The sequence below is a fragment of the Antribacter sp. NEAU-D49 genome (assembly GCF_057158775.1).
Map to the genome: position 1 here is coordinate 78,029 of NZ_JBXTSN010000007.1, position 57,671 is coordinate 135,699.

The 57,671-nt window shown below is 73.5% G+C and carries 44 protein-coding genes and 1 tRNA gene (2 of these 45 running past the window's edge); 7 read left to right on the plus strand and 38 right to left on the minus strand.

The features are described from left to right. Positions 1-171, minus strand: the 5' end (the start) of a protein-coding gene (locus tag AC060K_RS07850; RefSeq protein ID WP_483764946.1) for an ANTAR domain-containing response regulator. 441 nt of this gene lie to the left of the window's left edge; the window shows 171 of its 612 coding nt (coding positions 1-171); it begins with the start codon at positions 169-171; its stop codon lies off the left edge, out of view. Between the two features lie 139 nt (positions 172-310). Here AC060K_RS07850 and AC060K_RS07855 point away from each other — a divergent pair. Beyond that, positions 311-387 (plus strand) — tRNA-Leu (locus AC060K_RS07855). 70 nt (positions 388-457) lie between these two features. Here the strand turns inward: AC060K_RS07855 and pyk are convergent. The 25 genes from pyk to AC060K_RS07980 form a co-directional block, all read right to left on the minus strand. After that, entirely contained in the window at positions 458-1,894 is a 1,437-nt protein-coding gene (gene pyk, locus AC060K_RS07860) for a pyruvate kinase (RefSeq protein ID WP_483764870.1), read from the minus strand. A gap of 56 nt (positions 1,895-1,950) precedes the next feature. Continuing rightward, complete coding sequence (locus AC060K_RS07865) at positions 1,951-3,417, minus strand: glutamate synthase subunit beta (RefSeq protein WP_483764871.1); 1,467 nt, start codon at positions 3,415-3,417, stop codon at positions 1,951-1,953. Further along, the gene (gene gltB, locus AC060K_RS07870) at positions 3,410-7,948 is read right to left on the minus strand and encodes a glutamate synthase large subunit (RefSeq protein ID WP_483764872.1); all 4,539 of its coding nucleotides are present in this window, start codon (positions 7,946-7,948) and stop codon (positions 3,410-3,412) included. Before gltB ends, AC060K_RS07865 begins: the two co-directional genes overlap by 8 nt. Before the next feature lie 113 nt (positions 7,949-8,061). After that, positions 8,062-9,072, minus strand: coding sequence for a prolipoprotein diacylglyceryl transferase (gene lgt / locus AC060K_RS07875; RefSeq protein WP_483764873.1), 1,011 nt, complete (start codon positions 9,070-9,072; stop codon positions 8,062-8,064). Further along, positions 9,069-9,935 (minus strand): tryptophan synthase subunit alpha, encoded by an 867-nt coding sequence (gene trpA, locus AC060K_RS07880; RefSeq protein ID WP_483764874.1) that lies wholly within the window; start codon positions 9,933-9,935, stop codon positions 9,069-9,071. The genes lgt and trpA overlap by 4 nt, the downstream gene beginning before the upstream one ends. Next, complete coding sequence (gene trpB, locus AC060K_RS07885; protein WP_483764875.1) at positions 9,932-11,242, minus strand: tryptophan synthase subunit beta; 1,311 nt, start codon at positions 11,240-11,242, stop codon at positions 9,932-9,934. Before trpB ends, trpA begins: the two co-directional genes overlap by 4 nt. A gap of 14 nt (positions 11,243-11,256) precedes the next feature. After that, complete coding sequence (trpC, locus tag AC060K_RS07890; RefSeq protein ID WP_483764876.1) at positions 11,257-12,072, minus strand: indole-3-glycerol phosphate synthase TrpC; 816 nt, start codon at positions 12,070-12,072, stop codon at positions 11,257-11,259. 164 nt (positions 12,073-12,236) lie between these two features. Beyond that, on the minus strand, positions 12,237-12,647 hold the full coding sequence (locus tag AC060K_RS07895; protein WP_483764877.1) for a DUF2752 domain-containing protein: 411 nt from the start codon (positions 12,645-12,647) through the stop codon (positions 12,237-12,239). Between the two features lie 7 nt (positions 12,648-12,654). Then, positions 12,655-13,173: a DUF4190 domain-containing protein gene (locus tag AC060K_RS07900; protein ID WP_483764878.1), complete on the minus strand. Its 519-nt coding sequence runs from the start codon at positions 13,171-13,173 to the stop codon at positions 12,655-12,657. Beyond that, positions 13,170-13,424, minus strand: coding sequence for an HGxxPAAW family protein (locus AC060K_RS07905; RefSeq protein ID WP_483764879.1), 255 nt, complete (start codon positions 13,422-13,424; stop codon positions 13,170-13,172). Before AC060K_RS07905 ends, AC060K_RS07900 begins: the two co-directional genes overlap by 4 nt. Before the next feature lie 58 nt (positions 13,425-13,482). Further along, on the minus strand, positions 13,483-14,124 hold the full coding sequence (locus AC060K_RS07910; RefSeq protein ID WP_483764880.1) for a Trp biosynthesis-associated membrane protein: 642 nt from the start codon (positions 14,122-14,124) through the stop codon (positions 13,483-13,485). 22 nt (positions 14,125-14,146) lie between these two features. Further along, positions 14,147-15,739: an anthranilate synthase component I gene (locus tag AC060K_RS07915; RefSeq protein WP_483764881.1), complete on the minus strand. Its 1,593-nt coding sequence runs from the start codon at positions 15,737-15,739 to the stop codon at positions 14,147-14,149. After that, entirely contained in the window at positions 15,736-16,170 is a 435-nt protein-coding gene (hisI, locus tag AC060K_RS07920) for a phosphoribosyl-AMP cyclohydrolase (protein WP_483764882.1), read from the minus strand. Before hisI ends, AC060K_RS07915 begins: the two co-directional genes overlap by 4 nt. Before the next feature lie 69 nt (positions 16,171-16,239). Beyond that, positions 16,240-18,096, minus strand: a complete 1,857-nt coding sequence (locus AC060K_RS07925; RefSeq protein WP_483764883.1) for an ABC transporter ATP-binding protein — start codon at positions 18,094-18,096, stop codon at positions 16,240-16,242. Continuing rightward, on the minus strand, positions 18,093-20,027 hold the full coding sequence (locus tag AC060K_RS07930) for an ABC transporter ATP-binding protein (protein ID WP_483764884.1): 1,935 nt from the start codon (positions 20,025-20,027) through the stop codon (positions 18,093-18,095). Before AC060K_RS07930 ends, AC060K_RS07925 begins: the two co-directional genes overlap by 4 nt. Positions 20,028-20,231: 204 nt before the next feature. Next, the gene (gene hisF, locus AC060K_RS07935) at positions 20,232-21,002 is read right to left on the minus strand and encodes an imidazole glycerol phosphate synthase subunit HisF (protein WP_483764885.1); all 771 of its coding nucleotides are present in this window, start codon (positions 21,000-21,002) and stop codon (positions 20,232-20,234) included. A gap of 31 nt (positions 21,003-21,033) precedes the next feature. Beyond that, positions 21,034-21,954: an FKBP-type peptidyl-prolyl cis-trans isomerase gene (locus AC060K_RS07940; RefSeq protein WP_483764886.1), complete on the minus strand. Its 921-nt coding sequence runs from the start codon at positions 21,952-21,954 to the stop codon at positions 21,034-21,036. A gap of 71 nt (positions 21,955-22,025) precedes the next feature. Next, a complete protein-coding gene (pafA, locus tag AC060K_RS07945) occupies positions 22,026-23,387 on the minus strand; it encodes a Pup--protein ligase (RefSeq protein WP_483764887.1) in 1,362 nt (453 codons plus the stop codon). Positions 23,388-23,442: 55 nt separating this feature from the next. Then, positions 23,443-24,357, minus strand: a complete 915-nt coding sequence (gene prcA / locus AC060K_RS07950) for a proteasome subunit alpha (protein ID WP_483764888.1) — start codon at positions 24,355-24,357, stop codon at positions 23,443-23,445. Continuing rightward, positions 24,354-25,220 carry a proteasome subunit beta gene (gene prcB, locus AC060K_RS07955; protein ID WP_483764889.1) on the minus strand — a complete coding sequence of 289 codons (867 nt, stop codon included), beginning with the start codon at positions 25,218-25,220 and terminating at the stop codon, positions 24,354-24,356. The genes prcA and prcB overlap by 4 nt, the downstream gene beginning before the upstream one ends. Continuing rightward, entirely contained in the window at positions 25,221-25,418 is a 198-nt protein-coding gene (locus AC060K_RS07960) for a ubiquitin-like protein Pup (RefSeq protein ID WP_125777692.1), read from the minus strand. An 81-nt stretch (positions 25,419-25,499) separates the two neighbouring features. Beyond that, the gene (gene dop, locus AC060K_RS07965) at positions 25,500-27,173 is read right to left on the minus strand and encodes a depupylase/deamidase Dop (protein WP_483764947.1); all 1,674 of its coding nucleotides are present in this window, start codon (positions 27,171-27,173) and stop codon (positions 25,500-25,502) included. A 105-nt stretch (positions 27,174-27,278) separates the two neighbouring features. After that, complete coding sequence (gene arc / locus AC060K_RS07970; RefSeq protein ID WP_483764890.1) at positions 27,279-28,943, minus strand: proteasome ATPase; 1,665 nt, start codon at positions 28,941-28,943, stop codon at positions 27,279-27,281. Between the two features lie 267 nt (positions 28,944-29,210). After that, on the minus strand, positions 29,211-30,260 hold the full coding sequence (locus AC060K_RS07975) for a tRNA (adenine-N1)-methyltransferase (RefSeq protein WP_483764891.1): 1,050 nt from the start codon (positions 30,258-30,260) through the stop codon (positions 29,211-29,213). A gap of 35 nt (positions 30,261-30,295) precedes the next feature. Then, positions 30,296-31,474: a site-2 protease family protein gene (locus AC060K_RS07980; RefSeq protein ID WP_483764892.1), complete on the minus strand. Its 1,179-nt coding sequence runs from the start codon at positions 31,472-31,474 to the stop codon at positions 30,296-30,298. Between the two features lie 68 nt (positions 31,475-31,542). On the opposite strand from AC060K_RS07980, the gene AC060K_RS07985 reads away from it, so the two are divergent. Next, positions 31,543-32,466 carry a RecB family exonuclease gene (locus AC060K_RS07985; RefSeq protein WP_483764893.1) on the plus strand — a complete coding sequence of 308 codons (924 nt, stop codon included), beginning with the start codon at positions 31,543-31,545 and terminating at the stop codon, positions 32,464-32,466. Positions 32,467-32,472: 6 nt separating this feature from the next. Here the strand turns inward: AC060K_RS07985 and AC060K_RS07990 are convergent, their stop codons facing one another. The 3 genes from AC060K_RS07990 to lhgO form a co-directional block, all read right to left on the minus strand. Further along, entirely contained in the window at positions 32,473-33,147 is a 675-nt protein-coding gene (locus tag AC060K_RS07990; RefSeq protein WP_483764894.1) for an HAD family hydrolase, read from the minus strand. A 60-nt stretch (positions 33,148-33,207) separates the two neighbouring features. Beyond that, a complete protein-coding gene (locus AC060K_RS07995; protein WP_483764948.1) occupies positions 33,208-40,518 on the minus strand; it encodes a hypothetical protein in 7,311 nt (2,436 codons plus the stop codon). A gap of 188 nt (positions 40,519-40,706) precedes the next feature. Next, positions 40,707-41,906 carry an L-2-hydroxyglutarate oxidase gene (gene lhgO / locus AC060K_RS08000; protein ID WP_483764895.1) on the minus strand — a complete coding sequence of 400 codons (1,200 nt, stop codon included), beginning with the start codon at positions 41,904-41,906 and terminating at the stop codon, positions 40,707-40,709. A gap of 199 nt (positions 41,907-42,105) precedes the next feature. Here lhgO and AC060K_RS08005 point away from each other — a divergent pair, with 199 nt between their 5' ends. Continuing rightward, the gene (locus AC060K_RS08005) at positions 42,106-43,044 is read left to right on the plus strand and encodes a PAC2 family protein (RefSeq protein WP_483764896.1); all 939 of its coding nucleotides are present in this window, start codon (positions 42,106-42,108) and stop codon (positions 43,042-43,044) included. 20 nt (positions 43,045-43,064) lie between these two features. Here AC060K_RS08005 and mshC read toward each other — a convergent pair whose 3' ends face one another. Together mshC and AC060K_RS08015 are read right to left on the minus strand one after the other, a co-directional pair. After that, the gene (gene mshC / locus AC060K_RS08010) at positions 43,065-44,402 is read right to left on the minus strand and encodes a cysteine--1-D-myo-inosityl 2-amino-2-deoxy-alpha-D-glucopyranoside ligase (protein ID WP_483764897.1); all 1,338 of its coding nucleotides are present in this window, start codon (positions 44,400-44,402) and stop codon (positions 43,065-43,067) included. 22 nt (positions 44,403-44,424) lie between these two features. Then, complete coding sequence (locus tag AC060K_RS08015) at positions 44,425-45,351, minus strand: undecaprenyl-diphosphate phosphatase (protein ID WP_483764898.1); 927 nt, start codon at positions 45,349-45,351, stop codon at positions 44,425-44,427. Positions 45,352-45,467: 116 nt separating this feature from the next. Here AC060K_RS08015 and AC060K_RS08020 point away from each other — a divergent pair, with 116 nt between their 5' ends. After that, entirely contained in the window at positions 45,468-46,457 is a 990-nt protein-coding gene (locus tag AC060K_RS08020) for an aldo/keto reductase (protein ID WP_483764899.1), read from the plus strand. Between the two features lie 13 nt (positions 46,458-46,470). Here the strand turns inward: AC060K_RS08020 and AC060K_RS08025 are convergent, their stop codons facing one another. Next, positions 46,471-46,773 (minus strand): primosomal protein, encoded by a 303-nt coding sequence (locus AC060K_RS08025; protein ID WP_483764900.1) that lies wholly within the window; start codon positions 46,771-46,773, stop codon positions 46,471-46,473. A 148-nt stretch (positions 46,774-46,921) separates the two neighbouring features. On the opposite strand from AC060K_RS08025, the gene AC060K_RS08030 reads away from it, so the two are divergent. Next, complete coding sequence (locus AC060K_RS08030; protein ID WP_483764901.1) at positions 46,922-47,146, plus strand: DUF5703 family protein; 225 nt, start codon at positions 46,922-46,924, stop codon at positions 47,144-47,146. Between the two features lie 20 nt (positions 47,147-47,166). Here the strand turns inward: AC060K_RS08030 and AC060K_RS08035 are convergent, their stop codons facing one another. From AC060K_RS08035 to AC060K_RS08050, 4 genes are all read right to left on the minus strand, one after another. Beyond that, positions 47,167-48,522, minus strand: a complete 1,356-nt coding sequence (locus AC060K_RS08035) for a M20/M25/M40 family metallo-hydrolase (RefSeq protein ID WP_483764902.1) — start codon at positions 48,520-48,522, stop codon at positions 47,167-47,169. A gap of 20 nt (positions 48,523-48,542) precedes the next feature. Continuing rightward, positions 48,543-50,666 carry a M3 family metallopeptidase gene (locus AC060K_RS08040; protein ID WP_483764903.1) on the minus strand — a complete coding sequence of 708 codons (2,124 nt, stop codon included), beginning with the start codon at positions 50,664-50,666 and terminating at the stop codon, positions 48,543-48,545. 11 nt (positions 50,667-50,677) lie between these two features. After that, entirely contained in the window at positions 50,678-52,294 is a 1,617-nt protein-coding gene (locus AC060K_RS08045; RefSeq protein WP_483764904.1) for an ABC-F family ATP-binding cassette domain-containing protein, read from the minus strand. A gap of 211 nt (positions 52,295-52,505) precedes the next feature. Further along, entirely contained in the window at positions 52,506-53,981 is a 1,476-nt protein-coding gene (locus AC060K_RS08050; protein ID WP_483764905.1) for an FAD-dependent oxidoreductase, read from the minus strand. Positions 53,982-54,105: 124 nt separating this feature from the next. Here AC060K_RS08050 and AC060K_RS08055 point away from each other — a divergent pair, with 124 nt between their 5' ends. Continuing rightward, the gene (locus AC060K_RS08055; protein WP_483764906.1) at positions 54,106-54,705 is read left to right on the plus strand and encodes a TetR/AcrR family transcriptional regulator; all 600 of its coding nucleotides are present in this window, start codon (positions 54,106-54,108) and stop codon (positions 54,703-54,705) included. Positions 54,706-54,727: 22 nt separating this feature from the next. On the opposite strand, the gene AC060K_RS08060 is transcribed toward AC060K_RS08055, so the two are convergent. Together AC060K_RS08060 and AC060K_RS08065 are read right to left on the minus strand one after the other, a co-directional pair. Then, on the minus strand, positions 54,728-56,098 hold the full coding sequence (locus tag AC060K_RS08060; protein ID WP_483764907.1) for a ricin-type beta-trefoil lectin domain protein: 1,371 nt from the start codon (positions 56,096-56,098) through the stop codon (positions 54,728-54,730). Between the two features lie 72 nt (positions 56,099-56,170). Then, positions 56,171-57,139 (minus strand): Ppx/GppA family phosphatase, encoded by a 969-nt coding sequence (locus tag AC060K_RS08065; protein ID WP_483764908.1) that lies wholly within the window; start codon positions 57,137-57,139, stop codon positions 56,171-56,173. Positions 57,140-57,195: 56 nt separating this feature from the next. Between AC060K_RS08065 and AC060K_RS08070 the strand changes: the two genes are divergently transcribed. Beyond that, positions 57,196-57,671 carry the 5' portion of a TrmB family transcriptional regulator gene (locus AC060K_RS08070; RefSeq protein WP_483764909.1) on the plus strand. 343 nt of this gene lie beyond the right edge of the window, so 476 of the gene's 819 nt are visible here — the first part of the coding sequence; its start codon is at positions 57,196-57,198; its stop codon lies off the right edge, out of view.

The following is a 57,671-nucleotide window of genomic DNA, read 5'->3' on the forward strand; positions in this document are numbered from 1 at the left end:
CTCCAGCGCAAGGTTCACGGCGGTCTCACCGTCACCCGCCTCACCCACCACGTCGAAGCCCGCCTCGCGGAGCGTCTCGACGACGTCCATCCGGATCAGCGCCTCGTCCTCCGCCACGACGGCACGCCGAGCGGGACGGTTCGGGGTCGCCGCAGGCTCGGCGTCGATCATGGGCGGCAGGTCGAGGGGCAGCGACGCCGCCTTCGAGTCGGTGTTCTCGTCGGTCACGCCCCCATCCTAAGGGTCGCGGCTTGGGCCGCACACCTGTGGTGTGGTTCGATGTTCGCTGCACGGCGTGCCGTACGTCACCGCCCCGGTAGCCCAATTGGCAGAGGCAACCGACTCAAAATCGGTCCAGTGAGGGTTCGAGTCCCTCCCGGGGCACCACCACGACGGCCGACGGCGTCCTGGCCACCTCCCGTGGGAGGCGGCCAGGACGCCGTCGGGCACCGTCAGGTCAGGAGCGGCCGCGGCCGTCCGCCTGGCTGCCGATCTTGTGCACCAGGATCGAGTTCGTGGTGCCGGGGACGCCCACCGGGGCGCCCGACACGACCACCACGAGGTCGCCCTTCTCCGCGAGGCCCTTGGCCTGGAGCGTGGAGTCGACCTGCTCGACCATCGCGTCGACGCTGTCGACCTTGGGCACGAGCGCCGTCTGGACGCCCCACGTGAGGGACAGGGCGTTGCGCACGCCGTCCTCCGGGGAGAACGCCAGCAGCGGGATGCCGGAGCGCAGGCGCGACATGCGGCGGGCGGAGTCGCCCGACTGCGTGAACGTCACCAGGTACTTCACGCCCAGCGTCTCGCCGATCTCGGCGGCGGCACGCGTGATGGCGCCACCGCGGGTGTGCGGCGTGGAGCCCAGCGGTGCGATCCGCTCGCGGCCCATCTGCTCCGTGACCTCGATGATCCGGGCCATGGTCTCGACGGTCAGGATCGGGTAGTCGCCCACCGAGGTCTCGCCCGAGAGCATGACCGCGTCGGCACCGTCGAGGACGGCGTTGGCGCAGTCGGACGCCTCGGCGCGCGTGGGGCGCGGCGACGTCGTCATGGACTCCAGCACCTGCGTGGCCACGATGACCGGCTTGGCGTTACGACGCGCCAGCTCGACGATGCGCTTCTGGACCAGCGGCACCTGCTCCAGCGGGAGCTCGACCGCCAGGTCGCCACGGGCCACCATGACGCCGTCGAAGGCCGCGATGATCTCGTCGAGCTGCTCGACGGCCTGCGGCTTCTCGATCTTGGCGATGACGGGGACCGTGCGGCCCTCCTCCTCCATCACCCGGCGGACGTCCTCGTAGTCCTTGGCGGACCGCACGAAGGACAGCGCGATGAAGTCCGCACCGAGCTTCAGGGCCCAGCGCAGGTCCTCCTCGTCCTTGTCGGACATGGCGGGGACCGACACGGCGACGCCCGGGAGGTTCAGGCCCTTGTTGTTCGACACGGGCCCGGCCACCTCGACGCGGGTGACCACGTTGGGGCCCTCGACCGCCGTGACGCGGACGAGCACCTTGCCGTCGTCGATCAGGATCGGGTCGCCCACCCGCGCGTCGCCCGGGAGGCCCTTGTGCGTGGTGGAGACGAGCTCCTTGGTGCCCACCACGTCGTCCGTCGTGATGGTGAAGACGTCACCCTCGTTCAGCCAGTGCTTCTCGTCGTTCGCGAAGCGGCCGAGCCGGATCTTGGGCCCCTGCAGGTCCACGAGGACGGCGACCGAACGGTCCGCCTCCTTCGCGGCGGCGCGCACCCCGTGGTACACGGCCGCGTGGGCCTCCTGCTCGCCGTGGCTCCGGTTGATGCGTGCGACGTCCATGCCGGCGGCCACGAGCGCACGCAGCTGCTCCGGCGACTCGGTGGCGGGTCCGATGGTGCACACGATCTTTGCTCTGCGCATGTCTCCAGCCTCATTGAATTGCAGTCCCGGCGCGAGCCGAGACCAGGGAATGAAATCTAGGCCCGCAGCGCGACCGTCCTGGGCCGCACGGGGGCGGGCAGCTCGGTCCCGCCCTGCAGGTAGGTGTCGGCCGCCGCGGCCGCGGCGCGGCCCTCGGCGATCGCCCACACGATGAGGGACTGCCCGCGCCCGGCGTCGCCGGCGACGAAGACACCCGGCAGGCTCGCCGCGTAGTCGTCGCTCCGGGCGACAAGGCCGCGGTCGGTCACCTCGATGCCGGTCTGCTCCTCGAGGAGCCGCGTCTCCGGGCCGGTGAAGCCCATCGCGATCAGGACCAGGTCCGCCGGGATCTCCCGCTCGGTCCCGGGCCTGGGCGCACGGCGCCCGTCCGGCAGGTACTCGGTCTCGGCGACCTTCAGGGCACGCACGGCACCCGTCCCGTCGTCGAGGAACTCGACCGTCGACGCCAGGTACGTGCGCTCGCCGCCCTCCTCGTGCGAGGTCGAGACCTCGAACAGGATCGGGTCGGTCGGCCACGGCTGGCTCGCCGGGCGCTCCGTCGGCGGGCGCTTGCCGATCGCGAGCGTGGTGACGCTCGCGGCACCCTGACGCAACGACGTGCCCAGGCAGTCGGAGCCCGTGTCGCCGCCGCCGATGATGATGACGTGCTTGCCCTCGGCCGTGGGGGCGCCCTCGACCGGGTGCCCGGCCACAGCCTTGTTGGCCGGCGTCAGGAAGTCCATCGCGAAGTGGACGCCGGCCAGCTCCCGGCCCGGCAGGCGCAGGTCGCGCGGCACGGTGGCGCCCGTGGTGACCACGACGGCGTCGAACCGACGGCGCAGCGCGTCCCACGAGATGTCCTTGCCGATCTCGACGCCCGTGCGGAAGCGCGTGCCCTCCGCCTCCATCTGCGCCAGGCGGCGCTCGATGTGGACCTTCTCCAGCTTGAAGTCCGGGATGCCGTAGCGCAGCAGACCGCCCACGGCGTCGTCGCGCTCGTACACCACGACCGTGTGCCCGGCGCGGGTGAGCTGCTGGGCCGCCGCGAGGCCCGCCGGGCCCGAGCCCACCACGGCCACCGTGGAGCCCGTGAGGCGCTGCGGCACGACCGGCTGCACCAGGCCGCGCTCGAACGCCTCGTCGATGATCGACACCTCGATGTTCTTGATCGTCACAGCGGGCTGGTTGATGCCCAGCACGCAGGACGACTCGCACGGCGCGGGACAGACCCGGCCGGTGAACTCGGGGAAGTTGTTCGTGGCGTGCAGGCTGTCGATGGCGTCGGCCCACTGGCCGCGCCACACGAGGTCGTTCCACTCGGGGATGAGGTTGCCCAGCGGGCACCCCTGGTGGCAGAACGGGATGCCGCAGTCCATGCAACGGCCCGCCTGCTCCTTGAGGAACGGCTGCCCCTCGACCCGGTGCTCGTGCGTGTCCCGCCAGTCACGGAGGCGCACCTCGACCGGGCGGTTCGGCGGGAGCTCGCGCTCCCGCACCTTCAGGAATCCGCGGGGGTCAGCCACGGGCCACCTCCATGATGTGGTCCCAGCGGGCCGGGTCCCACTCGTTGCTGTCCAGGGGGTGCTCGGCGAGGGCCGCGCGGACGCGGGCCCAGCCGAGCGGGAGCACGCGGCTGATGCGCGCGCGGGCGAAGGGGTCGTCCAGCAGCTCGGCCGCCACGGGCGAGCCGGTCTCCTCGTGGTGACGTGTCAGGAGCTCGGACACGGTCTCCCAGTCGGCGTCGTCCAGCCGGCCCACCTCGAGCTCGCGGTCGCGCACGGCGGCCGCGTTCATCGCCGTCGGGCGCAGGTCCAGCACGTACGCCGTACCGCCCGACATGCCCGCGCCGAAGTTGCGGCCCGTGGGGCCCAGCACCAGGACGGTGCCGCCGGTCATGTACTCGCAGCCGTGGTCGCCCACGCCCTCGACCACCAGCGTGGCACCGGAGTTGCGGACGCCGAAGCGCTCGCCCACCCGGCCGCGCAGGAAGACCTCGCCCGACGTGGCGCCGTAGCCGATCACGTTGCCCGCGATCACGTTCGTGGCGCCGTCGAGCACCGCGGCCCGGTCGGGCCGGACGACGATGCGGCCGCCCGACAGGCCCTTGCCCACGTAGTCGTTGGCGTCGCCGAAGAGGCGCAGCGTGATGCCGCGGGGCAGGAACGCGCCGAGCGACTGGCCGGCGGAGCCGGTCAGGGTGACGTCGATGGTGCCGTCCGGGAGGCCCTCGCCGCGGTACCGCTTGGTCACCTCGTGGCCGAGCATGGTGCCGACCGTGCGGTTCACGTTCCGGACCGGCAGCGAGATCTCGACCCGCTCCCCGCGCTCCAGGGCAGGAGCGGCCTTCGCGATGAGCTGGTTGTCCAGCGCCTTCGCGAGCCCGTGGTCCTGCACCTTCGTCTGGTGGAGCGCCGCCCCCGGCCGGCCCTGCGGCTCGGCGAGGATGGGCCCGAGGTCGAGCCCCTGCGCCTTCCAGTGGTCCACAGCCTTGCGGGTGTCGAGCACCTGGACCTGGCCCACGGCCTCCTCGATGCTGCGGAAGCCGAGCGCCGCCAGGTGCTCGCGCACCTCCTGCGCGATGAACTCGAAGAAGTTCACGACGAACTCGGGCTTGCCCGTGAACCGGGAGCGCAGCTCGGGGTTCTGCGTGGCGACGCCCACCGGGCAGGTGTCGAGGTGGCAGACACGCATCATGATGCAGCCCGAGACCACCATCGGCGCCGTGGCGAAGCCGAACTCCTCGGCGCCGAGCAGCGCGGCCACGACCACGTCGCGGCCCGTCTTCATCTGCCCGTCCACCTGGACCACGATGCGGTCGCGCAGGTCGTTGAGCACGAGGGTCTGCTGGGTCTCGGCGAGGCCGATCTCCCAGGGCGTGCCGGCGTGCTTGAGCGACGTCAGCGGCGAGGCGCCCGTGCCGCCGTCGTGCCCCGAGATGAGGACGACGTCCGCGTGCGCCTTGGACACGCCCGTGGCCACGGTGCCCACGCCGAACTCGGAGACGAGCTTCACGTGGATGCGCGCCGACGGGTTCGCGTTCTTGGCGTCGTGGATCAGCTGCGCCAGGTCCTCGATCGAGTAGATGTCGTGGTGCGGCGGCGGCGAGATGAGGCCCACGCCCGGCGTCGAGTGCCGGGTCTTCGCCACCCACGGGTACACCTTGGAGCCGGGCAGCTGACCGCCCTCGCCGGGCTTGGCGCCCTGGGCGAGCTTGATCTGGATGTCGTCGGCCTGGGTCAGGTACTCGCTGGTGACGCCGAACCGGCCGGACGCGATCTGCTTGACCTTGGAGCGGCGCTCCGGGTCGTACAGGCGCTCCGGGTCCTCGCCGCCCTCACCCGTGTTGGACCGCCCGCCCAGGCGGTTCATCGCGATGGCGAGGGTCTCGTGCGCCTCGGCGGAGATCGAGCCGTACGACATGGCGCCCGTGTTGAAGCGCTTGACGATGTCGGCCACGGACTCGACCTCGTCGATCGGGACGGGCTCGCGGTCGGGGCTGAAGCGCAGGAGGCCGCGCAGCGTCATCAGGCGCTGCGACTGCTCGTCGACGCGCCGCGTGTACTGGCGGAAGATGTCCATCCGGCCGCTGCGGGTCGCGTGCTGGAGGCGGAACACCGTCTCCGGGTCGAAGAGGTGCTCCTCGCCGTCGCGGCGCCACTGGTACTCGCCGCCCGTGGTGAGGCGCTGGTGCGGCTGGTGGTTGCCCGACGGCGGGTACGCCTCCGCGTGGCGCGCCGCGACCTCGGCCGCGATCACGTCCAGGCCGACGCCGCCCAGGCGCGAGGTGGTGCCCGTGAAGTAGTCGTCGACGAGCTCGTGGGACAGGCCCACGGCCTCGAAGATCTGGGCACCGCGGTACGACATGATCGTGGAGATGCCCATCTTGGACATCACCTTGAGCACGCCCTTGCCGAGCGCCTTGATGAGGTTGGTGACCGCCTTCTCCGGGGCCACGTCCAGGTAGCCACGGCGGGCCAGGTCCTCGACGGTCTCCATCGCGAGGTACGGGTTGACCGCCGCCGCGCCGTAGCCGATCAGGAGGGCCACGTGGTGGACCTCGCGCACGTCGCCGGCCTCGACCACGAGCGACACCTGGGTACGGGTGTGCTTGCGGACCAGGTGGTGGTGCACCGCGCTCGTGAGCAGCAGCGACGGGATCGGCGCGAGCTCGGAGTTCGAGTCGCGGTCGGACAGCACGATGAAGGACGCGCCGTCCTCGATGTGCCCGTCGACCTCCGCGAAGATCTCCTCGAGGCGCGCCAGCAGAGCCTTGCCGCCCCCGCTGACGTCGTAGAGGCCGCGCACCGTGACCGCGCGGAAGATGCCTTCCAGCGCGGGGTCACGGTCCACGCGGATGATCTTGGCGAGCTGGTCGTTGTCCAGCACCGGGAACGGCAGCACAAGCTTGCGCGCGTGCTCCGGGACGTCGGACAGGAGGTTCGGCTCCGGGCCGATGGCGCCGCCGATCGAGGTCACGAGCTCCTCGCGGATCGCGTCCAGCGGCGGGTTCGTCACCTGGGCGAACATCTGCGTGAAGTAGTCGAAGAGCAGGCGCGGGCGCGACGAGAGCACCGCGATCGGCGTGTCCGTGCCCATGGCGCCGAGCGGCTCGGCCGCGGCGGTCGCCATCGGCGACAGGATGACGCGCAGCTCCTCCTCGGTGTAGCCGAAGGCCCGCTGACGGCGGCGCACCGACGCCGGGCTGTGCGCCACGTGCTCGCGGTCCGGGAGCGCGTCGAGGTGCACCGAGTGCTCCGCGATCCACTGCGCGTACGGGCGCTTCGCCGCGAGGTGCGACTTGACCTCGTCGTCCTCGACGATGCGGCCCGAGCCGGTGTCCACCAGGAACATGCGGCCCGGCTCCAGCCGGCCCTTGCGCACGATCGACGCCGGGTCGAGGTCCAGGACCCCGGCCTCCGACGCGAGGACGACCAGGCCGTCCTCCGTGACCCAGTAGCGGCCGGGGCGCAGGCCGTTGCGGTCCAGGACCGCGCCGATCAGCGTGCCGTCCGTGAACGTGAGCGCGGCCGGGCCGTCCCACGGCTCGATGAGGTTGGCGTGGTACTCGTAGAACGCGCGGCGCGCGGGATCCATCTCGGCGTTGTTCTCCCACGCCTCCGGGATCATCATCAGCACGGCGTGCGGCAGCGACCGGCCGCCGAGGTGCAGCAGCTCCAGCACCTCGTCGAAGCTGGCCGAGTCGCTCGAGCCGGGCGAGCACACCGGCTGCAGCGGCGCCAGGTCGCCCAGGAGGTCGCTCTCCATGGCGCCCTCGCGGGCCGCCACCCAGTTGCGGTTGCCGCGCACCGTGTTGATCTCGCCGTTGTGCGCGATCAGCCGGAACGGCTGGGCGAGCGGCCACGAGGGGAACGTGTTGGTGGAGAAGCGTGAGTGCACCAGCGCCAGCTCCGAGGCGTACCGCGGGTCGGAAAGGTCCGGGAAGAACGGCTCGAGCTGGGCGGTGGTGAGCATGCCCTTGTACGTGAGCGTCCGGGCCGACAGCGAGGCGAAAAAGAGCTCCAGCTCGTTCTCGGCCCGCTTGCGCAGCCGGTAGCAGCGGCGGTCGAGGTCGATGGCGGCCAGCTCGCGCGACGGGTCGGCCACGACGAGCTGCCGGAACACCGGCATGGTGGCGCGTGCCGACGGGCCCACGATGTCGGCGTTCACGGGCACGTCACGCCAGGCGAGGACGTCGAGCTTCTCCTCGGCGGCCAGGGCCTCGACGCGCTGCACCACGCGGTCGCGCTCCGCCTCGTCCTGCGGGAGGAAGGCGATGCCGATGGCGTAGTGGCCCGCGGGCGGCAGCTCGGCCGCCACCACGTCGCGCACGAACGCGTCGGGGATCTGCGTCAGGATGCCCGCGCCGTCGCCCGTGTCCTCCTCGGCGCCGACGGCGCCGCGGTGGTCGAGGTTGAGGAGCGCGGTCAGCCCCGCGTCGACGATGTCGCGGCCGGGGGTCCCGCGAAGGGTGGCGACGAACGCCACACCGCACGCGTCGTGCTCGGCGGACGGGTCGTACAAGCCCTGTGCGGGCCTGTGCAGCGGCATGCTCATGTGTCCTCACAGCCGCCCGGTCGAGCCGGGCGCGGTTCCTTGCGTTGGGTCGGGACGACGTCGGCCCGGTCTGACAGGGGCACGACGTCCGGTTGTCCCGGAGCCTGTGCCCCCTAGGTGCGCGCGGTAGCGCCCTGGTCGGGCTCCGCCGCAGCGTTCGGCTCGTCCTTCGACGAGCCCTTGTCATCCTTCTCGGCGTCCTGCTCGACGCCCTTCTCCGGCTCTGGGTCCGGCTCCGGAGCCGGGTCCTCCGGCCGCAGCCGGACGGACTCCTCCCGCTCGGGATACTTCCGTGCCAGGAGCACCGACACCACCACCGCCGTGAGGCCGAGGAGGATCGAGGTCCAGACGTTGAGCCGCAGGCCGAGGATGTGCTCGGCCGTGTCGATCCGCAGCATCTCGATCCAGACCCGGCCGAGAGTGTAGACCAATACGTACGCCCAGAATACCCGCCCATGACCGAGCTTGAACCGACGGTCGAGATAGATGAGCAGCCCGGCCATGGCCAGGTTCCACACCAGCTCGTAGAGGAACGTCGGGTGGAAGAGCGTTCCCTCGGGGAAGGTGTGCCCCGTGTCGCGCGCGAGCTGGTCCAGCACGCCCGGCGAGATCTCGAGGCCCCAGGGCAGCGTGGTGGGCGCGCCGAAGAGCTCCTGGTTGAACCAGTTGCCGAGCCGGCCGATCGCCTGGGCCACGAGCAGACCGGGGGCGAGGGCGTCCGCGTACGAGGAGAACTTCACCCCGAGCCGGCGGCAGCCGATCCAGGCGCCCACCGCACCGAGCGCCACGGCGCCCCAGATGCCGAGGCCGCCCTCCCAGACGTACAGGGCCCGGACGGGGTCGCCCCCGGGTCCGAAGTACGCGTCCGGGGACGAGAGCACGTGGTAGATGCGGCCGCCCACGATGCCGAACGGGACCGCCCAGAAGGCGATGTCCAGCACGTCGTCCGCGTTCCCGCCGCGGGCCACCCAGCGCCGGCGCGTGATGAGGACCGCCGCGACGATGCCCAGCAGGATCGCCAGGGCGTAGGCGCGCAGCGGGAAGATCCCGATGTACCAGGTGTGCTGGGACGGGCTCGGGATCGAGGCGGGCAGCACCGCTGCCGCCTGGAGGAGCGAGGTCACGAGGTCTCTCCGGAGAGGATGGGCGAGCCGCCGGGGTCACCGGCGCGAGCCGACCGTACCCCGGACGCGAGGTCCTCGGTCACGGCGGCGAGCGCGGTGAGACGGTCTGCCCACGGCGCATCCCCGAGGAGGGGGCGCACGAACGCCGAGCCCACGATGACGCCGTCGGCGAACCGGCCCACCTGGGCCGCCTGCGCGCCGGTGGAGACGCCGAGGCCCACGCAGACGTGCTCGGCCCCGGCGGCGCGGGTGTCGGCCACGAGCTGCTCAGCACGGGCGCCCACCTGCGTGCGCTCCCCCGTCACGCCCATCGTCGAGGCCGCGTAGACGAAGCCGCGGGACGCGCGCGCCGTGAGCGCCAGGCGCTCCGGCGTGGAGCTGGGCGCGACCAGGAACACCCGGTCGAGGCCGTGCTCGTCGCTCGCGGCGATCCAGCGGCCCGCCTCGTCAGGGATGAGGTCGGGCGTGATGAGCCCGGCGCCGCCGGCGCCGGCGAGGTCGCTCGCGAACGCGTCCACGCCGTACCGCAGCACGAGGTTCCAGTAGGTCATCACGAGGACCGGCACGCCCCGGGACGCGACGGCCTCCACGACGGGGAACAGGTCCCGGACCCGCGTGCCGGAGTCGAGCGCCTGCTGCGCCGCGGCCTGGATCGTGGGGCCGTCCATCACCGGGTCCGTGTACGGCAGGCCCAGCTCGATCATGTCGACACCGTGGTCCACGAGGACGTTCAGCGCCTCGACGGACCGCTGGACGTCGGGGAACCCGATCGGCAGGTAGCCGACGAGGGCCGGCCGGCCCTCCTCGTCGCGCAGCCGTGCGAGCGTGGCGGCAGAGCCCGGGGTCGTCGCGGTCACGGTCATGCCCGCCCCTCCTTGTTCTCGACGTCGTCGCCCGCGTCGGCGTCCAGGAGCCCGAACCACCGCGCGGCGGTCGCCACGTCCTTGTCGCCACGGCCCGAGAGGTTCACCAGGATCGTGTAGGGCAGCCCGTCCGGGCCGGTCCGGCCCTCGGCCTCGGCCGCACGGCCGACCCGCAGCGCCCCGGCCAGGGCGTGGGCGGACTCGATCGCCGGGATGATGCCCTCCGTGCGGCACAGCAGGCGGAACGCCTCCATGGCCTCGACGTCGGTCACCGGCTCGTAGGTGGCCCGGCCGAGGTCGTGCAGCCAGGAGTGGGCCGGGCCTACGCTCGGGTAGTCGAGGCCCGCCGACACCGAGTGGCTCGGCAGCGTCTGGCCGTCGTCGTCCTGCATGAGGTACGACCGGGCACCGTGCAGCACGCCGGGAGCACCGCCCGAGAAGCGGGCGGCGTGCCGCCCGCTCTCCACACCCTCGCCGCCGGCCTCGAAGCCGAAGAGGGCCACCCCGTCGTCGTCCAGGAAGGCGTTGAAGATGCCCAGCGCGTTGGAGCCGCCGCCCACGCACGCGGCGACGGCGTCGGGAAGCCGGCCCGTGCGCTCCAGCACCTGGCCGCGCGCCTCCTCGCCGATGATGCGGTGGAACTCGCGCACCATCTCCGGGAACGGGTGCGGGCCGGTGACGGTGCCCAGCAGGTAGTGGGTGGTCTCCACGTTCGCGACCCAGTCGCGCAGGGCCTCGTTGATCGCGTCCTTGAGGGTGCGCGACCCGATCGTCACGGGGACCACCTCGGCACCGAGCAGGCGCATCCGGGCCACGTTCAGCGCCTGGCGCCGCGTGTCCTCCTCGCCCATGTAGATCACGCACTCGAGGTCCATGAGCGCGGCGGCCGTGGCGGTCGCGACGCCGTGCTGGCCCGCGCCCGTCTCGGCGATCAGCCGCTTCTTGCCCATCCGCTTCACGAGCAGCGCCTGGCCCAGCACGTTGTTGATCTTGTGCGAGCCGGTGTGGTTCAGGTCCTCGCGCTTGAGGAACACGCGCGCGCCGCCCGCGTGGGCCGCGAAGCGCGGCACCTCGGTGAGCGGGCTGGGGCGGCCCACGTACTCGCGGTGCAGCCGCGCGAGCTCGTCGGTGAACGCCGGGTCGCCCAGCGCCTTGCGGTACTCGGTCTCGACCTCGTCGAGGGCGGCGATCAGCGCCTCGGGGACGAACCGCCCGCCGAACTCGCCGAAGTACGGTCCCTGGACGTCGGCCAGCCGTGCGGTCAGGGCCGCGCTGGTGCCCGGCGTGGTGCCGGTCTCGTCAGTCATCGGTCGTGTCTCCTTCAAGCCGGACGGCGTCCCTGCAGCGACGGGTGCGAGCCCGCCGCGACCAGGTCGGCGACGGTGGCACGGGGGGTGGCGTTCTTGACGAGGGTCTCCCCCACGAGCACGGCGTCCGCACCCGAGCGGGCCATCTCCATGACGTCGTGCGGGCCCTTGATGCCCGACTCCGCGATGCGCACCACGTCGTCTGGGATGTAGGGCGCCAGGCGCTGGAACAGCGTCATGTCGAGCTCGAGGGTCTTGAGGTTGCGGTGGTTGACGCCGATGACGCGGGCGCCCGCGTCCAGCGCGCGCCGCACCTCCTCGAGCGTGTGCGTCTCGACCAGGGCAGTCATGCCCAGGGAGTGCACCCGCTCCACGAGCGACTCGAGCACCGTCTGCTCGAGCGCGGCGACGATGAGGAGCACCAGGTCGGCGCCGTGCGCCCGGGCCTCCCACACCTGGTACGGCGAGACCACGAAGTCCTTGCGGAGCAGCGGCACGTCCACCTTGGCGCGCACGGCGTCGAGGTCGGCGAGGCTGCCGCCGAAGCGGCGCTGCTCGGTGAGCACGGAGATCGCCGAGGCGCCCCCGCGCTCGTACTCGGCGGCCAGCGCGGCCGGGTCGTCGATCGTGGCGAGCGCGCCCTTGGACGGGCTCGACCGCTTCACCTCGGCGATGACTGCGACGGCGTCGTCGGGGCGGAGCCGCGCGACGCACTCGACGGCGCCCGGTACGCGGGACGCCCGCTCCTTGAGGTCGTCGAGCGACGTGCGTGCCTCGCGCACGGCGAGGTCCTCCCGGACCCCCGCGACGATGTCCTCCAGGACGGTCATAGCTGTGCCTCCCCGTACCCCTCGGGCTACCTGCCCCGCCCGGCGGTTGCGCCCCGGACCATCAGCCATCGTAGGACGCCGCGCGGACTGCCCCGCGCACACGACCGGGGATCGAGACGACACGCCGTCAGTTCTTGCCGGCGTGTCTCGCTCGCCGGACCCTCTCAGGCCAGCCACGGGGTCAGGTACGGCACCAGCGGCGGGAGGTTGCGCGCTACGCCGAAGAGCACGAGAACCCCGAGTCCCGCGACGCCGGCCCGCACCGGGATGCGCGGCGCGGGCAGGCCGCGGGCGGCACGCGCTGTCCAGACGGCCCACAGCGTGACCAGGACGGGGACCAGCAGCACCCACAGGGGGTTGGCCGCCCAGGCGCCCGCGAGGTCGAGGTGCGCCAGGTCGTGCGTGGCGCGCAGGCCACCGCACGCCGGGCACGCGAACCCGGTCAGGACCAGCAGGGGGCAGAAGCCGTAGCTCCCCGCGCGGTGCGGGTCACGGACCGCGAGGACGGCGGTGGCGGCGGCCACGACGGCCCCCGTCACGAGCGGCGCGAGGAGCGCCGGCCGGGCGGCCCTCATGGCAGCCTCAGACGACGCGGCCGGCCAGGGCCGTCACGGCCGACGAGTAGACGTCCGACCCGCTCCACTCGTGCAGCATGCCGATCCCGCCGCCCACGGCGAGGAGGATCACGAAGCCGAGGACCGCGAGCACGAACAGGCCCACGGAGACCCAGCCCAGGATCACGCCCGCGACCGCCATGCCGTCGTTGTCCGCGTCGCCGGCCCGGACGGCCCGGCGGGCCGCGTTGCCGATGACGATCGCCGGCACCCCGGTCAGGATCGAGCAGCTGAGGACGATGGAGGCGAGGCCCAGGACCAGCGACCAGATCCCCAGGTCGTTCTTGGGGTAGACCTTCGCGGGCCCGGGGGCCGGCGACGCCGCCGGCGGGGTCCCGTAGGGCGTGCCGCCCTCGGGCGGGTACCCGTATCCCGGCGCGGCCGGGTAGCCCGGACCGCCCCCGGCCGGGCCCTGCGGGCCCGGGCCGTAGGGGGGCTGCTGCCCGTCGCCGGGCGGCTGCCCGCCCTCGGGCGGCTGCTGACTCACCGGTGGACCTTCTTCTGGCCGAGGCCCAGGTTACGCAGCACGAGGCCGACGACGAGGCCCGCGCCCACCACCACGAGGCCCACCCAGAACCAGAGCGCCTCCATGAAGGTGACGCCCACGGCGGAGATCACGACCCCGAGGGAGATCCCGATCATCGTCACCCAGGCGGCGACGGTGTGACCGTGGTTCGTCGGAGGCGCAGCGGGCGGCAGGTAGGCGAGCTCGGCGGCCTTCGGCGTGTTGTCGACCATGGGGGTGCTGACCTTTCTTCGTACGACGTGGGCCTCAGCCTATCGTTCGGGCCGGAGGTCAGCGGCCCGTAGGGTCCTCGCCGCGGGTGAGCGAGTCCCACGCGTCGTGCGCGTCCAGGTCGCCGTCGGGGCCGGCTGCGCCCGGCGCCGCAGCGGGCCCGGTGCCCGCCCCGGTGGCCGCCCCGGCGCCCTCCGAGCGGGCCGCGGCCCGCTCGTGCCGCCCCGAGGCGGCGCTCCAGTCGCGCGCGCCGAGGGCGGCGAGCACTGCGACGACGACCGCCGCAGCCCCGACCACGACGGCCGCCCAGGGCCAGACGGACACCGACACGGCCGACGTGAGGTCCGTCACGCCGGTGGCCTGGCCCGCGGCCGCGGTGGCTGCGGGCACCGGGTCGGCCAGGACCACGGCGGCCGAGGCGGTGACGAGCACGCCGGCCGCCGCCGCCACCGCGAGCGCCACCCAGCGCGCCACGCGGCCGACGAGCGCCAGGGCGACGCCCGCGGCGAGCAGCACGAGCGCTCCCGCGCCCAGCCCGGGCGCCGCCGCGGTGCCCGACGCCGTCACGGTCACCTCCGGCTCGAGGGCGGTGGCGACCGTGGTGGTCAGCCAGGTGGCGGAGCCGGTCCCGAAGGCGAGCACGCCGAGCAGGAGGAGGGCCCCGAGGGCACGGGACCGCGAGCGCAGTGCCGGGAACGTCACACGGACTCCTTGCTGACGGGGCTCACAGCGACCGGAACCGCGCGGCGAGCTGGACGGCCCGGACGGCCGCGGCCGCCTTGTTGCGCGACTCCTCGAACTCGGCCACCGGCACGGAGTCGGCGACGATCCCGGCGCCGGCCTGGACGCTCGCGCGCCCGTCCCGGATCACCGCGGTGCGGATCGCGATCGCCATGTCCATGTTGCCGCCGAAGTCGAAGTAGCCGACCGTCCCGCCGTAGATCCCGCGCGAGGCGGGCTCGAGCTCGTCGATCAGCGCGATCGCGCGGGGCTTGGGCGCGCCGGACAGGGTGCCGGCGGGGAACGTGGCCTTCAGTGTCTGGAGTGCGGTGCGCCCGGCGCGCAGACGGCCGACCACCGTGGAGCACAGGTGCATGATGTGGCTGAACCGGCGGGGCCGCATGAACTCCACGACCTCGACCGACGTGGGCTCGCAGACCTTGACGAGGTCGTTGCGCGACAGGTCCACGAGCATGATGTGCTCGGCGCGCTCCTTCGGGTCGGCCAGCAGCTCCTCCTCGAGGCGGACGTCCTCCTCCGGGGTGGCTCCACGAGGACGTGAGCCGGCGATCGGGTACGTGGTGACGTGGCCGTCGGTCACCTTGACGAGCGTCTCCGGGCTCGAGCCCACCACCGCGAAGTCGCGGCCCACCGCGTCCGTCAGGTGAAAGAAGTACATGTAGGGGCTCGGGTTCACCGTCCGCAGCGCCCGGTACACGTCGAGCGGGTCGGCGGGGCAGTCGATGTCGAAGCGCTGCGAGAGCACCACCTGGAACACCTCGCCGTCGCGGATCGCCTCCTTGCCCGCGAGGACGGCGTCCTCGAACTCCTTCTCGCTGGACCGCGCCTTGACCTCGGGCACCGGGTCGTCGGCCACGACGACCGACGTCACGCGTGGCGCCCCCGCGACGAGCCTCGCCTGCATGGCGTCCAGGCGGGCGACGGCGTCCGCGTGCGCCTCGTCGACCCGCTCGTCGGTCCCGTCGATGTTGATCGCGTTCGCGACGAGCCACACCGTCCCGTCGCGGTGGTCGACCACCGCCAGGTCCGTGGCGAGGCAGAGTGCCACCTCGGGCGCGCCCAGCTCGTCGGGGGCGTTCGCGGGGAGCGTGGGCTCCCAGTGGCGCACCACGTCCCAGCCGAGGGCGCCCGCGAGCCCGCCCGTGAACGGGGGCAGGCCGGGGATGCCCGGGGTGCGGAGCTTCTCCAGCGCCACCTCCAGGACGTCCACCACGTCGCCCTCGGTCGGGATGCCGACCGGGACGTCACCCGTCCACACGGCCTGCCCGCCCGCCGCCGTGAGCATCGCGCGCGACGCCACGCCCACGAACGACCACCGCGACCAGGCGTCGGCCGACTCCGCGGACTCGAGCACGAACGTGCCGGCCCGGCCCTGGGCCAGGGTGCGGTACAGCCCGACCGGGGTGACGTCGTCGGCCAGCAGGGGGCGTACCACCGGGATGACGCGGCGCGTGGTCGCGAGGGTGCGGAAGTCGTCGAGGCCCGGCCAGGTCCGGCCCCACGCGAGGTCCGCCGGGACGGCGGGCGTGCCGTGCTCCAGGCCGGAGGCGGGGGACGGGGCAGTGGTCTGGCTCACCGGTTCTCCTCGGGGTGGTCGGACGCCGGGACGCCCGGCTCGGCGGCGGGACGCTGCCCGACCACCGCGCCCAGGTCTCCCCCGGCCTCGAAGCACGTGCGCGTACCGGTGTGGCAGGCGGCGCCCACCTGGTCGACGCGCACGAGCAGGGCGTCACCGTCGCAGTCGAGCGCGACGGACCTCACGTACTGCGCGTGCCCGGACGTGTCTCCCTTGCGCCAGTACTCCTGGCGGGAGCGGCTCCAGAAGGTCACGCGGCCCTCCGTGAGGGTGCGGTGCACCGCCTCGTCGTCCATCCAGCCGACCATCAGCACCTCGCCGGAGTCGTGCTGCTGCACGACGGCGGCGACCAGGCCGTCGTCGTCGTGCTTGAGGCGCGCGGCGATCTCGGGGGCGAGGCGGGACGGCGTGTCGGGACGCGGATCTGGCACCCGAGAATCCTCCCACGTCCGTCCCGCCCGCCGGACGGCGGACCGTGATCCGGTCCGCGCGTCACCGCGTCATCGCGTCTGGGACACCCAGCTCGCGTGCATCGACGCGTACAGCCCGCCCGCGGCGGTCAGCTCCTCGTGCGGGCCCACCTCGACGACCTGCCCGGCGTCGACCACCACGACGAGGTCGGAGGCCTCCGCGGTCGAGAGCCGGTGCGCGATGGTGATCGTGGACCGGCCGTTCGTGAGGGAGTCGAGCGCCCGCGCGATGCGCACCTCGGTGGCCGGGTCCACCGCCGAGGTGGCCTCGTCCAGCACGAGCAGGTCCGGCTGGGCCAGGTACGCGCGGGCGATCGCGACCAGCTGCCGCTCCCCCGCGGACAGGGCCTCGCCGCGCTGGCCCACACGGGTGCCCAGCCCGTCCGGCAGGTCGGCCACCCAGTCGCTGAGCCCCAGCTCGGCGAAGGCGGCCGCGACGGCCGCACGGACCCCGGCGTCGTCGAGCGTGGCGCCCCGGAGGCCGTAGGCCGCGTTCTCCAGCACCGTCCCGTCGAAGAGGAATCCCTCCTGCGGCACGAGCACGACCCGCTCGCGCAGGCTCTCCAGGGCCACCTGGCGCAGGTCCACGCCGTCGAGCAGGACGGCCCCTGCCGTGGGGTCCATGAGGCGCGTGACGAGCTTGGCGATCGTCGTCTTGCCCGAGCCGGTCTGGCCCACGACGGCGACCTTGGTGCGGGCTGGCAGGTCGAGGGTCACGCCGTGCAGCACCTCGGGCCCGTCGCCGTAGGCGAAGCGGACGTCGCGGAACGACACCGCCGCAGGACCGCGGGCCTGGCGCACCGCGTCGGGCGCCTCGGTCACCTCGACCGGCGTCTCGACCACGGCGATGACGCGGCGCCACCCGGCGACAGCGTTCTGCAGCTCGTTGAGGATCTCGGTGGCCATCTGCACCGGCCCGGTGAAGAGCTGGACCAGGAAGAGGAACGCCACGACCTCGCCGGCGGTCAGCGACCCGCCGACGCCCAGGTACGCGCCCACCACGACCACGACGGCCAGCACGAGGTTCGACACGAGCACGCCCGACGAGAACACCGCCGAGACCAGCACCTGCGAGCGCCCCTGCGCCCGCCGCGTGTCCTCGACAGCCTCGGCGACCCGGCGCCCGGTGCGCCGCGTGACGCCGTAGGCCCGCACGGTCTCCGCCCCGACGACCGCCTCGCTGATCGCGCCCAGCATGGCGCCGACGCGCTCGCGCACCAGCGTGTAGGCGGCGTTGACGCGCTCCTGCCCGAACCGGATGAGGAGGAACATCGGGATGAAGCAGGCCCACACGACGGCGGTGAGGATCGGCGAGTACACGGCCATGAGGACCGTCGCCACGGCCATCTGCAGCACCGCGACGAGCAGCATGATGCCGCCCCACTGCACGAACAGGGACACGGTGTCGACGTCGTTCGTCACACGCGAGACGAGCGCGCCGCGGCGCTCCGTGTTCTGCGTGAGGGTGGAAAGGTCGTGCACGTGCCGGAACGCGCGGACGCGCAGGGCCGCGAGGCCCGCCTCCGTGGAGCGGAACAGGCGCACGTTGACCATCGCCGCGCAGACGGCGGCGAGGAGCAGTGCCGCGGTGGCGAGGCTCGCGAGCAGGGTCACCCGGCCGACGTCGGGCCCGGTGTCGGCGAGGATGCCGTCGTCGATGGTGCGCTGGACCGTCAGCGGGACCACCACGCGGCCCGCGGCCGCGAGGACCGCGAGCCCGAGGGTGAGCCAGATCCCGTCGACGATCTGCGGCGACAGCTCCACGCCGCGGCGCAGCGTGGCGAGCACGCCGAGCCTGCTCGCCGACTCGATCCGGACGCCGTTGGCGTCGAGCTCGTCCTCGGGCACCTCGGTGGTCTCGTCCGGAGCCTCGGTCACGGTGGTCATCGGGTCGCCCCCTCCAGCTCGTCGGTGTCCGTCCCGTCCCCGGCGGGGTCGAGGCCCTCGGCGGCAGCCTCGTCGGCCCGCTCCTGCTCGCGGCGCTCGGCCTCGGCCTGGTAGGCGGTGGCCAGCTCCCGGTACCCGGGGTCCCGCGCCATCAGCTCGTCGTGGGTGCCCGTGTCGGCGACGCGGCCGCCCTCGACGTGGACCACCCGGTCCGCGAGCGCGACCGAGCTCATGCGGTAGGCGACCATGACCACGGTGGTGCTCCGCTCGCCGTCGGGCCCGCTGCGGACCGCGAGGCCGCGCAGGATCTCCTGCTCGACGCGCGGGTCGACGGCGCTCGTGGCGTCGTCGAGCACGAGGAGCCGGGGCTTGCGCACCAGGGCGCGCGCGATGGCGAGGCGCTGACGCTGCCCGCCGGAGAGGTTGGCGCCGCGCTCGCCGAGGGGCGCGTCGAGGCCCCCGGGCAGCTTCCGCACGGTCTCCTCGAGGCGGGCGAGGCGCAGGGCCTCCCACACCTCGTCGTCGGTGAGGACTTCCGTGGCGGACCCATGGGCTGACTGGGTCCCCGCCTCCTCGCGGTCCGCGAGCGTCACGTTGGCCCGCACGGTGTCCTCGAAGATGAAGGTCGTCTGCGTGACGAGGGCGACCTGCGACGGGATCTCGCCCTCGGCGAGGGTGCGCAGGTCGGCGCCGTCGAGCAGGACGCGGCCACGGGTGGGGTCGGAGAGCCGGGCCAGGAGCGACACGAGGGTCGTCTTGCCGGAGCCGGTGGTGCCGACGACGGCGACCGTGGCGCCCGCGGGGACCACCGTGTGGACATCGTCCAGCAGCGTGATCATCCGGCCGCCGCCCTCGGCCTCGACGTCCACGCCGATGCCCTCCAGGCGGACCTCCAGGCCGGCGTGCCCGGCGGGCAGGCGGGCGTCGCCGTAGACGAGCGCGCCCTCGGCGTCGACCACCTTGGCGATGCGCTCGTACCCGACCAGGGCGCGCGGCAGCTCGCCGAGCACCCAGCCGAACGCCATGAGCGGGACCGTCATCATGGTGAGGAGGTACGCGGCGGTGACCACGTCACCCGGGGCGATGTCGCCGGAGGCGACCCTCCACGTGCCGACGGCGAGCACGGCGAGCGTGCCGATGGCCGGGAGGTTCTGGATCACCGGGTCGAAGATCGCGCGCACGACGCCGACGCGGACATTGGCGTGCCGCAGCGCGTCGGCGGTGGCGGCGAACCGCTCCTCCTCGCGGTCCTCCGTGCCGAGCGCCTTGACCAGGAGCGCGGCCTCGAAGGACTCGTGCGCCACGTCGGCGACGTCGCCGCGGAGCTGCTGCGCCCGCGTCACCGCCGGCGACATGTGCCGCTGGTAGTACGCGTTGACGGCCACGGTGACCGGGACCACGACGAGCGCCGCGAGCGCCAGCCACGGGTCGGTCGCCACCAGCATGCCGACGGCGACGCCGATCATCACCACGACGCCCAGCGCGAACGGCAGCGGGTTGAAGACGGCGTTGGCCGCCTCGGCGTCCGAGGTGGTGTGGTTGAGGAGCTGGCCCGCGGGGTGGGCCCGGTGCCAGGACACCGGGAGCCGCAGGTACTGGCGCGTCAGCAGGGTGCGCTGGTCGGCGATGTTGTTGACGTAGCCGTACCCGGCCCAGATGCGGCGGCCGGCCACGGCCAGCGCGAGCGACAGGGCCACGCCCGCGAGGACGAGGCCGGCGACCCAGATGCGGTCGCGCGCCGCGGCGTCACCGGCGATCGCCGGCACGACGACGGTGTCGGTGGCCCAGCCGACCGCCCGGCTCACGCCGACGGTCAGGGCACCGAACGCCGCCGACGCGGAGATCGCGAGGACGTAGAGCGCGGGGTGCGCGCGGATGCCGCGCCCCATGAGGACCAGGGACCGGCGCCACCGGGCGCCGGACAACGTCATCGGCCGGTACTCGACGCGGGGCCGCACCCGCTCGGGTCGGCTCCGGGGTCCGGCGGCGTCTCGCGCGCCTGGGGGCATGGAGGGGCCTCGCTTCCGCGGTTCGTGGGATGTCGAGATCATCTCATGCCTCGGGAAACGATTCGACAGGTTTTGCTCCGGGCAGAGGAGTCGTCCGGGCCGGTGCCGCTGGGCGGCCCGAGCGGGTCAGCGGACGTCGATCCCGGCGGCCCGCATCGCGTCCTTGACCTGGCCCACGGTGAGCGTCCCGAAGTGGAACACGCTGGCCGCCAGGACGGCGTCGGCCCCTGCCCGGGCCGCCTCGACGAAGTGCTCCGGGATGCCCGCGCCCCCCGAGGCGATGAGCGGCACGCCCACCCGCTCGCGCACGGCGCCCAGCATCTCCAGGTCGAAGCCGGCGGTGGTGCCGTCCGCGTCCATGGAGTTGAGGAGGATCTCCCCCGCGCCCAGCGCCGCGGCCTTCTCGGCCCACTCGACGGCGTCGATGCCCGTGCCGCGGCGTCCGCCGTGAGTGGTCACCTCGAAGCCGGAGGGCGTGGTCACGTCGCCGCTGACGCGCCGGGCGTCGACCGACAGGACGAGCACCTGGCTGCCGAACCGGCCGGCGATCTCGGCGATCAGCTCGGGGCGGGCGATCGCGGCCGTGTTGACGCCCACCTTGTCGGCACCGGCCCGCAGCAGGCGGTCCACGTCGTCGGCGGACCGCACCCCGCCACCCACCGTGAGGGGGACGAACACCTGGTCGGCCGTGCGGCGGACCACGTCCACCATGGTCTCCCGCTCACCCGACGACGCCGAGACGTCGAGGAACGTCACCTCGTCAGCCCCCTCCGCGTCGTAGCGGGAGGCGAGCTCCACCGGGTCCCCGGCGTCGCGGAGGTTCTCGAAGTTGACGCCCTTGACGACGCGCCCCGCGTCGACGTCCAGGCACGGGATCACGCGGACTGCTACGGACATGCTGCTGCCTCCTTCACGGGGAGCACGGGCGCTACCCCTCCTGGACTTCCTGCTCGGGCGCCACCGGGTAGTGCGAGTCGAGGATGTCGACGACGTAGACGAGGGTCTCCCCCGCGAGCGGGCTGGCCGTGTCGGCGTAGCCCAGGCTCGGCGGCACGACGAGCAGCACCTGCGAGCCCACGGTCTTCTCCAGCAGGCCCTGGTCCCAGCCCTCGACCAGCTGGCCGATGCCCACCATGCTCGACTGCGGCGGCTCGCCCGGGTCCCACGTGGTCTCGAAGACCTCGCCCGTGCTCCAGACCACCGCGGTGAACTCGACGGTGACGATCTGGCCGGCCTCGACCTGCGCGCCCGTCCCGCGGACCAGCGGCAGCGCCACCAGCTCCTGCGGCGGCTCCGTCTCCCAGGGGACGCTGACCTGCGGCTCCCCGTCGTCGTGCCGGGTCACCCGGGGCAGGCCCTCCGGGGCCTGGACCTCCGTACCCGCCGCCCGCGTGGGCAGCACGTCGACGACCAGGAGCACCGGGACGCCCTCCGCCGCGTCCAGGACCAGGAGCCGGGCCCCGACGCGCACGCCCTCGAGCGCCTCGTACAGGTGCGGGCCCAGGGACGTCTCCGTCATCGTGTACGCCACCGGGGCGTCGGCGAAGGTGTTCTGCAGGGCCGTACCGTCGCGGCCGTCCTGGGCGTAGAGGTTCAGCAGCAGGGGCGCGCCGCGCTCCAGGCGGTCGCCCGTGCCCGGCCAGATGGTGCGCGAGCCAGGCTGGGTCACCGCGAACGGGATCTCGTACTGCAGCGTGGGGGGAAGCCCGGCCGGGCCGGAGACCGTCACCGGCGCCTGCGGCGGCGGGCCCGCCGCGTCGTCCAGCGGGGTCGGGATCGAGCCGGGCGCGCACCCGGCCAGGACGGCGAACGCCACGACCAGCGCGACGAGGACCCGGACCGACTTCACGCCGGACAGTCTCCCACGACCGGGCCGGGGAGCCGCGCGGCAACTGCCACCGCACGGCTCCCCGGACGGCCTCACATCGACTCGATGAGCCGCTCGACGCGCTCGTCGACAGAGCGGAACGGGTCCTTGCACAGGACGGTGCGCTGCGCCTGGTCGTTGAGCTTGAGGTGCACCCAGTCCACCGTGTAGTCGCGGCGTGCCTCCTGCGCCGCGCGCACGAAGTCGCCGCGGAGCTTGGCGCGCGTGGTCTGGGGCGGCACGGCCGTCGACTCGAAGATCTCGAGGTCCGTGGTGACCCGCTCCACCATCCCCCGGGCCGCGAGCAGGTTGTACAGGCCCTCGGTCCGCGAGATGTCGTGGTACGCGAGGTCGAGGCGGGCGATCCGCGGGTCGTCCAGCGACAGGTCGTGCTTGGCCTGGTAGCGCTCGATGAGACGGAGCTTGATCACCCAGTCCAGCTCCCGGTCGACGAGCGTCAGGTCGCCCGAGGCCAGGGCACGCAGACCCCGCTCCCACAGGTCGAGGACCTGCTTGACGACGGGGGTGGGGTCCGTGGTCTGCTCCACCAGCTCCCGCGCCCGCTGGTAGTACTCGGTCTGGATGTCGACCGCCGTCATGGTGCGGCCGTTCGCGAGCTGCACGGGGTGCAGGCCCGTGTGGTCGTGGCTGATCTCACGGATCGCCCGGATCGGGTTCTCCAGCGTGAGGTCCCGCATCGGCACGCCGGCCTCCACCAGCCGGAGGACGAGGTCCGTGGTGCCGACCTTCAGCATCGTCGTGGGCTCGGCCATCGACGAGTCGCCCACGATCACGTGCAGCCGCCGGTAGAGCTCGGCGTCCGCGTGCGGCTCGTCCCGCGTGTTGATGATGGGCCGCGACCGGGTCGTGGCGCTCGACACGGCCTCCCAGATGTGGTCGGCCCGCTGCGAGAGGCAGAACACCGCCCCCCGTGGGGTCGAGAGCACCTTGCCCGCACCGACGAGGACCTGACGAGTGATGAGGAACGGCACCAGCACGTCCGACAGGCGGGAGAAGTCGCCGTTGCGGCGCACCAGGTAGTTCTCGTGGCAGCCGTACGAGTTCCCCGCGGAGTCGGTGTTGTTCTTGAACAGGTGGATCTTGCCCGGCAGGTCCTCGTGCTCCAGCCGCTGCTGGGCGTCGGCCACCAGGCCCTCGAGGATGCGCTCCCCGCCCCGGTCGTACGCGACGAGCTGCCGCACGTCGTCGCACTCCGCCGTGGCGTACTCGGGGTGCGAGCCCACGTCCAGGTAGAGGCGCGAGCCGTTTCTCAGGAACACGTTCGAGGAGCGACCCCACGCCACCACCTTGCGGAACAGGTAGCGTGCCACCTCGTCGGCGGACAGGCCACGCCCGTCGTCCGCCGCGCACGTCACGCCGTACTCGGTCTCGAGCCCGAAGATCCTGCGGTCCATGACTTGCCTCCCCGTTCCTCGTGCGGTGCCGTGGGTCGCCCTCGAATCGTGCGTGTCAGTCCCCCTGCTCCGGGTCCTTGCCCGGTTCCGGGGTCGCCGGCGTGTCAGCCGGCTCGTCCGGGGCGTCAGCGGCCGGCTCGTCCGGGGCGCCGCCCGGCGCGGCGCCGTCGGCGAGGAGTCCGGCGAGCACCTGACCTGTGAGGCGCCGGAAGGCACGCCGCGGCCGGGACCGCTCGAGCACCGCGACCTCGAGCTGCGAGACCTCCAGCGGGGCCGCGGGTGCGGCCCCAGCCGTGCTGCCCGCCGGGCCCGCCTTGCTCCCGGCGGCCTTGCCCGCGGCACCCGCCGTGGAGGCGGTGCTGGTCCCGCCGCCCGCCGAGGCCCCGGTCGCACCGCCGCCCTCGCCCGTGCCCAGCACGCCGACGGCGAGGCGCAGCACCTCGCCGAGCGACATCTCGGGACGCCAGGCCTCCTCGACCCGCCGGCCCAGCTGCTCGGCCTGGCCACCCATGACCACGAACCCGTGCTCGTCGGCGACCGTGCCGTCGTACGTGAGGCGGTAGATCTGGTCCTGGGCGCTCGTCACGCCCACCTCCGCCACCACCAGCTCGACCTCGAGCGGCTTGGACTCCGTGATGAACACCGTGCCGAGGGTCTGGGCGTAGGCGTTGGCCAGGCCGCGCGCCGTGACGTCGGACCGGTCGTACGAGTATCCGCGCAGGTCGGCGTACCGGACCCCGGCCACGCGCAGGTTCTCGAACTCGTTGTACTTGCCCACCGCGGCGAACCCGATGCGGTCGTAGATCTCCGAGATCTTGTGCAGCGCCCGCGACGAGTTGACCGTCGCGAACGCGATCCCCTCGTCGTAGGCCAGGACCACCACGGACCGGCCGCGCGCGATGCCCTTGCGCGCGAAGTCGGCCCGGTCCTTCATCAGCTGCTCGGGCGAGACGTAGAACGGCATGGTCATGCGACCGACCCCCTCTCACGGCGCTGCGCGACGATCTGCTCCACCGACTGCTCCAGCTCGTCCTGGGGCACCCTCCGGTACCCGTCCGCCGTGACGGTGGCCACGACGGGGAAGATGCGCCGCACCGTGTCCGGCCCGCCCGTCGCCGAGTCGTCGTCAGCGGCGTCGAAGAGCGCCTCGACGACGACCTGCACGGCCTCCTCGGCCGAGAGCCCCGGCTTCCAGAGCTTCTTCAGCGCGCCCCGGGCGAAGATGGAGCCCGACCCGACGCTGTGGTGGTCCCGCTCCTCGTACCGGCCGCCCGTGACGTCGTACGAGAAGATGCGCCCCGTACCCCGGTCCAGGTCGTAGCCCGCGAACAGCGGCACCACGGCGAGGCCTTGCATGGCGAGAGGCAGGTTGCCCCGGATCATGGTGCCGAGCCGGTTGGCCTTGCCGTCGAGCGACAGCAGCGAGCCCTCGATCTTCTCGTAGTGCTCCAGCTCGAGCTGGAAGAGACGCACCACCTCGACGGCGATGCCGGCCGTGCCCGCGATGCCGACAGCCGAGTACTCGTCCGCCGGGAAGACCTTCTCCATGTCGCGGTTGGCGATCATGGAGCCCATCGTGGCGCGCCGGTCGCCGGCCATCACCACGCCGGACGCGGGCGCGCCCGGCTCGCCGAACGTCACCGCGACGATCGTGGTGGCGTGCGGCGCCAGCTCGGCCGGGTTCACCGCGCCCGCCGTCCCGTGGGCGGTGGCGCGGCGGCCGGGCAGCATCTCCGGGGCATGGTCGGCCAGGAAGTCGACGAAGGACGCCGACCCCGGACGCAGGAACGCGTCCGGGAGCCGGCCCGAGGTGCCCTCACCCGCGCGGTGCAACTACTGACCGCCCTTCTGCACAAAGCCACGGACGAACGACTCGGCGTTGGTCTCCAGCACCTCGTCGATCTCCTCCAGCAGCGCGTCCACCTCGGCGTCGCGCTGCTGCGGCTGGCCCGCGGCGGCCGCCGGTGCCTGGTCGTCGTCGTCCGGCGTACGGTCCTCGTTCGAGGGGTTGATGCGTTCCTGACCTGCCATGATCGCCTCCTTGGTGGTACTGCCGCCGGCCTTGCGAGCCGCCGGTCCGGTAAGCCTAGGACGAGACACCCACATCGCGCCCTAGCCGGGCCCCGAGAGTCCGGCGAGCAGGGTGCGGGCGTCCGGGCTGGCGTCGAGCAGCGCGCCGATGAGGCGCCGCGTCCCGCGGGTGGGGTCGAGCATCGGCACCCGCTGCAGCGTCTGGGAGCCGCCCACGTCGAAGATGACCGAGTCCCAGCTCGCCGCCGAGACCTCGTTGCCGTAACGCGCCATCACCTCGCCGCGGAAGTAGGCGCGCGTGTCGGTGGGCGGGTGATGGACGGCGTGCGCCACGCTGCGCTCGTCGACGAGGCGCTCCACCGCGTCCCGCGCGAGGAGCCGGTGGTACACGCCCCGCTCCGGCCGCACGTCGGACCACTGCAGGTCCATGGCGTGCAGCCGCGGGTGGGACCAGTCGAGCCCGTCCCGCGAGCGCAGGCCGTCGAGCAGCCGCAGCTTGGCGACCCACTCGACCTCGCGGGCGCACGACTGCGGGTCCACGGCGAGCCGCTCCAGCACGGAGGTCCAGCGGCCCAGCACGGCGTCGGACTCGTCGTCGCTACCGAGCACCTTGAGCGCCCGGCGCACCACGTCGACGTAGGCGTCCTGGACCTGCAGGGCGGTCATGCTGCCGCCCGACGCGAGCTCGAGCGGCTCGTCGAGCGTCAGGTCGCGCGAGACCCGCTGGACGTCGCCCACCGGGTCGGCCAGCCGCAGGGCGGTCAGCTCGCTCCGGGCGGGCACGCCGGCGTCGGCCAGCTCGTCCAGGTGCTCCAGCACCCACAGCACCAGCGAGGTGCTGCCGGTCTTGAGGTACGTGGCCACCTCGAAGAGGTTCGCGTCGCCGAGGATCAGGTGGAGGCGGCGCCACCGCTGCCGGTCGGCGTGCGGCTCGTCCCGCGTGTTGACGATCGGCCGCCGCAGGGTGGTCTCGAGCCCCACCTCGGCCTCGATGTAGTCGGCGCGCTGCGACAGCTGGAAGCCGGCCTCGCCGCCGGCCACCCCGAGGCCGACCCGGCCGGAGCCTGCGAAGACCTGACGCGTCACGAGGAACGGCGTGATGAGCTCGGCCAGGAGCCCGAACGACAGGGCCCGGTCGACGAGGTAGTTCTCGTGCGTGCCGTAGCTGGCCCCCTTGCCGTCCACGTTGTTCTTGTAGAGCGCCACCTCGCTCCCGGGCACGTTCGCGAGCTCGCGGGCGGCGGCCAGCATGACGCGCTCCCCCGCGACGTCCCAGCGCACCAGGTCGAGGGGGTTGGTCACCTCCGGCGACGAGTACTCGGGGTGCGCGTGGTCCACGTAGAGGCGCGCGCCGTTCGTCAGGATGACGTTGGCCGCACTCGGGTCGTCGTACGGCTCGTCCGGCGCGGCGGGCCGCTCCACGTCCTGCAGGGGCCCCCGGCGCCGGGTCCGGTTCGAGAGACCACCGCCACCACGCGCGACGGCGGGCATCTCGCCCGTCACCGGGCCGGACGGCGCCGGCCGGGCGGGGTCGTCGGTGATCATCGACGGGTGCGCCGAGGCGCGGTCGAGGTGGAACCCCCGCGCGTCCTGCAGCGGGTCCTCGTCGTCGTAGTCCCACCGGGCCTTGCTGCGCGCCCCGTCGTCCCGCGCCGCCAGCGCCCGGTAGGTGGTCACCACCTGGCTCGACAGCAGCATGGGGTTGGCCAGGGGGCGCCCCGGCTGCAGCACCCCGTACTCGGTCTCGATGCCCATCACGCGACGCACGCTCACACGCACCACCCTAAGCCTGGGACCTCTTGCTGGTCGGTGACGGCCCGCGCCCGCCGGTTCCGGCGGGCGCGGGCCTCGGTCGGCGTCCTAGAGGTACTGGCCCGTGTTCTGGACGGTGTCGATGGTGCGCGGCGTGGCCCCCTCGCCCTTCTTCTGGACGATCGTGCGGATGAAGACGATGCGCTCGCCCTTCTTGCCGCTGATCCGCGCCCAGTCGTCGGGGTTGGTCGTGTTGGGCAGGTCCTCGTTCTCCTTGAACTCGTCCACGCACGCCGAGAGCAGGTGCTCCACGCGGATGCCCTTCTGCCCGGTGGCGAGGAAGTCCTTGATCGCGGACTTCTTCGCCCGGTCCACGACGTTCTGGATCATGGCGCCCGAGTTGAAGTCCTTGAAGAACAGGGTCTCCTTGTCACCGCTCGCGTAGGTGACCTCGAGGAACTGGTTCTCCTCGTCCTCCGCGTACATGCGCTCCACCACCGAGGTGATCATCCCGTCGAGGGCCGCGGCCGTGCTGCCGCCGTACTCGGCGATGTCCTCCGGGTGGATCGGCAGGTCGTCCGTGAGGTACTTCGCGAAGATCTCCTTGGCGCCCTCGGCGTCCGGCCGCTCGATCTTGATCTTCACGTCGAGCCGGCCCGGGCGCAGGATCGCCGGGTCGATCATGTCCTCACGGTTGGACGCACCGATGACGATCACGTTGTCCAGCCGCTCCACGCCGTCGATCTCGGCGAGGAGCTGCGGGACGATCGTGGTCTCGACGTCTGAGGACAGGCCGGTCCCGCGGGTGCGGAACAGCGACTCCATCTCGTCGAAGAAGACCACCACGGGCATGCCCTGCGACGCCTTCTCCCGCGCACGGGCGAAGATCAGGCGGATGTGGCGCTCGGTCTCGCCCACGTACTTGTTGAGCAGCTCCGGGCCCTTGACGTTGAGGAAGTAGCTCTTCTTGGCGCCCGGGTGATCGCCGTTCTTCTGCGCGACCATCGCGGCGAGGGAGTGCGCCACGGCCTTGGCGATGAGCGTCTTGCCGCAGCCGGGCGGGCCGTAGAGCAGCACGCCCTTGGGCGGGCGCAGGCCGTGCTCGCGGAACAGGTCGGGGTGCGCGAACGGGAGCTCGACGGCGTCCCGGATGGCCTCGATCTGGGGGCCCAGACCGCCGATGTCGGTGTAGTCGATGTCGGGGACCTCTTCGAGGACGAGCTCCTCGACCTCGGACTTGGGCACGATCTCGAAGACGAAGCCGCTGCGGACGTCCACCGTGAGGGAGTCGCCCACGCGGAGCGGCGCGCCCACGACGGAGCCGGCGAGGCGCACGACGCGCTCCTCGTCCGCGCGCCCCACGACGAGCACGCGGTCGCCGTCGAGCACCTCCTTGACGGTGACGAGCTCGCCTGTCTGCTCGTACCCGCCCGCCGAGACGACGGTCATGGCCTCGTTGAGCTTGACCTCCTGGCCGGGGCGCAGGCGGGCGGTGTCCAGACCGGGGCTCGCGGCCACGTGCATCTTGCGGCCGGCCGTGGAGATGTCGACGGTCCCGTCACCGTGGGCCGACAGGAAGGTGGCGTAGGTGCCCGGTGGCTTGGCCAGGTCGTCCAGCTGCTTCTTCAGCTCGACGATCTGGTCGCGGGCCGCCCGGAGGGCGTCTGCGAGTCGCTCGTTCTTGGCGGAGAGGAGCGCGATCTGACGCTCGTGGTCGCGGTGAGGTGTCGATCCGGTATCGGGAAGGTTGTACCCAGATGTGTTGTCGGTCATGACTTCCCCAATCGTCAGGGCCCGGGAGGCGACCCTACGACAGGACCGCCTCCGAGAACAGCACTCTAGGCGCAGTCACTGACAGTCAAGCCTGTGGAACACGCGTCCGAGACGCACGGGATACGCGATCGTGACAGGCCGTTCACGCGCGGACGGCCGGGATCCGCGCCATCGCGCGGCTCCCGGCCGCGACGTCCAGCCCGTGGACGCGCGTTCTCCCAGCGCGAACACGTGCGCCGACGGCGCGCCGGGCGAGACACGCCTCCGCTACTCGGGTGCCTGCCCCACGTCACGGCGGACGCGGCGGAGCTTCTTGTCGGACACGGCGCGCTCCCCCAGGTCCTCGGGCGACCACTCGGCATCGGGGGTGGTGGGGTACGCACCCTTGGCGGGACGACGACGGCGCTCGGGCGCCTCGACGCCGTAGGCCATGCGACGCGCCGTGATGAGGAAGCCCGTGTGCCCGATCATCCGGTGCTCCGGGCGCACGGCGAGCCCTTCGAGGTGCCAGCCGCGCACCATGGTCTCGAACGCCTGCGGCTCGGCGAAGCGGCCGTCCAGCCGCAGGTCCTCGGCGGTGCGCGACAGCTGCGTGGTGGTCGCGACGTAGCAGATGAGCACGCCGCCCGGCGCGAGCGCCGTGGCCACGGCATCGACGTTCTCCCACGGCGCGAGCATGTCCAGCACCACCCGGTCCACGCTGCCCGGCTCCGCGACGGTCGGCAGCACGTCGGCGAGGTCGCCCACCGAGAGCTTCCAGGCCGGGTGCGGCCCGCCGAAGAAGGTCTCCACGTTGCCGCGCGCGATCGCCGCGAAGTCCTCGCGCCGCTCGATCGAGTGGAGCTCACCCGCGTCGCCCACCGCCCGCAGCAGGGACATCGTGAGCGCACCCGAGCCGACGCCGGCCTCGACCACCCGGGCACCCGGGAAGATGTCGGCCATCGTGACGATCTGGCCGGCGTCCTTCGGGTAGACCACGGCGGCCCCGCGCGGCATGGACAGCACGTAGTCGCTGAGCAGCGGGCGCAGGGCCAGGTACTCGATGCCCGCGGTGTTGGTGACGACGGACCCCTCGGGTTTGCCGATCAGGTCGTCGTGCGTGAAGTAGCCCTTGTGCGTGTGGAACGTGGCGCCGGGCGCGAGCCGGATCGTGTGCAGCCGCCCGCGCGGGTCGGTCAGCTGGACCTTGTCGCCCACGCGGAACGGGCCGCGGCGCAGCTCGGCACCGGTGGCGCCGCTCCGGGGATCAGGCGCGGCGAGCGGCTCGGCGGGAGTCTCGCGGGGAGTCTCGGTGGGCGTGTCGGTCTCGGAAGTCACGACGGACCACTCTACCGGCGGCTGCCCCGCCCGGCTCAGCCCTTGCCGCGGAGGGCGCGGGCGACCGCCGCGAGGTCGAGAACGCCGGTGACCCGTCCGCCGTCGGTCACCGGCACCAGGCGGGCTCCGCCGGACGTCGCCGCGAGGTGCGTGAGCAGAGCCTGGCCCGCGATGCCGGCGTCGACCTCCGAGCCCGCGACGAACGGCACCGCCACGGCCTCGACGCCCGTGGTGGCCGCGGCGGCCTCGGGCACCTGGGCGGCGGCATCGTCGTCCACCACCGCGACGGCCGTGCCGTCCCCGTCCACCACGACCACGGCGCCCGGGCCGCCGCCCCGGGCGGCGGCGGCCTCGGCCACCGTGGAGCCGAGCGGGACGACGGTCGCGGGGACCGCGAAGCCCGCCGCGGTGAAGCCGGAGACCGTCTCCCGGCGCCGCCCGTTGACGATCGCCGCGCCCGCCCCGGACCAGAGGAACGCCGAGAGGAGCGCCGACCACAGGACGGTGGTCAGGCCCGGGCTCCGGCCCTCGACGTAGGGCCACAGGATCGCCCAGGCGAGCACCCCCACCGCGACGACCCGGCCGGCCCAGCCCGCCACGACCGACCCGCGGGACCGGGATCCCGTGGCCGCCCAGACGGCCGACTCCAGGATCTGGCCGCCGTCGAGCGGAAGACCAGGGAGCAGGTTGAAGACCCCCACGAACGTGTTGGAGAGCGCCGCGGCGTAGAGCAGGAGGGTCGGCACCGACAGCACCGGCTGGGCCAGGTAGAGCGCCCAGAAGACCGCGGCGAGGGCCAGGTTGGTCAGCGGCCCGACGACGGCCACGAGGAAGCCGTCGCGCGGGCGGGTCAGGCCGCCGGTGTAGGCGGTGTGACCGCCCCACAGCGTCACGGCGAGCTCCGTCACGCGCTGCCCGCGGGACCGGGCCACGAGGGCGTGCGAGGTCTCGTGGAGGAACACCGAGCCGAACAGGAGGAGCACGAACGCGAAGGCCACGACGTACACCCCGGCCCCGAGGTGCGGTGCGATGGCCTGCACGTTCGGCGCGAACAGCAGCGTGAGCACAGCGGCGGCGAGGAACCACGACGGGGTGATCACCACGGGGGCGCCGGCTACCCGGCCCACCACCCAGCCGCGGGAGCGGGCCGGCGCGGGGGCCGGGGTGGGCGTGGCGGCCGGGCGCGCGGCGGGGCCGGTGTCGTCGGAGGTCACATCGCCCAGGCTAGCCGCCTGTGGAGAAATCCCCGGGAGTGTCGGTGGACCGCCGTAGGGTTGCGGGCATGACGATCACCGTGGGGACGGACCTCGCCGGCGGGACGCCGGGCAGCACGACGGGGCCGGCCGCGCCCGGCGAGGTCGCCGCGCCCTCACGTCCGCCGGCGCTGTCGCCCTCCCGGGCGAACGACTACATGCAGTGCCCGCTCCTCTTCCGCTTCCGCACCGTCGACCGGCTTCCGGAGCCGCCCAGCGCGGCCGCCGCCCGCGGCACGCTCGTGCACTCCGTGCTGGAGCGGCTGTACGACGCCCCCCTGGGCGAGCGCACGCTGGCCGCAGCCCAGGCACTCCTGCCGGGCGAGTGGGACCGGCTGCTCGAGGCGGAGGACCGGTACACGCAGCTGTTCACGGACGGCGTGGGCCCCGACGGGCAGGACCTCGCGGGCTGGCTCGCGGGAGCCGGTGCGCTGCTGGGCACCTACTTCACGCTCGAGGACCCCAACCGGCTGGAGCCGCGCGAGCGGGAGCTCCTGGTCGAGACCCGCCTGGAGGACGGGCCGCTGCTGCGCGGCATCGTGGACCGGCTGGACGTGGCCCCCGACGGGGCGGTGCGGGTCGTCGACTACAAGACGGGCAAGTCACCGCGGCCGGGCTACGAGGGGTCGGCGCTGTTCCAGATGCGCTTCTACGCGCTGGTGCTGTGGCGCGAGCGCGGGGTGCTGCCGAAGATGCTGCAGCTCGTCTACCTCGGCGACGGGCAGGTGCTGCGCGGCGAGCCCACCGAGGACCACCTGCGCCACACGGAGCAGAAGATCCGCACCGTCTGGTCGGCCATCGAGCAGTCCGCCCGGACCGGCTCGTGGCCCACGCGGAAGAGCAAGCTCTGCGGCTGGTGCGCGCACCAGGACGTGTGCCCCGAGTTCGGCGGCACCCCGCCCGAGATCCCCGAGGGCGCGGTACGGCTGCGGCTGGGGATCGACGCCGGCTGACGCCCCTCAGGCGAGCAGGTCGACGACCTCGCCCGCCACGATCCGCGAGAGCACGCCCAGGTCCACCTGCTCGAGCGAGCGGGCCCGGCTGAGCCCGGGCCGCTCCTCGACCGGGACGACCGCCTCGACGCCGAGCGTCCGGGCGCCGGACGCCACCGCGGACGAGATGCCGACGGGCGAGTCCTCGATGGCGACGCAGTCCTCGACCGGGACGCCGAGCAGGGCTGCCGCCGTGAGGTACGGCTCGGGGTGCGGCTTGCCGTGCGTCACCTCGTCCCCCGTCACCAGGTGGGAGAACGTGCCGTCGGGGGCTCCGGCCGCCACGGCCTCGGCCTGGCTGCGGTACGACATCGTCACGACGGCGCACGGCACGCCCACCGCGCGGAGCTCGCCGAGCAGCGTGAGGACGCCGGGCCGCCAGGGCACCTCCTCCCGGAGGCGCGTGTTGACCTTGGCGACCAGCCAGGTCACGATCTCGGCCGGCTCCATCGGTACGCCCGCGTCGCGCAGGCGCGCCGCGGAGACCAGAAGCGGCTGCCCGACGACGCCCAGCGCGTCCTCGTGCGTCCAGGTTCCGCCGTGCTCGGCGACGAGCTCGTGCTCCGCCTGCATCCAGTAGGGCTCGCTGTCGACCAGGGTGCCGTCCATGTCGAACAGGACGGCGGCGGGGAGATCACTCACGGGCGCAGCCTACGTCGGGAGGCACCCGCCGCGGCGCCACCGCTCAGGCGTACGAACGTCTCAGCCCCGCCGGCGACGCAGCAGCACCAGCGCTCCGCCGACCACGACCGCCAGCACAGCGGCCCCGATCAGCAGACCCGTCCCCTGCGGCCCGGTCACCGGGAGGGCCGGCGGGCGGGCGTGCGTGGGTGTCGGCGACGGCTCGGGCGTCAGCGACGGGCTCGGCGTGGGCGTCGGGCTCGGGCTCGGCGCCGGGCCGTAGGCGTTCGTCACGGTGCACGTCACGACGTCCGCCAGGGCCACCGTGACGGAACCGTCCTCGACCGGCACGGCCTCGCCCGAGGCGTCGTCGACGCAGCCCCACTCGCCAGTGAGGTAGCCCTCCGCGTACTCGGCCACGTCCGTGGACTCCGCCAGGGCGTACGTCCCCACGGCGACCGCCACGCCGGACACGTCCGGTGAGCCCGTCGTGCCGGAGACCGTGACCGGCCCCTCGGCCGTCAGGGTCCAGTCGGCGGGGTCGGCGGGGCCACCGTCGACCACCTTGACGAGCGTCAGCCGGGGCGCGACCGCGGTGTTCACGATCGTGCAGGTGACGTCCGCCCCGGAGGCCAGCGTGACCACGCCGTCGGTCGCGTCCACCGGCGTGCCCGCCGCGTCCGCGCAGGTCCACGCGCCGGCCGTGAAGCCCGCCGGCCCCGACTCGCCCAGCACGTAGCTGCCGGGGCGCACGGGCACCGCGTCGACCCCGCCCTCCGCGGCCGGGTCGCCCGGCCCCGTCACGACGTCCTGGCCCGCGACGTCTTGCGGCGTCGCGGACAGCGTCCAGTCCGCCGGCTCCTCCATGGCGCCGGAGTCGCCCGCCTCGACCTGCTTGACGAGCGTCAGGGTCCCCGGCGGGACGAACGTGTTCGTCACCGTGCAGGTCAGGTCGGCGGCCAGCCCGACCACCACCGACCCACCCTCCACCGGCACCGGCGCGCCCTGGGCGTCCACGCACGCCCACGTCCCGTCCGCGTAGCCGACGGCGTCGCCCGCCTCCGACAGGGCGTACGTCCCCACGGGCACCGGGACGTCGCTCACGTCCTCCGAACCGGTCGTTCCGGAGACCGTGACCGGCCCTTCGGCCGTCAGGGTCCAGTCGGCGGGTTCGGCCGGGCCGCCGTCGACCACCTTGACGAGCGTCAGCTCCGGCTGCACCGCGGTGTTCACGATCGTGCAGGTGACGTCCGCCCCCGAGGCGAGTGCGACGACGTCGTCGCCCACGTCCACCGGGGTGCCCGACGCGTCCGCACAGGTCCACGCGCCCGCGGTGAAACCGGACGGCCCGGTCTCGGCCAGCGCGTAGGAGCCGGGCCGCACGGGGGCGTGGTTCACCCCGCCCTCCGCGGCCGGGTCGCCCGGCCCCGTCACGACGTCCTGACCCGCGACGTCCTGCGGCGTCGCGGACAGCGTCCAGTCCGCCGGCCCCTCCGTGGCGCCCGAGTCGCCCGCCTCGACCTGCTTGACGAGCGTCAGCAGCGCCGGCGTGATCCACGTGTTGACGAGGGTGCAGGTGGCCGAGACGCCCTCGGCCAGTGTCACGGTGGTGCCGTCGACGGCGACCGGTTCGCCCGTGGCGTCGTCGGAGCACACCACGCCCGCAAACGTGTAGTCGGTGCGGTCACCGGTCTCGGCGATCGCGTACGACCCCACCGGAACGTCGGCGCCCACCCCGGAGGTGCCGCTCACGGTGGCCGGGCCGGTCGCGGACAGCGTCCACTCCTCGGGGGCGGCGGGCCCGCCGTCGACCTCCTTGAGGAGCGTCAGGTGCGGCGTCACCGCGGTGTTCACGATCGTGCAGGTGACGTCCGCGCCCGGGGCGACCGTGACGACGGCGTCGGTCACGGGCAGGGCGCCCGAGGCGTCGGCACAGGTCCAGGCCGCCGCGGCGAAGCCCGCGGGCCCCGTCTCGGCGAGGAGGTACCCGCCCGGCAGGCCGAGCACGCCGCCCGGGGCCGCAGGGTCGCCGGGACCGCTGACGACCCCCTGGTCGACGACGTCCTGCGGCGTCGCGGACAGCGTCCAGCTCGCGGGCACGGCCTGGGATCCGGTGCCTGCCGTATCCACCTGCTTGACCAGCGTCAGCGTGCCGGACGGGATCCACGTGTTCACGACCGTGCAGACCAGGTCGTCGCCCAGCCCGACGGCCACCACACCGTCCGTCACCGGCACAGCAGCACCCTCGGCGTCGGCGCAGGTCCACGCGCCGCCCGTGTACTGCGGCTGGTCGCCCGCCTCGGAGAGGGCGTACGAGCCCTCGGGGACGGGGACGTCGGTCACCTCGGCGGCTCCCGTGGCCCCCGTGAGCGTGACCGGGCCCTCCGCCGTGAGCGTCCAGGCGGACGCGTCCGCCGGTCCCCCGCCCGCGACGACCTTGACGAGCGACAGCTCGGGCTGGACCGCCGTGTTGACGATGGTGCAGGTCACGTCGGCAGCCGGCCACAGCGCGACGGTCCCGCCGGTCGCGTCGAGCGGCCCTTCGAGAGCGTCCTCGCACGCCCAGCCGCCCGCTGCGAAGCCCTCCGGGCCCGCCTCCGTCAGCCCGTACGTGCCGGGGACCACCTCGACGCCGTTGACGCCCGCCCCGGAGGCCGGGTCGCCGTTCCCGGAGACGGCGTCCTGGCCCTCGATCTCCTGCGGGGTGGCCGTCAGCGTCCAGTCGGCCGCCACCTCGGTGGCGCCCGTCGTTCCGGCGTCCACCTGCTTGACCAGCGTGAGGACCGCGGGCGGGGCCCAGGTGTTCACGATGGTGCACGTGACGTCCTGCGCGAGCGCGAGGCTCACCACGCCGTCGGCCACGGGCACGGTGACGTCCTGGGCGTCGACGCAGGTCCAGGTCCCGGCCACGTAGTGCTCGACGCCCGTGGTCTCGGCGAGGACGTAGTCGCCCACGGCCACCTCGACGCCGGTCACCTCGGGCGCCTCGGAGACGCCGGTCACGGTGACCGGGCCGGTCGCGGTCAGCGTCCAGTCCTGGGGGACGGCCGGACCGCCGTCGACCACCTTGACCAGGGTGAGGCTCGGGGCCACGGCGGTGTTGACCACCTGGCACCGCACGGCGGCGCCGGACGTCACGGTGACGACCGAGCCGGCCACCGTCCCGCCCTCGCAGGTCCACTCCCCCTGCGTGAACCCGGCCGGGCCGGTCTCGGACAGGGCGTAGTCGCCCGGCAGCACCGGGACGGCACTCACGCCACCCTCGGCCGTGGGGTCACCCGTGCCGCTCACGACGGGCTGGGCCGGGAGCTCCTGCGGCGTCGCGGTGAGCGTCCAGTCCGCGGGCCCCTCGGGGGTGCCGGACACGCCCGGGTCCACGACCTTGACCAGCGTCAGCGTGCCCGGCGGGATCCACGTGTTGACCATCGAGCAGGTCACGTCGTCGCCCTCGGCGAGGGTGACCGAGGGCACCCCGCCCGGGTCGGTCACGTCGACGGGCGTGCCGTCCGCCGCCTCGCAGTGGACGCCGGACCGCACGTACGACGGCGTCCCGCCCGACTCGCTCAGGAGGTACGTGCCGACCGGGACGGCCACGCCGGTCACAGCCTCCGACTCGGACGTGCCCGAGATCGTGACCGGACCGGTCGCGCTCAGCGTCCAGTCCTGGGCCCCCGCCGGGCCGCCCGCCACCTCCTTCACGAGCGTGAGCCGCGGCGCGACCGCGGTGTTGACGATCGTGCAGGTGACGTCGGCCCCCGAGGCAACCTCCACCACGTCGCCGACCACCGCGAGCGCCCCGTCCGCGTCCGCGCAGGCCCAGGCCCCGGGCGTGAACCCCGGCGGGCCCGCCTCGCTCAGGGCGTACGCGCCCGGCTCGACCTCCACCGAGGCGACGCCACCGGGAGCGGCCGGGTCACCGGGGCCGAACACCGTGTCCTGCCCCTCGACGCCCTGCGGCGTGGCCGTGAGCGTCCAGTCGGCCGGGCCCGCCACGGAGCCCGAGGCGCCGGCGTCCACCTCCTTGACGAGCGTCAGCGTTCCCGGCGGCGTCCACGTGTTGACGACCGTGCAGGTAACGTCCTGACCCTCGGTCAGGGCGATGACGGGGTTCGTCGCCGGGTCGGTCACGGGGACCTCGGCACCGCCCGCTTCCTCACAGGCCCACCCGCCCGGGACGTAGTCCTCCACGTCGCCGGCCTCGGCGAGGAAGTAGGTGCCCACGGGCACCTCGACCCCGGACACGGCCGGGTCCCCGCTCGGCCCGGAGAGGTCCGCCGGGCCGTCCGCCGTGAGCGTCCAGTCCGTGGCCGACGCCGGGCCGCCGCCCGCGACCTCCTTGACGAGCGTGAGCCGCGGCGTCACGGCGGTGTTGACGATCGTGCAGGTGACGTCCGCGGCCGGGGCGACGGTCACGACGCCCTCCGTCACCGTCAGCCCGCCGTCCGCGTCCGCGCAGACCCAGTCGCCCGCCGTGAAGCCGGGCGGGCCGGCCTCGCTCAGCGCGTAGGCGCCGGGCTCCACCTCGACGGCGGTCACCGCACCCCCGGCGACCGGGTCGCCGGGCCCCGACACGGGGTCCTGCCCGGTGATGCCCTGCGGTGTCGCGGTGAGCGTCCAGGCCCCGGGCCCCGCGGTGGAGCCGGAGTCGCCCGGGTCCACCTCCTTGACCAGGGTGAGCGTGGCCGGGTCGTCGTCGTTGGTGATGCGGCAGTCCACGCCCGCGCCCGCCGACTGCTCGGGGGCGAGCGTCACGGTGGTGCCGTCCGCGCTCGCCACGCCCTCGGTGTTGCAGGTGAACAAGGCCTGGTGATACCCGTCCGGTCCTGTCTCGCTCACCCGGTACACGGTGTTGGGCCGCAGGTTCACCGGCACGCCCGTGGCAGAGCCCGTCACGGTCACGGGCTCCAGACCGGCGGGCAGGTCGTCCCCCTCGGGGGTGAGCGTCAGCTCCCAGGCGCTCGGCGCCTGGGTTCCGCCGTCGTCGTTGGTCACGTCCTTGCCCAGCACGAGCGTCGCCGTGCGGTTCGTCGCCGTGCACTCCACGTGCCGGCCCGCGGGGACCTGCACCGTCCCGTCGCCGCCCGAGACGTCGGCCGTCGACGCCGTCCCGCCCGGCTCGTCCGCATAGCCGCAGACCCACGACCCCGACGCGCCGGGGTTGACAGGCTGGCCGTCGGGGCCGGTCTCCCGGTGGTCGTCCTGGACGTACAGCGGGTCACCGCCCGACTCGCTCAGCACGTACTCGGCCTCGCCGGTGACCGGCTGCTCCGTCACCGCCGTCGCTCCCGCCGTCCCGGAGAAGCCGGGCAGCGCCCCGGCCGTGCCCGCGGTCGCGGACAGCGTCCACTCCTCCGGCGCGGCGTCCCCGCCCACGACCTCCTTGCGGAGGGTCAGGCGGGACTCGCAGGTCACGTAGTTGGTGATGACGTACTCGTTGAACTCGGGCTGGAGGCGCAGGCTGACGGTGTGGTCGGGCTGGAGCGGCACCGGGGTCGTGGGTTCCAGGTCCTCGTCGAGGCCGTGGATGGTCGCGGCGTCCTCGTCGACGGTGCAGTAGGGCCTGCCGTTCACGCCGGTGGTCTCGTTGATGACCACCTCGTCCGTGGGGACCAGCGCCTGGCCCTCGGTGCCGTACTGCGTGTACCGGTTGCCCCAGGTCACGGAACCCATCGAGACCGCCTGCCCCGTGTCGCTGGGCCGGGCGTCGAGGGTCAGGTCCGCGTGGATGCCGGCGGGCTGGAAGCCGTCCGGCACGGGGTCTCCCCCGTTGACGACCCACTGCTTGTCCACCTGGACGGACGTGGTCCCTTCCGGGGCCTGGTTGTAGATGGTGCACGTGGTGGCACCGAAGGGCTGCACGCCCTGGACCGTGAACCCGTCCGGGTCGTCCGGCGAGTTGACCACCGTGTGCGTGGCGCCGGTGCCGATGTTGCGACACTCCGCCCGTGGACCGGTCGCCGTCCCGTCCACCGCCAGGAGCTGGTAGCCCGGGAACTGCCGCTCGTGCACGTCGAGATCGAGGGCGTCCGCCGTCGACGAGCTCAGGTCGAACTGGACGGCGCCGGTCTGGTCGGTGGTGGTGGTCTGCGTGCCGCCCACCCCCTCGCCGGTGACGGTGATCTCCCAGCCGGGGCCGGCCACCACGGTGTCGCCCTCGCTGATGGACCCGCCGGGCCGCACCACCTGCTTGACGATCGTCAGCTGCCCCTCGCAGGAGGCCGCCGCGAGCCGGTGGAACGCCTCGGCCGCGGCCGTGTACGACGACTCCTGGTAGTAGTCGGCAGTCAGCGGGTTGGTGCCGTCGTACCTCGTCGGGCCGCTGACCGCCGCCAGGTTGAGGTCGGCGTGCGAGGCGGCGGCCACGCCGTCGCCGACGCCGAGCGCCACCACCCGCGTACCCTCCGCCTTGAGCCCGTTCGCGCTGAAGATCGCCGCCTCCATGTCCGCGAGCTGGTTGACCGACGCGTAGCCCTCGTACGACAGGCCGCCATGCACGGTCGGGTTGCCGTCCGTGATCACGACCGCGAGGTCGTAGTCCGTGGGGGCGGCCATCGCGGCATAGAGGCCGGCGTCCCAGTTGGTGGCCTGGGTGCCCACCGAGACCCCGCCGGGCGACGCCCACGGCGCCCAGTGCGCCTTGAGCGTGGCGGCGCTCTGCGCCGTGGACACGCCCACGGGCGTGGGGATGTTCGACAGCCGCGGGTTGGTGCTGCTCAGCGGCGAGGAGTACCCGAAGGCGTAGTACGACATCCGTGACGGCGTTCCGGTCAGCGCGTCCACGACGGAGTCCAGCGCCCCCTTGAGGCGGCTGTAGGTAGGGTCCCCGACGGCGACGGACGACGACCAGTCCGCGATCAGCGCCACGTCGAGCCCGCACTCCGGAGCGTGGGCGGGGTTGTTGCGGGACTTCTGCCACGTGCCCGTCGAGGCGAGCCGGTTGTTGGTGTTCACCCCGGTCGAGTCCATGAACTGCGCGCTGCCGCTGCGGTACAGCGTGCCCGCCACCAGCGCGGGCGTGCGGAAGGCGTAGGCCGTGACGTACGCGGGCGTCGCGCCGCTCGCGCCGGTGCGGAGCGTGTAGTTGGGGTGCCAGCCCTCCACGGAGTGGATCTGCTTGACCCAGAGCCGCTTGCCGTAGTTGGCACCGTTCGGGCCACGCGTGTCCGGGATCACGATGTCGCAGGTCCCGGTCGCGTCCGCCACGCAGCGGGCCACCTCGACGGTCGCCTGTGCCGGGTCCGACGGCGAGGAGTTCGCCGCGTCGCGGTAGGCGACCAGGGTCACCCCGGCCAGGGGCGCCACCGTACCGTCCGCCTGTCGGTCGCCGCCCGTGGTGATCCGGATGACCGACGTGGTGGCGGTCGGCTCGGCGGCCGACGCCGGCGGGGCCACCCAGGGCAAGGCCCCCCACCCCTGACACGATGACGAGGGCGAGGGCCGCTGTCGCTGCGACACGTCGGCGGAGCAGGGCTCCGGGGCGGGGAGCGTGCATAGGACGTCTCCAGCTTGGGGTGAGGATGCGCCGTCCGCCCCATCTGACCACGACACGCCGCGTACGGCGCGCCGAACGGGTGAAGTTCTTACCCCAGGAGATCCGCCACGTGCTCGGCGATCGCGAGGCTCGAGGTCGCCGCCGGTGAAGGTGCGTTACGCACGCAGGTGACGTCGCCCGAGGTCACGATGCGGAAGTCGTCCACGAGCGACCCGTCGCGGTCGACCGCCTGCGCGCGCACACCGGACCCGGCCCGCACCACGTCGCCGGCCCCGATCGCGGGGACGTACCGGCTCGCGGTCCGCATGTAGGCACGGACGGACAGCGAGCCGGCGAGCTCGCGGGCTCCCGTACGCCAGTGCGTGGCAGCGACCCGCCAGAAGCCCGGCCAGCGGACGACGTCGGCCACGTCGCCCAGGTCGAGGCCCCACCTGCCGTAGCCCTCGCGAGCCAGGGCGAGGACCGCGTTGGGCCCCACCTCGAGGGTGCCGTCGACCCGCCGGGTGAAGTGCACGCCGAGGAACGGGTACCGGGGGTCGGGCACCGGGTAGACCATGCCACGCACCAGGTCCTGCTTGGCCGCGGCGACGCGCATGTACTCGCCACGGAACGGCACGATCACCGGTCCGCGCTCGGTCACGCCCACCCGGTCGGACTGGAGGCCCGCGCAGACGACCACGCGGTCGAAGACCCGCTGAACCGGGCCGTCCTCCTCCCCGGGCCCCGCCGAGCGCACGACGACGCCGCCGCTCCCCTGCCGGATGCCCGTCACCTCCCGGCCGAGCAGCACCTGCCCGCCGGCCGCCTCGACCTGCGCCCCGAGAGCCCGGGCCACCGCGGGGTAGTCGGTGATCGCGGTGCGCGGCGAGTGCAGCGCCGCGAGGCCCGTGGCGTAAGGCTCGACGTCGGCGATCTCCGCGCCGTCGAGCCGCCGCAGGCCGGGCACGCCGTTCTCGCGGGCCGTCTTCTCCAGGTCGTCGAACCGGCGCGTCTCGGACGGGTCGAGCGCGACCACGAGCTTGCCGCACTCGTCGTACGCGATGCCGTGCTCGGCGCAGAAGTCGCGCAGCAGGTCGCGTCCCCGCGTGCACAGGGTGGCCTTGAGCGAGCCCGGCCGGTAGTAGATCCCCGCGTGGACCACGCCGGAGTTGTGCCCCGTCTGGTGCGCGGCGAGCGCCTGCTCCTTCTCGAGCACCGTGACCTCCGCGCCGTGCCGGCGCGCGAGCTCCCGGCCCACCGCGAGGCCGACGATCCCGCCTCCCACGACCCCCACCCGCTGGGCGGTCACCGCACGACCGTCCTCGTGACGGTCCTCATGTCGGACATCCGGCCTCCTCAGGCGTTCGGGCCTCACGGTAGGGCCGCGAGCGCCCCGGTGAACAGGGCGTCCACCCCGCTATTGACCCGGAGCGACCGAGTTTCAGCCGGTCGCAGAACTCGCCCGCCGCCCGCCACGCGGGAGCCCTGCCACGCCCTAGGCTGGGCAGATGACCGACGCGCAACAGGAGCCGACCGAGCGTCCCAGGCCCGAGGCGGCCGACCCCGTGCCGCGCCCCTCGGTGCGCCAGACCGTCATGATCGCCGCGTTCGAGGGCTGGAACGACGCCGGGAGCGCCGCCACCGCCGCACTGACCCATCTGGGCGACGCGTGGGGCGCGGAGAAGCTACGCGAGCTCGATCCCGAGGAGTACCACGACTTCCAGGTGAACCGCCCGTACGTGAGCGTGGGCGAGGACGGGCAGCGTGTCATCACATGGCCCACGACGTCCGTCTCGGTGTGCAGGCTCCCGGAGCGCACCGTCGTGCTGGTGCACGGGATCGAGCCGTCGATGCGCTGGCGGCACTACTGCGACGAGCTGCTGGGCATCGCCGACGAGCTGGGTGTCCGCACCGTCGTCACGCTGGGTGCTCTGCTGGCCGACGTGCCGCACACCCGCCCCATCCCGATGACCGCCACGTCCGAGAGCGTGGGCCTGCAGTCGGTCCTGGACGTGGAACCCAACACGTACCAGGGCCCCACCGGGATCGTGGGCGTGCTGCAGCACGAGGCGTCCCAGCGGGGCCTGCAGTCCGTGTCGCTCTGGGCGGCCGTTCCGCACTACGTCGCGAACCCGCCCTCGCCCAAGGCCACCCTCGCGATCCTCACCCGCATCGAGGAGCTGCTCGGCGAGCCGGTCCCCATGGGCGGGCTGCCCGACGACGCGGCCGCCTGGCAGCACGGCGTCGACGAGCTCGCCGCCGAGGACACCGAGATCTCGGAGTACGTGCAGCAGCTCGAGGAGGCCAAGGACACCGCCGAGCTGCCCGAGGCGTCGGGCGACGCGATCGCCCGCGAGTTCGAGCGCTACCTGCGCCGCCGCGACATCAACGGCGGCGGTCGCGAGCCGGGCGGCCCGGGCCGGGAGCCGGGCCCCGACAAGTCCTGACGAGCAGCCCTGCGCAAGGGCTACAGGCGCACGCCCAGGAGCGCGTTGACCGCGCGGGCCATGACGCCCGGCGCGCCCTCCTGGTCGGCCGACGTGTCGCGGCCCGGGGCCAGCGCCGTGTCCGCCCAGGCGTCCACCGCGGCGAGCGCGCGCGGCGCATCGAGGTCGTGAGCCAGGGCAGCGCGCACCTCGCCGAGGGTCGATGTCGCGTCCGGCCCGCCGTTGCCCGACACCGCCGCCCGCCACCGCTCCAGCCGGGCCACGCCGCCCGGCAGGTCGTCGGCGGTCCACTCCCACGTGTCGCGGTAGTGGTGCGCGAGCAGCGCCAGCCGGATCGCCATGGGGTCGGCCTCGGTGCGGAGCGCGGAGACGAACACCAGGTTGCCGAGCGACTTGCTCATCTTCTCGCCCTGGTAGGCGACCAGGCCCGCGTGCAGGTGGACGCGGGCCCCGGTGCCGGACGCCCCGCCGGCTGATCCGCCGGCGCCGATCGCCGCCAGGACCCGCAGATGCGAGGTGGACATCTCGTGGTGCGGGAACAGCAGGTCGGCGCCACCGCCCTGGACGTCGAACCGCTCGTGGGCCTGTCCGGCGTCCGTACCGAGTCCCAGGCCGTCGGCCGCGATGACCGCGCACTCGATGTGCCAGCCGGGTCGTCCGGTCCCCAGCGTGCCGCCGTCCCAGGCGGGCTCGCCCGGGCGCTCGCGGCGCCACAGCAGCGGGTCGAGGGGGTCCTTCTTGCCCTCGCGGCCCGGGTCCCCGCCGCGCTCGGCGAAGAGCGTGAGCATCTCGTCGCGCGCGAGCCCGGAGACGGACCCGAAGCCGGGGTCGGCGGAGAGGTCGGCGTAGACGTCGCCCAGGTGGGCCGCGTCGCCACCGGCACCGGCCTCCAGCGGCACCCGGTAGGCGGCACCCGCCTCGACCATCGCCTCGATGGCGCGCACCACGGCGGGGACGGACTCCACGGCGCCGGTGTAGGCAGCGGGCGGCACGAGCCCGAGCGCCGTCATGTCCTCGGCGAACAGGGCCACCTGCTCGGCCGCGAGGTCGTGCCAGTCGACGCCCGTGGCGGCGGCGCGCTCCAGGAGCGGGTCGTCGACGTCGGTCACGTTGGAGGCATGGACCACGGCCTTGCCCGCGTCCCGCCAGGCGCGCACCAGCAGGTCGAACGCCACGTAGGTGGCCGCGTGACCGATGTGCGTCGCGTCGTACGGGGTGATGCCGCAGACGTAGAGGCGGGCGGTCTTCCCGGGGGCTGCCTCGGCGAGCGCACCGGTGGTGCTGTCGTGCACCAGGATCGGCGGTCGGCCGTCCGGTCCGGGGAGCTCGGGGATCTGGGGGGCGGGCCAGCTGTGCACGCCCCCACCCTAACCGGCCCGCTCAGACGGCGATGCCGCCCTCCGCGTCGATCGCCCCGGTGAGCAGGAGCACGACCACCACGGCGGCGAGCGCGAACCGGTAGTAGACGAACGGCCGGAACGAGTACTTGTGCACGATCTTGAGGAAGGCGACGATCACCACGTAGCCCACGGCGAACGCGACGATCGTGGCGATGATCGTGGCGCCCCAGCCCGGGGCGCCCTCGGGGATCGGCTCGCCGACGGTCTTGACGAGCTGGTAGAGGCCCGAGCCGAAGACCGCCGGGATGGCGAGCAGGAACGAGTAGTCGGCGGCCGCACCGCGGGTGAAGCCCATGAAGAGGCCCGCGGTGATGGTGCCGCCCGACCGGGACACCCCGGGGATCAGGGCGAGCGCCTGGGCGAACCCGAAGGTGATCGCCGAGCGGGGCGCCAGGTCGGAGAGCTCGTGCTGCTGGCGGGCGGTGCGGTCGGCCCACAGGAGGATGGCGCCGAACACGGTGAGCATCGTCACGGTGATCCACAGGTTGCGCAGCGACGACTCGATCGCGTCCTCGAAGAGGAGCCCGAGCACCACGATGGGCAGGGAGCCGAGGATGATGTACCAGCCCATCGCCGCGTCGGGGTCGGCGAAGCCGACCGACGCCCGGCGGTGGCGCACGTCCGTGGACCCGCCGGCGGGGGCGAGCCCGGTCCGCGCGCGCCAGCCCGTCCCGTTGGCCCCGCGCAGCGCGCGCCACCACGCCACGAGGATCTGGCCGATCTTGGTGCGGTAGTAGATGATCACGGCGGTCTCGGTGCCGAGCTGCGTGATCGCCGTGAACGCGGCGCCCGCGTCCCCGGCGCCGATGAGCTCGCTCACGATGCGCAGGTGCGCGCTGGAAGAGATCGGGAGGAACTCGGTCAGGCCCTGGACCAGGCCCAGGAGGATGGCTTCCCACGCAGTCACGGGCCGTCACGTTACAGCACGTCCGACACGCCCGGGCGCAGATCACACGCCGTGCACCGCCACGCCCACCCAGCGCTTCCGCGCCGAGCGCGGGCCCCGCCGGTACTCTGCGGGACATGGAGCGTCGTCGGGTGGGCAGGTCAGGCCTGCGGGTCTCCGAGCTCGGCCTCGGGACCATGACGTGGGGCCGGGACACCGACGAGATCGACGCGGCCGAGCAGGTCCGCGACTTCCTCGACGCCGGCGGCACCCTCGTGGACACCGCGGCGTCGTACGCGGAGGGGGACGCCGAGCGGGTGATCGGCTCCCTGCTGCAGGGCAAGGTGGACCGTTCGGACATCGTGCTGGCCACCAAGGCGGGCATCCGCCATGACAGCCGCCCCGGGGCCTCGCCCCGGCCCGGCAACAGCCACGTGGTGGACGCCTCCCGCGCCGGGCTGCTGGACTCTCTCGACGCGTCCCTGGCCCGCATGGGCACCGACCACGTGGACCTGTTCCTCGTGGCGTGCCCGGACCCGAACACGACGCTGGAGGAGACCTGCTCCGCGCTGCGGCTGGCCGTCACGACCGGCCGTGCGCGCTACGTAGGCCTGTGCAACCACCCGGGCTGGGCTGCCGCGCGAGCCGCCTCCCTCCTGGAGGGTGACGTGGGGCTCGCGGCCCTGGAGCTCGAGTACTCACTGCTGCAGCGTGGCGTGGAGCGCGAGGTGCTGCCCGCGGCGGACGCCCTGGGCATGGGCCTGCTCGCCTGGTCGCCGCTCGGGCGCGGCGTGCTCACCGGCAAGTACCGGCGGGGTCTGCCCGCCGACTCCCGGGGAGCGTCACCGCACCTCGCCGCGTTCGTCCAGCCGTACCTCGACGGGGTGTCCTCGGCGGTCGTCGAGGCCGTCGCCACCGCCGCCGACGGCCTCGGGCGCGCGCCGCTGGAGGTAGCCCTCGCGTGGCTGCTGGCACGCGAGACGGTGGCCTCAGCAGTGGTGGGCGCGCGGACGCCCGCCCAGCTCCGCACCTCGATCGCAGCCCTCGACCTCGACCTCCCGTACGAGGTGCACGCGGCGCTCGACGACGTCTCCGCCCCCGAGATCGGCTATCCCGAGCGCTGGTGAGCGCCCGGGGTCGTCACCTGTCGACCGTCTCCGCCTCCGCGAGGTCGTCGTCGAAGTCGACCTCTTCCAGGTCGGACTCCTCGTCCTCGTCGTCCTCGTCGTCGTCCTCGTCGAGGTCCTCCGCCAGGTAGAACGGCGTCACCTCGCCGAACACCTGCGCCAGCGAGTCCTCGTACACCTCGTAGGCGTCTGCGAGCACGTCGTAGGCGTCGTCGACGGCGGGGTCGTCGTCACTCCTGCGAGTGGCGACCGCGTGGTAGTGGGCCTCGAGGGCAGCGACGAGGCGGTCGAGCGCGGCACGCGGATCAACGGTCATGCCTTGAACTGTACCGCCGGGCCCCGTGCCGCGGGGTTGGTAATTCACACTTGATCACGGACGATATGTCGGCTGTGATCTGTTGGAGACCGGTGACGCGGCCTCAGGCCGCAGACCCGTACGGATGCGACGAAGGACGGTGGGCACCATGGCGAGCAGCGGATCCGCTTGGCGCAAGCACGGCCACTACGAGTACCGGGTGATGACCATCGACCGGACCACGAGCGTCCCCGACGCCCGCAAGCTCCTCACCGACGAGGCCGAGTACGGGCGCTGGGAGCTTGCCCGTACCCGGCTCTACGTGGGCGGTGAGCGCAAGGTGTGGCTGCGCCGCAAGGTGATCCGCGTGTCGTCCACCCTGGACGCCGAGTAGGCCCGCCCGGACCGGAGGGGTCAGCAGGTGCGCAGCAGGCGGTCCAGCACGCGCGTGCCGAACTTCAGGGAGTCGACGGGCACCCGCTCGTCCACGCCGTGGAACATGCCCGCGAAGTCCAGGTGCCCGGGCAGGCGCAGCGGCGCGAACCCGTAGCCCGTGATCCCGAGGCGCGACAGCGACTTGTTGTCGGTGCCGCCCGACAGCGTGTACGGCAGCACCGTGGCCCCGGGGTCCTCGGCCAGCACCGAGTCCACCATCGAGTCCACGAGCGCCCCCGTGTACGGCACCTCGAGCGCCACGTCCTGGTGGACGGGCTCGATCCGTACGCGGGGGCCGGCGAGCTCGCGCAGCGTCGCCAGCCCGGCCTCCTCGTGGCCCGGCAGCAGTCGCACGTCCACGACCGCCGACGCCGATCCCGGGATCACGTTGGCCTTGTAGCCGGCGTCGAGCTGGGTCGGGTTGGACGTGTGCCGCACGGTGGCACCCACGAACTTGCCGACGGGGCCGAGCGCCGCGACGAGGGAGTCCACCGTCGACGGGTCCTCGGGGTCGTAGGCCAGGCCGGTCAGGTCCGAGACGCCGCGCAGCAGCGCGTCCACGGTGGGCGTGAGCGTCATGGGCCAGGCGTACGCCCCGATCCGCGCGACCGCCGCGGCGAGCTCGGTCACGGCGTTCTCCGGGTTGACCTGGGAGCCGTGGCCCGCGCGGCCGTCGGCCACGAGCCGGAGCCACGCGATGCCCTTCTCGGCCGTCTGGAGGAGGTAGGCCCGGCGTCCGCCGAGCTCCACGGAGAAGCCGCCCACCTCGCTGATGGCCTCGGTGGCGCCCTCGAACAGGTCGGGCCGGTTGTCGACCGCCCAGGAGGCGCCGTACTTCCCGCCGGCCTCCTCGTCGGCGAAGAACGCCACGACGACGTCGCGGGCCGGCTTGCGGCCCTCGCGGGCCAGCTGCCGCACGACCGCCAGGATCATCGCGTCCATGTCCTTCATGTCGACGGCGCCGCGCCCCCACAGCAGCCCGTCGATCTCCTCGCCCGCGAACGGGTCCACCGACCAGTCCGCCGCCTGGGCCGGCACCACGTCGAGGTGCCCGTGCAGCACGAGCGCCGGCCGCGACCGGTCCTCGCCCTCCAGCCGGACCACGACCGACGCCCGCCCCGGTGACGACTCGAACAGCTCCGGGTCCAGGCCGACCTCCTGGAGGAGGCCCATGACGTGCTCGGCGGCGGCGCGTTCCCCGGGACCCTCGTCGGTGCCGAAGTTGGAGGTGTCGAAGCGGAGGAGGTCCTGGCAGATGCGCGCGACCTCGTCCTCGGCCGTGACCGCTGTGGCGGCGGCCGATGACGGTACGGCGGGGGCATGCATGTCGGTCATGCCCCCACCGTAACGGTCGCTCAGACGGTCAGTCCCCGGCGGGTCAGCAGCGGTGCGATGTCCGCCGCGCGGCCTCGCAGCTCCTGGAACGACGTCAGCGGGTCCTGGGACCCGCCCCGTGCCAGCAGGCGGCGCCGGAACGCCTCCCCGTTCTCCCGGGTGAGCCCGCCGTTCTCGCGGTACCACTCGACGGTGTCGGCGTCGAGCACCTCCGACCAGATGTACGAGTAGTACCCGGCCGAGTACCCGCCGCCGAAGATGTGGTTGAAGTACGTGGTGCGGTAGCGGGGCGGCACGGGGGCGAAGTCCACGCCCGCGGCGGCGAGCGCCGCCGCCTCGAACGGGAGCACGTCGTCGACGGACGTGGGCACCTGCTCGGGGGTGAGCTGGTGCCACGCCTGGTCGAGCAGGGCCGCGGCCAGGTACTCGGTGGTGGAGAAGCCCTCGTTGAACTGGCGCGAGGCGAGCATGGTCTCGACCCACTCGGCGGGCATGGGCTCGCCGGTCTCGTGGTGCACCGCGAAGCTGCGCAGGACCTGCGGCTCCCACGCCCACATCTCGTTGACCTGCGAGGGGTACTCGACGAAGTCGCGCGGCACGTCCGTGCCCGACTGCGACGGGTAGCGCACGTCGGACAGCAGCCCGTGCAGCGCGTGCCCGAACTCGTGGAACAGCGTGATGACCTCGTCCCACACGAGCAGCGTGGGCTCGCCCGCCGGGGGCTTGACGATGTTGAGGTTGTTCACCACGACGGGCTTCTGGCCCAGCAGCGTGTTCTGGTCCACGAGGTTGTTCATCCAGGCGCCGCCGCGCTTGGACTCGCGGGTGTACCAGTCGGCGAGGAACAGCCCGAGCCCCTGGTTGCGCTCGCCGGGCTCCGGCGAGTCGAAGACCTCGAAGACGCGCACGTCGGGGTGGTAGCCGGTGAGGTCCTCGCGCTCCACGAAGGACAGCCCGAAGAGCAGGTTCGCGGCCGTGAACACGCCCTCCTGGACCACACGCTCGAGCTCCAGGTAGGGGCGCAGCAGGGCGTCGTCGAGGTTGTAACGCTCCTTGCGGACCGCCTCGGACAGGTAGGACCAGTCGGAGGCCCGCAGCCCTTCGCCGCCCGACGACGGCGCCTCGCCTCCCGCGGCCAGCGCACCCTCGAGGTCGGCGGCCTCCTTGCGGGCGTTGGCGACCGCGGCGGGCGCGAGCCGGCCGAGCATCTCGTTGACGGCCGCGGTGGTGCCGGCCGTGGCGTCGGCGGCGATGTACGCGGCGTGGTGCTCGTAGCCGAGCAGGTTGGCGTGCTCGGCGCGCAGCCGGGCCAGGTCGAGGACGATCTGCCGGGTGTCGTGCTCGCCGCCGTCGGCCCCGCGCGACTCCGACGCCCGCTGGACGCGCTCACGCACGTCGCGCCGGGCGATCGAGGACAGCACCGTCTGCTGGCTGAACAGCTGCATCTCCAGCAGCCAGCCCTCCAGGCCGCGGGCCACGGCGGCGGCCTTGGCGCCCGCACGGGCGTCGGGCGCGAGCCCGTCGAGCTCCGCCTCGTCCGTGATCAGCACGCTCGCCGCGTTGGCCCCGGCCAGCAGCTTGCGGCCGAAGGCCGCCTGCAGCGACGTGATCTCCGCGTTGAGCTCCCGCAGCCGCTCCTGCGCGTCGGCGTCCAGCTCGATACCGGAGCGGCGGAACTTCTTGAGCAGGTTCTCCAGGAGGTACGCGGCGTCGGGCTCGAGCGTCACGTCGCCCGCACGGGCGGCCTCGTCGATGGCGACCGCCCGGGCGTACAGGCGGGCATCCATGAAGATCGCGTCCTGGTGCGCGGCGAACAGCGGCGCGAGACGCTCCTGGATGTCCTCCAGGCCCTTCGTGGAGTCGGCGGACAGCTGGTTGTAGAAGGCAGCGGCGGCCCGGCCCAGCAGGGACCCGGCCCGCTCGAGCGCCTCGAGGGTGTTCTTGACGGTGGGCGCGTCCGGGTTCGTGGCGACCGCCTCCACCTCCGCCCGGTGCTCGGCCATCCCGGCGAGGATGGCGGGCTCGAAGTGCTCCTCACGGATCGCCGTGTAGTCGGGAAGCTCGTACGGAAGGGTGCTGGGCTGGGCGAAGGGGTTCTCCGGGTCGAGAGCCCGGGACACGGTGGTGTCATGGGTGGACGTCATGCCCCCTATCTTCACCTGCTCACGGGCCCGAGCGTGCCGTCCTTCTCCAGCCGCAGCTCCGTGGTGAGCCCCAGCCGGTCGAGGAACACCCGGTCGTGGCTCACCACGACGAGCGCCCCCCGGTAGGCCGCGAGCGCGTCGACGAGCTGCTCGGTGCTGGCCACGTCGAGGTTGTTCGTGGGTTCGTCGAGGACGAGCACCTGCGCCGGCGGGGTGGCGAGGAGCAGCCGGGCGAGCGCCACCCGGAACCGCTCGCCGCCGGACAGCGTCCCCACCGGACGGTCGACCGCCGCGCCGCGGACCAGGAACCGCGCCAGACGGTTGCGCAGCTCGCCCGGGGGCACGTCCGGCGCACCCTCGCGGACGGCGTCCAGCACCGTGGCATCGTCGTCCAGCACATCGATCCGCTGGGGGAGGTACGCCACGCGGTCGGTGAGGAGCCGCGCCCGGGGCGCGCCGTCCGGCGTCGGGCCACCCGGACCGCCCAGGGACACCGACGCGACCAGGCGCTCCAGGAGCGTCGTCTTGCCCACCCCGTTGGGGCCCGTCAGGGCCACCCGCTCCGGACCCTGGACCACGTGCTCGCGCCCGTCCGAGCCGGTCAGCACGGCGAGCCTGCGGCCTGCCGGGACGCCCGGGTCGGGCAGGTCCACCACGATCCGGTCGTCGTCGCGGACCGCGCGCTCCGCCGCGTCCACCGCCGAGCGGGCCGCGGCGACCTTGTCGTCGAGCTGGTTGCGGCGCGCGCCCTGCGACTTCTCCGCGGAGTTGCGGCGGTCGTTGACGACCGCCGCCACGTAGCGGCTGTTCGCCTTGTCCTTGCGCCCCTGGCGCTCGCTGTGCGCGATGCGCTCCTCGGCCTCGATCCGCTGCCGCTTCTCGCGCTTGAGCACCTGCTCGGCCGTGCGCAGCGCCTGCGCGGCGGCCTCCTGCTGCACCGCCAGCCACTCGCGGTACGCGCTGTACGGCCCGCCGAAGGTGGTGAGGGACCCCGCCCGGAGCTCGGCCGTGTCGTCCACGAGCTCCAGCAGGGCCAGGTCGTGGCTCACCACGACGAGGGCGCCACGCCAGCCGCGGACCAGCTCGTAGAGGCGCTCGCGGGCGTCGCCGTCGAGGTTGTTGGTGGGTTCGTCGAGCAGGGCGACCGCGGCGCCCCGCAACCGGATGCCCGTGAGCGCGGTGAGCACGGCCTCGCCGCCGGACAACGTGCCGACCGGGCGGTCCAGGCCCTCGGGCAGGCCCGTGGCGGCGAGAGCGGCGACGGCCCGCTCCTCGACGTCCCAGTCGTCACCGACGGTGTCGAAGTGCTCGGCCCGCACGTCGCCCGACTCGATCGCGCGCACCGCGTCGACGACGGCACGCACGCCGAGCAGGTCGGCGACCGTCGCGGCCGTGTCGAGGGTGAGTCGCTGCGGCAGGTGGTCCACGGTGCCCGAGGCGGTGATCGTGCCGCTCGTGGGCCGCAGCACGCCCGCGACCAGGCGCAGCAGCGTGGACTTGCCGGCGCCGTTGAGGCCGACCAGGCCCGTGCGCCCGCGGCTGAACGCGCCGCTGAGGTGGTCGAGCGCGACGGTGCCGTCGGGCCAGGCAAAGGTGACGTCGTGCAGCACGACAGAGGGGTTGTGCATGAGGAAGGACTCCCGGGGTGGCGACGGAGCGCCGGCGCCCGGGGCAGGCGTCAGCGCGTGAGGGTCTCGAGACCGCCGGCCACGTCTGTCATCACAGTCCTTCTCGTCATCCCCTGACACGCGCGGAACACCCGCGGGGACGTTCCCACGGTGCCACAGCCCCCGGACCTGGCGCAACGTGATTTACGCCGGGCCGCTCGGACCCCGCGGCTCAGCCGGCCCAGGCCACGTAGGCGTCCGGCCGCACCAGCAGCGTGGTGCCCTCGCCGTCGCCCCGGTGCACGACGACGGCGCCGTCGGCCCACCGCGCGTCCTGCGATCCGGGCGCGGGCCGGGGCGGCGTCGGCGACCCGGGCCCGCCGTCGGGCGGCACGACGAGGACGAACCGGCCGGCCCGCAACGCCTCGTAGAGGCGCTCGCCCGCGGGACCGGGTACGAGGGGCACGTCGGCCGCCCGGCGTCCCACGAGCGGGTGCGCGCCGCGGGGGCGGCCGTACGCGAGGCCGACGCCCGAGACCAGGCCCATCGCCCGGCGTCGTGCCGGGGCGACGTGGCCCGCGACTCCCGAGATGCCGAGGCCGAGCAGGCGGGAGACCAGCCCGCGCGAGCGGGCGGCCCGCACCAGTCCGCCGCTCATCCGGAGCACCAGGCGCCCGACGGGGTGGCGTTCGGCCTGGTAGGTGTCGAGCAGCGCGTCGGCGTCGGGAACGTCACCCCGCACCGCGGCGGCCAGCTTCCACGAGAGGTTGGCGGCGTCCTGCAGCCCCGTGTTCATGCCCTGCCCGCCCGCGGGCGAGTGGACGTGGGCGGCGTCCCCCGCGACGAAGACCCGGCCCACCCGGTACGACGGCACCTGCCGCTCGTCCGAGTGGAAACGGGAGGTCCAGCGTGCGTCGACCAGGCCGAGGTCGGTGCCGAGCGCCTGTCGCATCGTGTCGCGCACCTCGTCGAGCCCGAGCGGAGTGTCCTCGGCGACGTCGTGCCCCCAGCGCCAGCCGATCACGCGGTGGTACCCGTCGCCGAAGGGCGCGACGAAGCAGAACGCGTCGTCCTCGACGGCGACGGTGATCACGTCCGTCGGCGGCTCGCCGAGCCGCACGTCGGCCAGGATCATCGACCGGATCACCGCTCGTCCCGGGAACGGCAGCCCCACCAGCCTGCGCACCGCCGACCGGTGCCCGTCGCAGCCCACCACGTAGGCGGCACGCAGGGAGACCGGGCCCTCCGGCGTCGTCCCGTGCACGACGACGCCCTCGGCGTCCTGGTCGAGGCCCGTCACCTCGGTCTCGTGGCGGAGGGTGACGCCCGCCGCGACCGCCCGCGCCTCCAGGCCGCGCTCGACCTCGTACTGCGGCACCACCAGCACGTGCGCGAACCGGGACGGCAGCGTGGCGAGGTCGAGCGTGAGCGAGCCGAAGAGGCGGAGGGTGCTCAGCGCCCTCCCCCGGGTCTCGAGGTCGTCGGCGAGGCCGCGCGCGTCGAGCTGCTCCAGCGTGCGGGCGTGCACCGCGAAGGCCCGGGACAGGTTGCTGATGCCGTGCGGCCGGCGGTCCACGAGCGTGACGCGGACGCCCGCCGTCGCGAGATCGCCCGCGAGGAGCAGACCGGTGGGACCTGCGCCCACCACGACGACGTCCGTCTCCGCCTCGGCCGGCTGTGCGGGCTCGTGCTGGTCCTGGGTACTCATCGGCGCGTCCTCCCCTGTGCCCCTGCTCCGGAGCTCTGGTCAACAACCGTTGGCCAACGGTTGTTGACCAGGCTAGGCGCGCGCCCGGGACGGTGTCAACGCTTGTTGGCCTACAGTTGTTGGCATGGCAGACACCACCACCTCTCCGACGGCGGGCGGCCCGGCGCGGCGCTCGGACACGACCCGGGCCGCGATCCTGGCGGCCGCGCGGGGGCGCTTCGCCGCCGACGGCTACGACCGCGCGACCGTGCGCGGGATCGCCCAGGACGCCGGCATCGACCCGGCGATGGTGATGCGGTACTTCGGCTCGAAGGAGGGCCTGTTCGCGGCGGCGGTCGACGTCGAGCTGCGGCTCGCGGACCTCACCGACGTCCCGACCGACGCGCTCGGACGGACGGTCGTGCGCCACTTCCTCGGCCTGTGGGAGGACGACCAGCTGCGGGGCGTGCTCACGGCGATGCTGCGGGTCGGCGTCACGCACCCCGCCGGGGCCGTGCGGATGCAGGAGATCTTCGCCGCCCAGGTGCTGCCTGCGGTGATGCGGGCGGTGCCGGACCGCACGCAGGCGCCCGCGCGGGCCGCGCTCATCGCGTCCCAGCTGCTCGGCCTGGCGCTCACCCGGCTCGTGCTGCGGTTCGAGCCCGCGGTCCGGCTCGACCGCGAGGAGATCGTGGACTGGCTCGCCCCCACCGTGCAGCGGTACCTGACGGCGGAGGCACCGTAGCGCCCCCGCCGTCAGGTCCCGGTCAGAAGCCCGCGGTGATCCGCGTGAACTCGAACGACGGCTGCGCGATGCCGCTGCACGAGTCGGTGAGCCCGCCGGCGCACTGCCGGTCGCGGTTCACCGACCAGAAGGCCAGCCGTGTCAGGCCGTTGGCCCGGGCGTAGTCACGGATCTGGGTCCAGGCCGCGGTCGTGGTGACCTCGCCCGAGTCGGAGAGGCCGTTCATGCCGGAGATCCCCATCCGGGCGTAGGCCTGCGCGTCGGTCCAGCCGTTCGCGGCCTTGAGCTGCGCCTTGAGCCCCTCGGCGGCGCTGATCGTGGACTGCGCCACGTTCGACGAGCCGAAGTTGAACGGCATGATCGTGTAGTTGTCGATCGGCACGCGCAGCTCGGCGGCGCGGTTGATGAGGCGTGTCCCGGCACCCGTGGGCCCGCTCTGCCCCGTGCCGATCGTCACGGCGATCTTCACGTTCGGGTTGTTCTGCTTGACGATCACGAGCGCCTGCAGGATGCGGTCCTGGACGGTGTAGTTCTCGAACTCGTCGGAGTTCTCGATGTCGAAGTCCACGACGTGGGGCTGGTGCGCGTTGATGACCTGCTGCACGGCCCCGGCGTACGCGGCCGGGGTGGAGCACGCCGGCCCGAGCTTGTTGCCCGACCAGCCGCCGAACGAGATCTGCACCTGGCCGCCCGCGGCCTTGATCGCGTTGATGGTCTGCTGGTCGGCCCCGCCCGTGAGCGGCCGGTTGCCGTCCCAGGCCGGGTTGCACCCGCCGGACGACAGGATGAACGCCATGGTGAACGACCGCACGCCGGTCTGGCTCATGACCGACGTCGCGCTCGGCGGGTTGCCCCAGCCCAGGTAGAGGTACGGCGAGCCCGGCAGCTTTGCCGGGTTGGTGGTGCCGCCGCCGGACGGGAGCGTCCAGCGCTGGTTGTCACTCGCGAAGCAGTCCCAGATCTGCAGCGGCGTGCCGTCGGCGGAGCTGGGCCCGGTGGCGTCGAGACACTTGCCGAGAGCGCGCAGCGTCCCGTCCCCGCCTGCCGTCCAGGCCTGCGCGGCGGTGCCGTTGCAGTCCCAGAGCTGGACGCGGGTGCCGTTGGCGCTGTTCGCGGACGCCACGTCGAGGCACTTGCCGAGCGCACGGACGGTGCCGTCGCTCCGGACGTCCCAGGCCTGCGCGCCGGTCCCGTTGCAGGTGTAGAGCTGGACCTGCGTGCCGTTGGCGGTGCCGGCGGCCGCGACGTCGACGCACTTGCCGCCGTAGCCGGTGATCGCGCCGGTGGCGGCCTGCGCGGGCAGGCTGCCACCGAGGAGCGCGACCGTGGTGAGGAGTGCCGTGAGGAGTGCGGTGAGGGCGCCGAGGGTGCGGCGCCGCGGGTGTGAGTGCATATCGTCCCCCCGTACTTTCAGGCCAGTAAGTAAGGACAACTTACGACCGGGGTGACGTGCGACACATCAGGGTTATCCCGTAGCCACCTGTCCGGCAGCCACCGCCGCGCCCGCGGTCCGGTGCGGCATCCCGTCGAGGCGCTCCAGGATCATGCCCTCGCGCAGCGCCCACGGGCAGATCTCCAGCTCGGCCAGGTCGAAGATGTCGAAGCAGGCCTCGGCCACGAGCGCGCCGGGCACCACCTGGTGGGCCCGGCCCGGCGAGACGCCCGGCAGGTGCGCGAGCTCGGCCGGCGCCATCGCGACGAGCCGCGGGATCGCCTCGTGCAGGGCGTCGCGCGCCAGGACGCGCCGCACCAGCACCCCGTCCGACGACGGCGCCGCGCCGCAGATCCGCGCGAGCGACCGGAACGTCTTCGAGGTCGCCGTCGCGCGGTCCGGTGGCCCGCCGCGCAGGAGGTTGCCGGCGTCGTGCGCGATCTCGATGCGGATCCGGCGCCGGACCGCCGCGAGGTCGGACGCAGAGGCGGGCTGCTCGAGCTCGCGCGCCAGGCGGGCGGCGCCCAGGGGGAGGGACCAGGCGACGTCGGGCGCCTCGTCGGCGCCCGCGGCGATCTCCAGCGACCCCCCGCCGATGTCGAAGACGGCCAGCCGGCCCGCCGACCACCCGAACCAGCGGCGCACCGCGAGGAACGTCAGCCGCGCCTCGTCCTCCCCGCTCAGCACCGACAACCGCACCCCGGTGCGCTCGTGCACCGTGGCGAGCACCTCGTCCGAGTTCACGGCGTCGCGGATCGCCGACGTCGCGAAGGCGAGCAGGTCGGCGCAGCCGCGCGCGTCGGCCAGGCGGACCGCCTCGGCCGTGAACGCCGACAGGGCGTCGACGCCGGACGCCGACACCGCCCCCGCCTCGTCCAGGTGCTCCGCGAGCCGCAGGGGCTCCTTGTAGGAGTGGGCGGGCAGAGGAGCCGCGCCGCCGTGCGCGTCCACCACGAGCAGGTGCCCGGTGTTGGAGCCGATATCGAGCACCGCCAGTCGCATGGGGGCAACGGTACCCAGATGACTACGATGACCGGAACGACCAGAGGAGATCCCCGTTGAACCACGCAGCCCTGAGCACCACCGACATCCAGGCGCTGCGGGCGATCGGCCTCACCGAGTGGGAGTCCAAGGCATACCTGGCCCTCCTCGTCAGTGCTCCGGCGACCGGGTACGGGGTGGCCAAGACCTCGGGGGTGGCTCGGGCACGCATCTACGAGGTCCTCGAGTCGCTGGTGGCGAAGGGCGCCGCACAGGTGTCGAACGGACGGCCCCAGACCTACTCCCCCACCGAGCCCGGTGAGTTCCTCACCATCCAGCGCCGGAACTCCGAGGCGTCCCTGTCCGAGGCGGAGTCGATCCTGCGTAACTACACGCTGCGCGACCGGGACGAGAGCGTCATCTGGGACCTCCAAGGACGTGACGAGATCCTCGACCGGGCGGAGGGCGTCATCGTCCGCGCCGAGCGGCGCCTGCTCTGCGAGATCTGGAGCGGGGACGCCGACCGGCTGCGGGCGTCGCTGGAGGCGGCGGC

Coding starts and splice junctions, on each gene's coding strand:
- pyk (WP_483764870.1), bottom strand. CDS start 1,894: ATGCGCAGAGCAAAGATCGTGTGCACCATCGGACCCGCCACCGAGTCG.
- gltB (WP_483764872.1), bottom strand. CDS start 7,948: ATGAGCATGCCGCTGCACAGGCCCGCACAGGGCTTGTACGACCCGTCC.
- trpA (WP_483764874.1), bottom strand. CDS start 9,935: ATGACCGTGACCGCGACGACCCCGGGCTCTGCCGCCACGCTCGCACGG.
- trpB (WP_483764875.1), bottom strand. CDS start 11,242: ATGACTGACGAGACCGGCACCACGCCGGGCACCAGCGCGGCCCTGACC.
- trpC (WP_483764876.1), bottom strand. CDS start 12,072: ATGACCGTCCTGGAGGACATCGTCGCGGGGGTCCGGGAGGACCTCGCC.
- AC060K_RS07895 (WP_483764877.1), bottom strand. CDS start 12,647: ATGAGGGCCGCCCGGCCGGCGCTCCTCGCGCCGCTCGTGACGGGGGCC.
- AC060K_RS07905 (WP_483764879.1), bottom strand. CDS start 13,424: ATGGTCGACAACACGCCGAAGGCCGCCGAGCTCGCCTACCTGCCGCCC.
- AC060K_RS07925 (WP_483764883.1), bottom strand. CDS start 18,096: ATGACCACCGTGACCGAGGCTCCGGACGAGACCACCGAGGTGCCCGAG.
- AC060K_RS07930 (WP_483764884.1), bottom strand. CDS start 20,027: ATGACGTTGTCCGGCGCCCGGTGGCGCCGGTCCCTGGTCCTCATGGGG.
- hisF (WP_483764885.1), bottom strand. CDS start 21,002: ATGTCCGTAGCAGTCCGCGTGATCCCGTGCCTGGACGTCGACGCGGGG.
- pafA (WP_483764887.1), bottom strand. CDS start 23,387: ATGGACCGCAGGATCTTCGGGCTCGAGACCGAGTACGGCGTGACGTGC.
- prcA (WP_483764888.1), bottom strand. CDS start 24,357: ATGACCATGCCGTTCTACGTCTCGCCCGAGCAGCTGATGAAGGACCGG.
- AC060K_RS07960 (WP_125777692.1), bottom strand. CDS start 25,418: ATGGCAGGTCAGGAACGCATCAACCCCTCGAACGAGGACCGTACGCCG.
- dop (WP_483764947.1), bottom strand. CDS start 27,173: ATGGGCATCGAGACCGAGTACGGGGTGCTGCAGCCGGGGCGCCCCCTG.
- arc (WP_483764890.1), bottom strand. CDS start 28,943: ATGACCGACAACACATCTGGGTACAACCTTCCCGATACCGGATCGACA.
- AC060K_RS07985 (WP_483764893.1), top strand. CDS start 31,543: ATGACGATCACCGTGGGGACGGACCTCGCCGGCGGGACGCCGGGCAGC.
- AC060K_RS08005 (WP_483764896.1), top strand. CDS start 42,106: ATGACCGACGCGCAACAGGAGCCGACCGAGCGTCCCAGGCCCGAGGCG.
- AC060K_RS08020 (WP_483764899.1), top strand. CDS start 45,468: ATGGAGCGTCGTCGGGTGGGCAGGTCAGGCCTGCGGGTCTCCGAGCTC.
- AC060K_RS08025 (WP_483764900.1), bottom strand. CDS start 46,773: ATGACCGTTGATCCGCGTGCCGCGCTCGACCGCCTCGTCGCTGCCCTC.
- AC060K_RS08030 (WP_483764901.1), top strand. CDS start 46,922: ATGGCGAGCAGCGGATCCGCTTGGCGCAAGCACGGCCACTACGAGTAC.
- AC060K_RS08035 (WP_483764902.1), bottom strand. CDS start 48,522: ATGACCGACATGCATGCCCCCGCCGTACCGTCATCGGCCGCCGCCACA.
- AC060K_RS08040 (WP_483764903.1), bottom strand. CDS start 50,666: ATGACGTCCACCCATGACACCACCGTGTCCCGGGCTCTCGACCCGGAG.
- AC060K_RS08045 (WP_483764904.1), bottom strand. CDS start 52,294: ATGCACAACCCCTCTGTCGTGCTGCACGACGTCACCTTTGCCTGGCCC.
- AC060K_RS08050 (WP_483764905.1), bottom strand. CDS start 53,981: ATGAGTACCCAGGACCAGCACGAGCCCGCACAGCCGGCCGAGGCGGAG.
- AC060K_RS08055 (WP_483764906.1), top strand. CDS start 54,106: ATGGCAGACACCACCACCTCTCCGACGGCGGGCGGCCCGGCGCGGCGC.
- AC060K_RS08060 (WP_483764907.1), bottom strand. CDS start 56,098: ATGCACTCACACCCGCGGCGCCGCACCCTCGGCGCCCTCACCGCACTC.
- AC060K_RS08065 (WP_483764908.1), bottom strand. CDS start 57,139: ATGCGACTGGCGGTGCTCGATATCGGCTCCAACACCGGGCACCTGCTC.